This window comes from Actinospineispora eucalypti (genome assembly GCF_039543365.1).
GTDB lineage: Bacteria > Actinomycetota > Actinomycetes > Mycobacteriales > Pseudonocardiaceae > Pseudonocardia > Pseudonocardia eucalypti.
Window position 1 is genome coordinate 1 of the sequence record NZ_BAABJP010000001.1, and the last position, 55,896, is coordinate 55,896.

Annotated in this window: 55 protein-coding genes and 1 tRNA gene (1 of these 56 only partly in view); 31 read left to right on the top strand and 25 right to left on the bottom strand. The window is 71.5% G+C overall.

Annotation, left to right across the window (positions count from 1 at the left end; genetic code table 11):
- Positions 1-128: 128 nt before the first annotated feature.
- On the bottom strand, positions 129-1,865 hold the full coding sequence (locus ABEB12_RS00005; RefSeq protein WP_185058332.1) for a M28 family peptidase: 1,737 nt from the start codon (positions 1,863-1,865) through the stop codon (positions 129-131).
- A gap of 278 nt (positions 1,866-2,143) precedes the next feature.
- Here ABEB12_RS00005 and ABEB12_RS00010 point away from each other — a divergent pair, with 278 nt between their 5' ends.
- Positions 2,144-3,262, top strand: a complete 1,119-nt coding sequence (locus ABEB12_RS00010; RefSeq protein WP_345702435.1) for an alpha/beta hydrolase family protein — start codon at positions 2,144-2,146, stop codon at positions 3,260-3,262.
- Here ABEB12_RS00010 and ABEB12_RS00015 read toward each other — a convergent pair.
- Entirely contained in the window at positions 3,237-3,422 is a 186-nt protein-coding gene (locus ABEB12_RS00015; RefSeq protein WP_185058333.1) for a hypothetical protein, read from the bottom strand. The two genes, ABEB12_RS00010 and ABEB12_RS00015, sit on opposite strands and share 26 nt — an antisense overlap.
- 75 nt (positions 3,423-3,497) lie before the next feature.
- Between ABEB12_RS00015 and ABEB12_RS00020 the strand changes: the two genes are divergently transcribed.
- Both ABEB12_RS00020 and ABEB12_RS00025 read left to right on the top strand, forming a co-directional pair.
- A complete protein-coding gene (locus ABEB12_RS00020; RefSeq protein ID WP_185058334.1) occupies positions 3,498-4,025 on the top strand; it encodes a peptidylprolyl isomerase in 528 nt (175 codons plus the stop codon).
- 158 nt (positions 4,026-4,183) lie between these two features.
- On the top strand, positions 4,184-4,861 hold the full coding sequence (locus ABEB12_RS00025; protein ID WP_345702436.1) for a rhomboid family intramembrane serine protease: 678 nt from the start codon (positions 4,184-4,186) through the stop codon (positions 4,859-4,861).
- A 114-nt stretch (positions 4,862-4,975) separates the two neighbouring features.
- Here ABEB12_RS00025 and ABEB12_RS00030 read toward each other — a convergent pair whose 3' ends face one another.
- From ABEB12_RS00030 to ABEB12_RS00075, 10 genes are all read right to left on the bottom strand, one after another.
- Positions 4,976-5,344 (bottom strand): PH domain-containing protein, encoded by a 369-nt coding sequence (locus ABEB12_RS00030; RefSeq protein WP_185058335.1) that lies wholly within the window; start codon positions 5,342-5,344, stop codon positions 4,976-4,978.
- Positions 5,345-5,464: 120 nt separating this feature from the next.
- Positions 5,465-5,749: a cell division protein CrgA gene (crgA, locus tag ABEB12_RS00035; protein ID WP_185061018.1), complete on the bottom strand. Its 285-nt coding sequence runs from the start codon at positions 5,747-5,749 to the stop codon at positions 5,465-5,467.
- A gap of 841 nt (positions 5,750-6,590) precedes the next feature.
- Complete coding sequence (locus tag ABEB12_RS00040) at positions 6,591-7,232, bottom strand: aminodeoxychorismate/anthranilate synthase component II (RefSeq protein WP_185058336.1); 642 nt, start codon at positions 7,230-7,232, stop codon at positions 6,591-6,593.
- An 8-nt stretch (positions 7,233-7,240) separates the two neighbouring features.
- Positions 7,241-9,238 (bottom strand): Stk1 family PASTA domain-containing Ser/Thr kinase, encoded by a 1,998-nt coding sequence (gene pknB, locus ABEB12_RS00045; protein WP_185058337.1) that lies wholly within the window; start codon positions 9,236-9,238, stop codon positions 7,241-7,243.
- A gap of 136 nt (positions 9,239-9,374) precedes the next feature.
- Positions 9,375-10,973 carry a serine/threonine-protein kinase gene (locus ABEB12_RS00050; protein WP_345702437.1) on the bottom strand — a complete coding sequence of 533 codons (1,599 nt, stop codon included), beginning with the start codon at positions 10,971-10,973 and terminating at the stop codon, positions 9,375-9,377.
- Positions 10,973-12,448 carry a penicillin-binding transpeptidase domain-containing protein gene (locus ABEB12_RS00055; protein ID WP_185058339.1) on the bottom strand — a complete coding sequence of 492 codons (1,476 nt, stop codon included), beginning with the start codon at positions 12,446-12,448 and terminating at the stop codon, positions 10,973-10,975. Before ABEB12_RS00055 ends, ABEB12_RS00050 begins: the two co-directional genes overlap by 1 nt.
- Positions 12,445-13,854, bottom strand: a complete 1,410-nt coding sequence (locus tag ABEB12_RS00060; RefSeq protein ID WP_185058340.1) for an FtsW/RodA/SpoVE family cell cycle protein — start codon at positions 13,852-13,854, stop codon at positions 12,445-12,447. The genes ABEB12_RS00055 and ABEB12_RS00060 overlap by 4 nt, the downstream gene beginning before the upstream one ends.
- Positions 13,855-13,967: 113 nt before the next feature.
- A complete protein-coding gene (locus tag ABEB12_RS00065) occupies positions 13,968-15,518 on the bottom strand; it encodes a protein phosphatase 2C domain-containing protein (RefSeq protein ID WP_185058341.1) in 1,551 nt (516 codons plus the stop codon).
- Positions 15,515-15,970 (bottom strand): FHA domain-containing protein FhaB/FipA, encoded by a 456-nt coding sequence (locus ABEB12_RS00070; protein ID WP_185061019.1) that lies wholly within the window; start codon positions 15,968-15,970, stop codon positions 15,515-15,517. Before ABEB12_RS00070 ends, ABEB12_RS00065 begins: the two co-directional genes overlap by 4 nt.
- Before the next feature lie 126 nt (positions 15,971-16,096).
- On the bottom strand, positions 16,097-17,323 hold the full coding sequence (locus tag ABEB12_RS00075; RefSeq protein WP_185058342.1) for an FhaA domain-containing protein: 1,227 nt from the start codon (positions 17,321-17,323) through the stop codon (positions 16,097-16,099).
- A gap of 240 nt (positions 17,324-17,563) precedes the next feature.
- Here ABEB12_RS00075 and ABEB12_RS00080 point away from each other — a divergent pair.
- A tRNA-Leu gene (locus tag ABEB12_RS00080) sits at positions 17,564-17,646 on the top strand.
- Positions 17,647-18,596: 950 nt separating this feature from the next.
- Positions 18,597-19,010: a PaaI family thioesterase gene (locus ABEB12_RS00085; protein ID WP_345702438.1), complete on the top strand. Its 414-nt coding sequence runs from the start codon at positions 18,597-18,599 to the stop codon at positions 19,008-19,010.
- A gap of 9 nt (positions 19,011-19,019) precedes the next feature.
- On the opposite strand, the gene ABEB12_RS00090 is transcribed toward ABEB12_RS00085, so the two are convergent.
- Entirely contained in the window at positions 19,020-19,631 is a 612-nt protein-coding gene (locus ABEB12_RS00090) for a nucleoside/nucleotide kinase family protein (protein ID WP_185058343.1), read from the bottom strand.
- Complete coding sequence (locus ABEB12_RS00095; RefSeq protein ID WP_185058344.1) at positions 19,631-20,215, bottom strand: ASCH domain-containing protein; 585 nt, start codon at positions 20,213-20,215, stop codon at positions 19,631-19,633. Before ABEB12_RS00095 ends, ABEB12_RS00090 begins: the two co-directional genes overlap by 1 nt.
- Positions 20,216-20,235: 20 nt before the next feature.
- On the opposite strand from ABEB12_RS00095, the gene ABEB12_RS00100 reads away from it, so the two are divergent.
- From ABEB12_RS00100 to ABEB12_RS00110, 3 genes are all read left to right on the top strand, one after another.
- Complete coding sequence (locus tag ABEB12_RS00100) at positions 20,236-21,012, top strand: enoyl-CoA hydratase-related protein (RefSeq protein ID WP_185058345.1); 777 nt, start codon at positions 20,236-20,238, stop codon at positions 21,010-21,012.
- Positions 21,013-21,083: 71 nt separating this feature from the next.
- On the top strand, positions 21,084-22,427 hold the full coding sequence (locus ABEB12_RS00105) for an MFS transporter (protein ID WP_345702439.1): 1,344 nt from the start codon (positions 21,084-21,086) through the stop codon (positions 22,425-22,427).
- Between the two features lie 10 nt (positions 22,428-22,437).
- Positions 22,438-23,556 (top strand): 5-methyltetrahydropteroyltriglutamate--homocysteine S-methyltransferase, encoded by a 1,119-nt coding sequence (locus ABEB12_RS00110; RefSeq protein ID WP_185058346.1) that lies wholly within the window; start codon positions 22,438-22,440, stop codon positions 23,554-23,556.
- 6 nt (positions 23,557-23,562) lie between these two features.
- On the opposite strand, the gene ABEB12_RS00115 is transcribed toward ABEB12_RS00110, so the two are convergent.
- The 5 genes from ABEB12_RS00115 to ABEB12_RS00135 all read right to left on the bottom strand — a co-directional run bounded on the left by ABEB12_RS00115 (position 23,563) and on the right by ABEB12_RS00135 (position 27,112).
- Positions 23,563-24,471, bottom strand: coding sequence for a cation diffusion facilitator family transporter (locus ABEB12_RS00115; RefSeq protein WP_185058347.1), 909 nt, complete (start codon positions 24,469-24,471; stop codon positions 23,563-23,565).
- 232 nt (positions 24,472-24,703) lie between these two features.
- Positions 24,704-25,264 carry a copper resistance protein CopC gene (locus ABEB12_RS00120; RefSeq protein WP_185058348.1) on the bottom strand — a complete coding sequence of 187 codons (561 nt, stop codon included), beginning with the start codon at positions 25,262-25,264 and terminating at the stop codon, positions 24,704-24,706.
- The gene (locus tag ABEB12_RS00125; RefSeq protein WP_185058349.1) at positions 25,264-25,989 is read right to left on the bottom strand and encodes a DUF1775 domain-containing protein; all 726 of its coding nucleotides are present in this window, start codon (positions 25,987-25,989) and stop codon (positions 25,264-25,266) included. The genes ABEB12_RS00120 and ABEB12_RS00125 overlap by 1 nt, the downstream gene beginning before the upstream one ends.
- Before the next feature lie 49 nt (positions 25,990-26,038).
- Complete coding sequence (locus ABEB12_RS00130) at positions 26,039-26,644, bottom strand: hypothetical protein (RefSeq protein ID WP_185058350.1); 606 nt, start codon at positions 26,642-26,644, stop codon at positions 26,039-26,041.
- Positions 26,645-26,653: 9 nt separating this feature from the next.
- The gene (locus ABEB12_RS00135) at positions 26,654-27,112 is read right to left on the bottom strand and encodes a DUF6474 family protein (protein ID WP_185058351.1); all 459 of its coding nucleotides are present in this window, start codon (positions 27,110-27,112) and stop codon (positions 26,654-26,656) included.
- A gap of 225 nt (positions 27,113-27,337) precedes the next feature.
- On the opposite strand from ABEB12_RS00135, the gene ABEB12_RS00140 reads away from it, so the two are divergent.
- Complete coding sequence (locus ABEB12_RS00140) at positions 27,338-27,940, top strand: histidine phosphatase family protein (RefSeq protein ID WP_185058352.1); 603 nt, start codon at positions 27,338-27,340, stop codon at positions 27,938-27,940.
- Positions 27,941-28,153: 213 nt separating this feature from the next.
- Here the strand turns inward: ABEB12_RS00140 and ABEB12_RS00145 are convergent, their stop codons facing one another.
- Genes ABEB12_RS00145 through ABEB12_RS00155 form a run of 3 tightly spaced genes read right to left on the bottom strand, consistent with a single transcriptional unit; the run spans position 28,154 to position 30,709 of the window.
- Positions 28,154-28,996 (bottom strand): nitrilase-related carbon-nitrogen hydrolase, encoded by an 843-nt coding sequence (locus tag ABEB12_RS00145; protein ID WP_185058353.1) that lies wholly within the window; start codon positions 28,994-28,996, stop codon positions 28,154-28,156.
- Position 28,997: 1 nt separating this feature from the next.
- Positions 28,998-29,918, bottom strand: a complete 921-nt coding sequence (locus tag ABEB12_RS00150; protein WP_185058354.1) for an alpha/beta fold hydrolase — start codon at positions 29,916-29,918, stop codon at positions 28,998-29,000.
- A complete protein-coding gene (locus tag ABEB12_RS00155; RefSeq protein ID WP_185058355.1) occupies positions 29,915-30,709 on the bottom strand; it encodes an IclR family transcriptional regulator domain-containing protein in 795 nt (264 codons plus the stop codon). The genes ABEB12_RS00150 and ABEB12_RS00155 overlap by 4 nt, the downstream gene beginning before the upstream one ends.
- Positions 30,710-30,938: 229 nt before the next feature.
- Between ABEB12_RS00155 and ABEB12_RS00160 the strand changes: the two genes are divergently transcribed.
- The 6 genes from ABEB12_RS00160 to msrA all read left to right on the top strand — a co-directional run bounded on the left by ABEB12_RS00160 (position 30,939) and on the right by msrA (position 37,021).
- Complete coding sequence (locus tag ABEB12_RS00160; protein ID WP_185058356.1) at positions 30,939-31,583, top strand: ABC transporter permease subunit; 645 nt, start codon at positions 30,939-30,941, stop codon at positions 31,581-31,583.
- Positions 31,580-32,728 (top strand): betaine/proline/choline family ABC transporter ATP-binding protein, encoded by a 1,149-nt coding sequence (locus ABEB12_RS00165; RefSeq protein ID WP_185058357.1) that lies wholly within the window; start codon positions 31,580-31,582, stop codon positions 32,726-32,728. Before ABEB12_RS00160 ends, ABEB12_RS00165 begins: the two co-directional genes overlap by 4 nt.
- Positions 32,725-33,447, top strand: coding sequence for an ABC transporter permease subunit (locus tag ABEB12_RS00170; protein ID WP_185058358.1), 723 nt, complete (start codon positions 32,725-32,727; stop codon positions 33,445-33,447). The genes ABEB12_RS00165 and ABEB12_RS00170 overlap by 4 nt, the downstream gene beginning before the upstream one ends.
- 10 nt (positions 33,448-33,457) lie before the next feature.
- Positions 33,458-34,426: a glycine betaine ABC transporter substrate-binding protein gene (locus ABEB12_RS00175; RefSeq protein ID WP_185058359.1), complete on the top strand. Its 969-nt coding sequence runs from the start codon at positions 33,458-33,460 to the stop codon at positions 34,424-34,426.
- Between the two features lie 162 nt (positions 34,427-34,588).
- The gene (locus ABEB12_RS00180; RefSeq protein ID WP_221497504.1) at positions 34,589-36,259 is read left to right on the top strand and encodes a TM0106 family RecB-like putative nuclease; all 1,671 of its coding nucleotides are present in this window, start codon (positions 34,589-34,591) and stop codon (positions 36,257-36,259) included.
- 78 nt (positions 36,260-36,337) lie between these two features.
- Complete coding sequence (gene msrA / locus ABEB12_RS00185) at positions 36,338-37,021, top strand: peptide-methionine (S)-S-oxide reductase MsrA (protein ID WP_425572171.1); 684 nt, start codon at positions 36,338-36,340, stop codon at positions 37,019-37,021.
- Between the two features lie 212 nt (positions 37,022-37,233).
- Here msrA and ABEB12_RS00190 read toward each other — a convergent pair whose 3' ends face one another.
- Positions 37,234-37,875: a TetR family transcriptional regulator gene (locus tag ABEB12_RS00190; RefSeq protein ID WP_185058361.1), complete on the bottom strand. Its 642-nt coding sequence runs from the start codon at positions 37,873-37,875 to the stop codon at positions 37,234-37,236.
- A 67-nt stretch (positions 37,876-37,942) separates the two neighbouring features.
- Here ABEB12_RS00190 and ABEB12_RS00195 point away from each other — a divergent pair, with 67 nt between their 5' ends.
- The 6 genes from ABEB12_RS00195 to ABEB12_RS00220 all read left to right on the top strand — a co-directional run bounded on the left by ABEB12_RS00195 (position 37,943) and on the right by ABEB12_RS00220 (position 44,226).
- The gene (locus tag ABEB12_RS00195) at positions 37,943-39,307 is read left to right on the top strand and encodes an alcohol dehydrogenase catalytic domain-containing protein (protein ID WP_221497505.1); all 1,365 of its coding nucleotides are present in this window, start codon (positions 37,943-37,945) and stop codon (positions 39,305-39,307) included.
- Positions 39,308-39,531: 224 nt separating this feature from the next.
- Positions 39,532-39,912, top strand: coding sequence for a hypothetical protein (locus ABEB12_RS00200; RefSeq protein WP_185058362.1), 381 nt, complete (start codon positions 39,532-39,534; stop codon positions 39,910-39,912).
- Between the two features lie 220 nt (positions 39,913-40,132).
- Entirely contained in the window at positions 40,133-40,918 is a 786-nt protein-coding gene (locus ABEB12_RS00205; protein ID WP_221497506.1) for an FHA domain-containing protein, read from the top strand.
- A gap of 43 nt (positions 40,919-40,961) precedes the next feature.
- Positions 40,962-41,525, top strand: a complete 564-nt coding sequence (locus ABEB12_RS00210) for a methylated-DNA--[protein]-cysteine S-methyltransferase (RefSeq protein ID WP_185058363.1) — start codon at positions 40,962-40,964, stop codon at positions 41,523-41,525.
- Positions 41,526-41,655: 130 nt separating this feature from the next.
- Positions 41,656-42,606: a fatty acid desaturase gene (locus tag ABEB12_RS00215; RefSeq protein ID WP_185058364.1), complete on the top strand. Its 951-nt coding sequence runs from the start codon at positions 41,656-41,658 to the stop codon at positions 42,604-42,606.
- Positions 42,607-43,002: 396 nt separating this feature from the next.
- The gene (locus tag ABEB12_RS00220) at positions 43,003-44,226 is read left to right on the top strand and encodes an MFS transporter (protein WP_221497507.1); all 1,224 of its coding nucleotides are present in this window, start codon (positions 43,003-43,005) and stop codon (positions 44,224-44,226) included.
- Positions 44,227-44,276: 50 nt separating this feature from the next.
- On the opposite strand, the gene ABEB12_RS00225 is transcribed toward ABEB12_RS00220, so the two are convergent.
- The gene (locus ABEB12_RS00225; protein ID WP_185058365.1) at positions 44,277-45,002 is read right to left on the bottom strand and encodes a winged helix-turn-helix domain-containing protein; all 726 of its coding nucleotides are present in this window, start codon (positions 45,000-45,002) and stop codon (positions 44,277-44,279) included.
- Between the two features lie 317 nt (positions 45,003-45,319).
- Here ABEB12_RS00225 and ABEB12_RS00230 point away from each other — a divergent pair, with 317 nt between their 5' ends.
- The 3 genes from ABEB12_RS00230 to ABEB12_RS00240 are packed head-to-tail and all read left to right on the top strand — an operon-like array spanning position 45,320 to position 47,758.
- Positions 45,320-45,871: a DUF4142 domain-containing protein gene (locus ABEB12_RS00230; RefSeq protein ID WP_185058366.1), complete on the top strand. Its 552-nt coding sequence runs from the start codon at positions 45,320-45,322 to the stop codon at positions 45,869-45,871.
- A gap of 23 nt (positions 45,872-45,894) precedes the next feature.
- A complete protein-coding gene (locus ABEB12_RS00235) occupies positions 45,895-47,001 on the top strand; it encodes a DUF1996 domain-containing protein (protein WP_185058367.1) in 1,107 nt (368 codons plus the stop codon).
- 22 nt (positions 47,002-47,023) lie between these two features.
- The gene (locus ABEB12_RS00240) at positions 47,024-47,758 is read left to right on the top strand and encodes a methyltransferase domain-containing protein (protein WP_185058368.1); all 735 of its coding nucleotides are present in this window, start codon (positions 47,024-47,026) and stop codon (positions 47,756-47,758) included.
- A 50-nt stretch (positions 47,759-47,808) separates the two neighbouring features.
- Here the strand turns inward: ABEB12_RS00240 and ABEB12_RS00245 are convergent, their stop codons facing one another.
- Complete coding sequence (locus ABEB12_RS00245; protein ID WP_345702441.1) at positions 47,809-48,609, bottom strand: SAM-dependent methyltransferase; 801 nt, start codon at positions 48,607-48,609, stop codon at positions 47,809-47,811.
- Between the two features lie 59 nt (positions 48,610-48,668).
- Between ABEB12_RS00245 and ABEB12_RS00250 the strand changes: the two genes are divergently transcribed.
- From ABEB12_RS00250 to ABEB12_RS00280, 7 genes are all read left to right on the top strand, one after another.
- Entirely contained in the window at positions 48,669-49,115 is a 447-nt protein-coding gene (locus ABEB12_RS00250; protein WP_185058370.1) for a hypothetical protein, read from the top strand.
- Between the two features lie 4 nt (positions 49,116-49,119).
- On the top strand, positions 49,120-49,986 hold the full coding sequence (locus tag ABEB12_RS00255; protein WP_185058371.1) for an Fpg/Nei family DNA glycosylase: 867 nt from the start codon (positions 49,120-49,122) through the stop codon (positions 49,984-49,986).
- 5 nt (positions 49,987-49,991) lie between these two features.
- Positions 49,992-51,197, top strand: a complete 1,206-nt coding sequence (locus ABEB12_RS00260) for a histidine kinase (RefSeq protein ID WP_185058372.1) — start codon at positions 49,992-49,994, stop codon at positions 51,195-51,197.
- A gap of 177 nt (positions 51,198-51,374) precedes the next feature.
- Positions 51,375-52,280, top strand: a complete 906-nt coding sequence (locus tag ABEB12_RS00265; protein ID WP_185058373.1) for a S49 family peptidase — start codon at positions 51,375-51,377, stop codon at positions 52,278-52,280.
- Positions 52,281-52,652: 372 nt separating this feature from the next.
- The gene (locus ABEB12_RS00270; protein WP_185058374.1) at positions 52,653-53,537 is read left to right on the top strand and encodes a response regulator; all 885 of its coding nucleotides are present in this window, start codon (positions 52,653-52,655) and stop codon (positions 53,535-53,537) included.
- 28 nt (positions 53,538-53,565) lie between these two features.
- A complete protein-coding gene (locus tag ABEB12_RS00275; protein ID WP_221497508.1) occupies positions 53,566-54,729 on the top strand; it encodes a hypothetical protein in 1,164 nt (387 codons plus the stop codon).
- A 51-nt stretch (positions 54,730-54,780) separates the two neighbouring features.
- On the top strand, positions 54,781-55,896 hold the 5' portion of the coding sequence (locus ABEB12_RS00280; protein ID WP_185058375.1) for a sodium:solute symporter family transporter. It continues 636 nt past the right edge of the window; only the first 1,116 of its 1,752 coding nucleotides appear in the window; the start codon lies at positions 54,781-54,783; the stop codon falls past the right edge of the window.

Sequence of the window (55,896 nt, forward strand, 5' to 3'; positions counted from 1 at the left end):
TATGTTTCGCCTGGTCAGTGACATGTCCTCGGCAGCAATGGCATAACGTGGAAATACGCGACACCTCCGTGGCCTGAATGAGCGAGTGTCGCCTATTTGTGCGCAGAGCCATAGCGTCGTCGGAGCGATCACTGACCTGGTCTGGGCGACGTCTCGGCGGCGGCGAAATGCCGCACGGCGTGCTCGGCGGCGGCGCCCAGCTCGGCCAGCGACCGGTCGCTGATGTTCCGCTCGGTGTCGCAGGCCTGGTGGTAGCAGCGGTCGAACGCCACCCCGGCCTCGCCGCCGTAGCGGTCCGCCATGGCGCGGGACTTCTCCTCCTCGCCCCCGCTGAACAGGCCGCCCACCGGCACGCCGATCCCGGCAAACGGGCCGTAGTCGCTGCGCCCGTCCAGCGGGGTGGTCGTGTAGGTCAGCCCGACGGCGTCGAAGTGGTCGGTGAACACCTTGGTCACCGCGTCAGACCCGGGTGGCGCCGGCGACTCAACCGACCCGCCGGAGTAGACGAACCGGGCATAGTTGGGCGAGCCCAGCATGTCGAAGTTCAGGTACACCATCAGCCGTGCGCGTTCCTCGGCCGGGAGGGTGGCCACGTAGTGTTCCGAGCCGAGCAGCCCGAGCTCTTCCGCGCCGAAGAAGGCGAACCGCAGGTGGTTGCGCGGCGGAACCGGCGGCGGCGCCACTCCGCTCCCGCCCGGCGGCGCGGCTGGGCTCCCGCCCGGCGGCGCCACTCCACTCCCGGCCGGCGGCGCGGCTGGGCTCCCGGCCGGCGCGGCTGGGCTCCCGGGCGAGGGCGCGGCCGCGGAGGACGGCAGCGGGTCGCGGCCGAGCGGCCCGGACCCGACGGCGCCGGGCTCGGGCGCGGGCGGCACGGCGGCGCCCGAGGGAGGCAGCGGGTCGCGGCCCAGGGGGCGCGAGGACGGCCCGGCACCCACCGGGGAGAGGCGTTCGGCGAGGTCCAACAGCGTGGCCACGCCGGAACCGTCGTCGTTGATGCCCGGGCCCTCAGGCACCGAGTCCAGGTGCGCGCCGACGGTCACCACCCGGTCCGGTCGCCCGCCGGGCAGGTCCGCGACGATGTTCTGCGTCTCGGGGTTGTCGTTACTGGTCCGGGTGGCCACGTGCACCACCGGCCGGTCCGGTCCGGCGGCCGCGCCGGCCAGCTCCGCGCCGACCTGGTAGTCCAGCGCGAGCACCGGCACCCTGAACTCCGGGCCGGCCAGCGTTCCGCCGAACACCGCGGTCCGGTCCGGCTGTCCCTCGTTCATCACCAGGACCGCGGCCGCGCCCGCGCCCTGGGCATTGCGCGCCTTCTCGGTGAACGGGCAACCACCGCGCTGCACCAGCGCGATCGAGCCCCGGGCGAACCCGGTGAAGTCGGCCGGCTGGCAACCGCTGGAGCTGTCCGGGGTCGGCGGCGCGGGCAGCTTCAGGTCCACGCCGACCACCGGAGCCGTCACGTCCCCGCTCGGGGAGTAGGTCATGGTGCGCATGTCCACCTGCGGCCGGTACTGCTTGCGCGTCCAGCCCAGCACCGGCGGCGCGACCTCCACGAACCGCGGCACCCGGAAGGTCTGGACCTGCACCTGGTAACCGGCCGTGACCAGCCGTTTCCGCACGTATTCCACGCTCGCCGCGTAACCCGGGGTACCCATTGAACGGTTCCCGCCGTTGTCGTCCGCGATCCGTTGCAGCGCCGCCAGGTGGGCGCGCACCCCGATGGCGGTGCCCTCGTCGGCGCGCTCCGGGAACAGACCCCGGAACGAGTCACCGGCGGAGACCGCCAGCACGAGCAGCAACGCGATACCGCCGGCGATCACGGCGATGAAGCGAGCTGTGGCGAGGCGGGACGTGGGGCGGGGCATCTGCCTACCTCACCACCCTCCAACCCCCCACGGAACGTGACACGCCCCGAGCGCCGCGCCGGTCTCGGGGAACCGGGGCGCTCGGGGCGTGTATACGGTGCGCGCCGGATGGCTAATCGCGACACCGATTGCCCCCCATAAAGGGTGCTCGCTATTCCAGGTCTGCCAGTTTCAACGAGCGCTTCCAAAGGCCGGTGCGGGTGGTGAAGGCATTTGTTTTATTTCACCCGATTTAGCGATCGCGGTGCGGCTGTGGGTGACGACTGGAACGGTTGTGGGTGATCAGGGAGACTGGCACCGTGCTGGTCTTCCTGGCTCCCCTGCTCGCGGCTTTCCTGCTCGGTGGGGCGGGCTGGTACTTCTCCACCATGTTGCTGCGCCCGATACGGGTGATCGCCTACCCGGAACGGGTGCTCGCGGTCGACGAGGGCGAGGTGGCGCTCGCCCCCAGCCACTGGGCCGGCCAGCCCGGAACCTGGGCGCTGCGCTGGACCACCGGGAAGAGCCTGCTGGGCCCGGTGCGCACCGCCAACGGAACCGAGGTGCGCCGCCCGGTGACCGGCAACCCGGCACCCCCGCCCGGCACGGCGGTGGCCGTGGACGCCGGCCCCTACGACCACCCCGCCGAGCTGGGCCTGGACGCCGAGGAGGTCACCGTGCCGACCCCGCTGGGCGGCTGCCCGGCCTGGCTGGTCCCGGCGCCGGGCAGCACCTGGGTGGTCGCGGTGCACGGACGCGGCGTGGACCGCCGGGAGTGCCTGCGCGCGCTGCCCACACTGCACCGCCTCGGGCACCCGGTCCTGATCATCACCTACCGCAACGACGACGGCGCGCCGGTCAGCCCGGACGGCTACTACCACCTGGGCGACACCGAGTGGCGCGACCTGGACGCCGCCGCCGGCTACGCGCTGGGCCACGGCGCCACCGACCTGGTGCTGTACGGCTGGTCAATGGGCGCGGCGATCACCTCGGCCTTCCTGGACCGGGCCGCGCCGGAGCGCACCGCGCCGGTGCGCTCACTGGTCTGGGACAGCCCGCTGCTGGACTGGCGCGCCACGCTGCGTCACCAGGCCGGGCTGCGCCGGCTGCCCCGGGGCAGCACCGAGCTGGCCGCACTGATCACGCGCTACCGCATCGGCATCGACTTCGACCGGTTCGACCTGGTCAGCCGCCCGCCGAGGGTCCGGCCGCCCACGCTGCTGATGCACGGGGCGGCGGACGGAACGGTGCCGGTGGCCTCGGCCCGGGCGCTGAACGCGGCGGCGCCGGGGCTGGGATGGCCCCTGCGCTACGTCGAGGTGCCCGATGCCGAGCACACCGCCGTGTGGAACGTCGACCCCGAGCGCTACGCCGCCCTGCTCACCGAGTTCCTCACCGAACCCGCCCGTTCCCGCTGATCGGCTCGCCCGGCGGGGTGGCCACCGGGGGCAGGGTGACCGGCGGCAGCGGCGCGGACAGCGGCGCCAGCTCGGCGGGGCGGCGCGACGCGCGCCAGAGGGCGGCGGCCGTGACCCCGCCGGCAACCGCGATGAGTCCGATCCAGCGCGCCCGCTGCATGAGAAACCTCTTCTCCGAAATGTGTCACCGAAGGTCCGGCCGACGGTACTGGAAGGCTAGTGGGAAGATGGGCCCGTGACTGCTCCAGGAAATGACCAGACCGTTACCCTGCACACGTCCGAGGGCGACATCCGGGTGGTGTTGTTCCCCAATCACGCGCCGAAGACGGTGGCGAATTTCGTCGGACTGTCCAATGGTGACCAGCCGTACACCCAGCCGAATGCGTCGGGCGGCACCTCCGGCCCGTTCTACGACGGCTCCATTTTCCACCGGGTGATCGCCGGCTTCATGATCCAGGGTGGCGACCCGACCGGCACCGGGCGCGGCGGCCCCGGCTACCAGTTCGAGGACGAGTTCCACCCCGAGCTGCGCTTCGACCGCCCCTACCTGCTGGCCATGGCGAACGCCGGCCCCGGCACCAACGGCTCGCAGTTCTTCATCACGGTCGGCCCCACCCCGCACCTGAACCGCCGGCACACCATCTTCGGTGAGGTGGCCGACGCGGAGTCCCGCGCGGTAGTCGACAAGATCGCCACCACGCCGACCGGTGCGCAGGACCGCCCGCTGACCGACGTGGTGATCAATCAGGTCAAGGTGCCCTGATCGACGAACAGAGCCGGCCGGGCTGCACCCGGCACCCGGATCGGCCCACCGGGTTGAGCTGTGTGCGTTGTGAACGGCCGTTCTGCCCCGACTGCCTGCGGGACGCCTCCGTGGGCTTCCAGTGCGCCGATTGCTTCGGCGGGCCGGTGGGACCCGGTATGCGGCGCGCCCGGCGAGGGGTGACCGTGGCCGGCGCCGAGCTGGCCGAACGCGCCGTGCTGGTGCCCACGCTGATCGGCGTGAACGTGCTGGTCTTCCTGCTGACCGCGGTGCAGGGCGGCGGCGCGGGGGCGGACCAGATCGTCGAGTCCCCGGTGTACGGCGAGCTGGCGCTGGCGCCCTGGTTGGTCACCGGCGGCGAGTGGTGGCGCCTGCTCACCTACGGCTTCGTGCACCTCGGGCTGACCCACATCGCGTTCAACATGCTTTCGCTGTGGTTCGTCGGCCGGGAGCTGGAGCGGGTGTTCGGCCGGGCCCGGTTCCTGGTCGTCTACCTGATCTCCATCCTGGGCGGCGGAGTCGGTGTGATGCTGTTCGAGCCGCAGGGCGCGGCCGGCGCCTCCGGCGCGGTGTTCGGGCTGCTCGGCGCGATCCTGGTGATGCTGCTGCGGCTGCGCCAGCCACCCGGCCAGATCCTGTTCTGGATCGGCCTGAACGTGGCGTTCAGCATCCTGGTGCCGAACATCTCGCTGGCCGGCCACCTCGGCGGCCTGGTCGTCGGTGCGGCCGCCGCCGCGATCCTGGTCTACGCCCCACCCCACAACCGCACCACCTGGCAAGCCGGCGGCCTGACCACCCTCCTGGTCCTACTGGTCCTGGTAGCCACCACCGCCTAACCCCCTCCCTCCCTGATTCAGTCGGTTCAGCACGCTGATTCAGTCGGTTCAGCAGCCTGATTCAGTCGGTTCGGCCGCCAGAAGTGACTGAATCACCCTGCCAAGGTGACTGAATCAGGTGGTTGGGGCGCGGAGGGTGGCGAGGGTTTCGGAGACGTCGCGGGGGTCGGCGCCCAGGTCGAGGAAGCCGAAGACTACGAGCCGCTCGTCCGTGCCGGGCTGGCGCAGGTCGATCTCCAGGGTGGCCATGTCGCGACCAAATCTGCGCGTGTGCACCAGTTGCACCCGGTTCACCTCGGACCACGGGTAGCTCTGCGCGCGCCCGAATCCCCGGATGGCGATGCCCGCCCGGTCGGCGGTCAGCCGGGGCCTGGCCAGGCTGCCGAACGCCGCCACTGTGCCCAGGAGCAGCACCGCCACCCCACCGAGCAGCCGGCCCATGGGCTGCTGCGCGCCGACCAGGCACCAGTACAACGCCGCCATGGCGGCCAACCATCCAACGACCACCAACGGCGGCCGCGGCGCCCAACGGAAGTTATCCACAGGAGTTGTCCCCAATGGGGATGAGTTACAAGCGTGTAGTTACGCGCCTGCGGTTCGCGGTCAGCGCCACCGCATGGTCATCAACAGCCCGACAATGATCAGTACGAAGCCGACCACGAAGTTGTAGTTGAACCCGGAGCCGTCGCCGCCGAGCCAGACCATGAACCCGATCTGGTGGCCGGCCAGGTAGTTCACCACCAGCCAGATCAGGCCGAGCACCATGAAGCCCAGCATTACGCCGACGTACAGCGGGTGCGACGGGCCGGCGGCGCGCGCCTGCGCCGGGCTGGGCTTGTCCTTCGGCTGGGTGTAGGCAGCCTTTTTGCGGACCTTCGACTTCGGCATTTCGTCCTCGACCTCGTACGCGGCGGTGGGCTGACAGTGCTGACCACCGTAACGCACCGACTCGACCGGGCGACCGCCCCGACCGGCGGCTCCCGGCCGGATGCCGGCCTAAAGATCGGCTTGGGCGAGCCGGCCCGGTTGTTGTTCCCGGCCGGGTGCCGCCCGTTCCGTTTGCGCGTTGCTTACTGGGCGTTGTCGTCGCTCTTCGCCGAGCGCAAGCTCAGTCCGATCAACAGCGCGACAAGACCGGACCCAGCTTGCGCTCGGCACACCTAGATCCGCTCCACCACAGCTCCACTACCACATCCGGCCCTTTTGCCTCAAAAACATCACTCAGAGTGACCAACCGCGGGGCCGCCTCTACGAACCAGGGCCGTTGAGTTCGTCGAGCGGCAGCACAGTCGCCATTTGAATCATGAAAATTGGGCGCCTGGGCTGCCACTCGGCGAAGCCGAAGCCGAGGAACCCGCCGCGCACAGCTACGCTCCGCAACCGAGCCGGCGGACAGCACGCGAACCCAGCGCACACCAACGGCCGAACCGGAACGGACGGCACGCCAGCCCGGCGCACGCCAGCGGCCGAACCAGAACGGACGGCACGCCAGCCCGGCGCACGCCAGCGGCCGAACCAGAACGGACGGCACCTCAGCCCGGCGCACGCCAACAGCCAACCGGAACAGACGGCACACGAACCCGGCGCACACCAACAGCCGAACCGGAACAGACGGCACGCCAACGGCTGAAACCGGCGGGGCCGCTCCCGAGTCGGGAACAACGACCGAGCCGGCCCGTCCAAGCTGATCTTTAGACCCGCGCCGAAGAAGCCCGAGCCGAACCCACGATCAGGGAGCGGCGGGCGCGGTCAACGCCGCCACCTCGGCGGTCAACTGATCGACCAGGTGCGGAGGCGGGGTGAACCCGGCCAGCGCCAACCAGTTGGCGAGCAGTCGGTGGCCGCCTTCGGTGAGGACCGACTCGGGGTGGAACTGGACGCCGTGCACCGGCAGCTCGCGGTGCCGCAGCGCCATGATCACGCCGGACTCGGTGCGGCCGGTGACCTCCAGCTCGGCGGGCATGGAGTCGGGGCGGATGGTGAGCGAGTGGTAGCGGGTGGCGGTGAACGGGCTGGGCAGCCCGGCCAGCACGCCGTCGCCGGAGTGGTTGATCAGTGAGGTCTTGCCGTGCAGCAGCTCGGGGGCGCGCTCGACCACGCCGCCCCACACCGCGCCGATGGCCTGGTGACCGAGGCACACGCCGAGCACCGGCACTCCGCGCTCGGCGCAACGGGCCACCACATCCATCGACCGGCCGGCCCGCTCCGGGGTGCCCGGGCCCGGACTGACCAGCACCGCGTCCACCTCGGAGACCTCGTCGAGCTCCACCACGTCGTTGCGCCGCACCACGGTGTCCGCACCCAGCTGGGCCAGGTACTGGACGAGGTTGTACACAAACGAGTCGTAGTTATCCACAACCAGTACGCGCATGACCGGGCTCAGTTCCCGCCGCCGCGGTTGCCGTGGCTGGGCGAGGACGAACCGCTTCCGCCGCCACCCCGGTACTGGCCGACGGTGAGCTCCACCTCGCCGTCCGGGTCCAGGCCGTCGCCCGCCTTCACCGACTGGTCGACCACATAGCCGCTCTGGGTCGGGTCGTCCACGTCCCTGACCCGGTAGCCGATCTGCCCGTCGAAGCCGGCGTCCTTCAGCGCCTTCTTGGCGTCGTCCGCCGACATGTTCTTCAGGTTGGGCATCTCGACCTCGTTGCCCCGCGACACGTACAGCGTGACGGTCCCGCCGCGCGGTACCTGGCTCCCCGGAGTGGGGTCGGAGCGCAGCACCCGGTCCGGATCGCCGGGGCCGTCGGCGGACTTGGTGGAGATGGTGAAGCCGAGGTCACGCAGCCGCACCTGGGCGTCGTCGGACAGCTGGCCGATCACGTTGGGCATCGGCACGGTGTCCTGCTTGGCGCCGATGGTCACGGTCACCGCGGACCCGCCCGCCACGGTCGCCTTCGACGCCGGGTCCTGCTGGGCCACCTTGTCCACCAGGCTGGGGTCGTTGGTGGGCTTGGTCCTGGTGGCCACGGTCATCTTCAGGTTGAACTCCTGCAGGCGGGCCTGTGCCTCCTGCTGGGTCAGCCCGGTCAGGTCGGGCACGGTGACCTGCGCCGCGCCGGTGCTGATGACCAGGTTGATCTGGCTGCCCTTGGTCAGCTTGCTGCCGGCCGGCGGGTTGGTGCCGATGACCTGGTTCGGCTGCACGGTGTTGGAGGCCTCTTTGGCCAGGTTCACCTTGAAGTCGTACTGCGGGTCCTGCAGCAGGGTGCGGGCCGAGTCCTGGGTCTGCCCGGCCACGTTGGGCACGACCATCTGCTCCAGGGTCGGCGAGCCGAACAGCTTGGTCGCCACGAACACGATCACCGCCAGCATGGCCGCGATGCCCACGCCGATGGCCACCGTCTTGCCGGTGCTGCGCCCGCCGCCGGTGCCGGCCGACCAGTCCGGCGCGGCCGCGTGCCGGGTGGTGCCGGACTCGATCCGCCGAGTCGCGGCGGTGCCGGAGGCGGCGGCCGAGCCCGCGCCCATCGAGCTGGCCGCACCGGCCAGCATCGCGGTGCGTTCGTCGTCGGTCATCACCTGCGGCGCCAGCGGGCGCTCGCCATGCAGCACCCGGACCAGGTCCTCCCGCATCTCGGCGGCGGACTGGTACCGGTTGGCCGGGTTCTTGCTCATCGCCTTGAGCACGATGGCGTCCAGCGTCGGCGGGACGTCCGGGTTCACCTCGGACGGGCGCCGGACGTCCTCCCGGACGTGCTGGTAGGCCACCGCGACGGGGGAGTCGCCGGAGAACGGCGGCTCCCCGGTGAGCAGCTCGAACAGCACGCAGCCGGCCGCGTAGACGTCCGACCGGGCGTCCACCGCCTCGCCCCGGGCCTGCTCCGGGGACAGGTACTGCGCGGTGCCGATGACGGCGGCGGTCTGGGTCATGTTCTGGCCGTCGGCCAGCGCGCGGGCGATGCCGAAGTCCATCACCTTGACCGCGCCGCCCTGGGTGATCATCACGTTGGCCGGTTTGACGTCCCGGTGGATGATCCCGTGCCGGTGGCTGAAGTCCAGCGCGGCCGAGACGTCCGCCATCACCTCGAGCACCCGGCGCTGGCTCAGCGGGCCCTCGCTCTTGACGATCTCGCGCAGGGTCTGCCCGTCCACGTACTCCATGACGATGTAGGGCAGGGAGCCGAAGTCGGACTCGGTCTCCCCGGTGTCGTAGACCGCGACGATCGCCGGGTGGTTCAGCGCGGCGGCGTTCTGCGCCTCGCGGCGGAACCTCAGCTGGAACTGCGGGTCGCGGGCCAGGTCGGCGCGCAGCACCTTGACCGCGACCTCCCGGCCCAACCGCACGTCACGGCCCCGGTGCACCTCGGACATGCCGCCGTAGCCGAGCGTGTCGCCCAGCTCGTAGCGTTCGGAGAGCAGACGGGGCGTGGTCATCGGTGCCGTTTCCTGTGCGCTGGGGTGCTGCTGGCCGGTCCATCATGCCTGGTCGGGCCCGGGGCGGCGATACTGGCCGGCCGCTTCTCGGCGGCCGCCCCGTTGTGCTGCGGCAATGGGGGTTTCATCGTCAAACTCAGTGCTGCGCGCATGTGATCGTCACCGCCGTTCCCTTGGGTACCGGCCCCGCCGGGCGCACGTCGGTCACCGTGCAGTTCGCCGGCGCCCTGGGGGCCTGGCCGGCCACCGTGCGCATCTGGACCCGCAGCCCGTTGTTCTGCAGCTCGGACTGCACCACGGTGGCCGGTTTGCCCGCGTACCCGGCCAGCTCCACTCGAACCGTCCCGGGTGGATCGGCCGGCGCGGCGGGCTCGTCCGGGTCATCCGGCTCGTCCACGTCCTCCGGAGCTCCGGGAGCGCCGGGGGCCGCGCCCGTCTGCGCGGTCGGTTCGGTGGCCTGCACGGTGGGTGACTGCGGCTGCACCCCGCTGTCCTGCGCCACAGCGTTGCGCACCACCAGCACGCCGACCGTGATCGCGGCCAGGGTGAGCAGCACGAAGCCGAGGGTCAGCACGGTCCGCCCGGCGCGCCGGGGCGCGGGCAGCCCGGCCAGCCGGTTGACCGGCGGTGGCGGCATCTGCCGGCCGGGCAGTGGCGGGCGGGGCTGGGCGGCCGGCACCATGCTGGTCGGCTGGTCGGCGCTCATCCCCTGCGAGGCGGAAACCGGCCGGGGCGCGATGGCCTGGGTGGGGATCGCGGACGGGGCCAGCGCCGTGGTCGGCACGCCGGCGGTGGCCTGGCCGATGGCCTTCCGGGAGCCCGTGGTGGCGCCCACCGCGCTCCAGGAGCCGGAACCGCCCCAGGACGGGCTGCCCCAGCCGGAGCCGGGCAGCGGCGGCTGGCCGCCCCGGCGCACGGCGGCCACCGCCACGGCGAACTCGCCGCCGTTGGCGTAGCGCTCGCCGGGCTCCTTGACCAGGGTCAGATCAAGCAGCCGGCGCAACGGCGGCGGCACGCTCTCCGGCAGCGGGGGCACCGGGTCGTTGATGTGCATCATCGCCACGTCCACCGGCTGCTCGGCGGCGAAAGGGCGGTGCCCGGCCACGCACTCGTAGCCGACCACGGCCAGGGAGTACACGTCGCTGGCCGGGCTGGCGTCCTCGCCCCTGGCCTGTTCCGGGGCGATGTAGTGCGCGGTGCCCATGACCATCCCGGAGGCGGTCACCGGGGCGGCCGATGCCGCCTTGGCTATCCCGAAGTCGGTGATCTTGACGGTGCCGTCTTCGCTGATCAGGATGTTGCCCGGCTTGACATCCCGGTGCACGAAACCGTGGGCGTGCGCGGCCTGCAGCGCCTTGGCGCACTGCTCCATGATGTCCAGCGCGGCCGCCGGCTCCAGCTTCCCCCGGGTGGCCAGCCGGGTGGACAGCGGCTCGCCCCGGACCAGCTCCATCACGATGAACGCGGTCGGCGTGCCGTCCGGGAGGACGTCCTCCCCGTAGTCGTGCACGCCGGCGATGCCCCGGTGGTTCAGCGAGGCGGCGATCCGCGCCTCGCCCCGGAAACGTTCCAGGAACTCCGGGTCGGAACCGATCTCCGGCTTCAACACCTTGATCGCCACGGTGCGACCGAGGCGCTCGTCGTGCGCCTCCCACACCTCGCCCATGCCGCCCACCGCGATGCGTTTGAGCAGCTGGTACCGGTCCACCACCCGGTCACCGGAATGCATCGCCATCAGCCCCCGCCCCCACCTCGGAGCGCCGCCGCGATCACCGAACGCCCGATCGGTGCGGCCACCGAACCGCCGGTCGCCTCCAGCGACCGGTCTCCCCCATTCTCCACCAGGACCGCCACCGCCACCTGCGGATTTTGCGCCGGGGCGAACGCCACGTACCACGCGTGCGGGGGCGTGTTCTTGGGGTCCGAACCATGCTCAGCCGTACCCGTTTTGGACGCGATCTGCACCCCGGTGAGCTTCCCGCTGCCCTGGGTGCGCGCCTCCGCGCCGATCATCATGTCGGTGAGCGCGCGGGCGGTGTCCGGGGGCATGGCCCGGTCCTCGCGCGCCGCGTCGGTGGTGTCCAGGGTGGACAGGTCCGGCCCCTGGATCTCCTTGACCAGGTGCGGGGTCATCCGCTGGCCGCCGTTGGCGATGGTCGCCGCGATCACCGCGTTCTGCAGCGGGGTGAGCCGCACGTCCCGCTGCCCGATGCCGGACTGCTGCAGCGCAGCGGTGTCCGGGATCGGCCCGAGCGAGGACGGGGCCACCGGCATGGGGATCGCGTCGTCCACCGAACCGATGCCGAACAGCTCGGCCTGGGCCCGCAGCTTGGACACCCCGACGGCGGCGGTGAGCTCGGCGAACGCGGTGTTGCACGAGCGGGCCAGCGCGTCGCGCAGGCTGGCCGTGGGACCGGCCCCGCACGGCGTGCCGGCGAAGTTCTCCAGACCGGTGCGGGTGTTGGCCAGGGTGATCTGGGAGGCCGCGGTGAGCGGGCTGTCCGGGGTGAACCCGGCCTGCAGCGCGGCGGCGGTGTCCACCAGCTTGAAGGTGGAGCCGGGCGGGTAGGTCTCCGAGATCGCCCGGTTGACCAGCGTCTGCGGGTTGTCAGCCGCGTACTTCGTCCAGGCCTGTTTCTGCGCGTCCGCGCTGTGGCTGGCCAGCGGGTTGGGGTCGTAGGAAGGGGTGGAGACCATGGCCAGGATCTCCCCGGTGCGCGGCCGCAGGGCGACCACCGCGCCGGTGTAGTTCTTGGCCGTCATCGCGTCGAAGGCGGCCTTCTGCACCGACGGGTCGATGGTCAGCACCACGTTCCCGCCGCTGGGGTTGCGGCCGGTGATCAGGTCGGACAGCCGGCGCACGAACAGCCGGTCGTCGGAGCCGTTGAGCACCTCGTCCTGCGCCCGCTCCAGTCCGGCGGAGGCGTAGATGACCGAGTAGTAGCCGGTGACCGAGGAGTAGAGCGGCCCGTTGGCGTAGTGCCGCTGGTAACGCAGCCGGTCGTTGGTCTCGACGCTGGACGCCAGAATCTGCCCGCCCGCGCTGATCTGGCCGCGCTTGCGGGCGTACTCGGCCAGCAGCACCCGCTGGTTGCGCGGGTCCTCCCGGTAGTCCGACGCCTTAATCACCTGCACATATGTGAGGTTCGCCAGCAGCATCAGGATCATTACCATCACCGCGACGGCAATGCGTCTAACGGGGGTGTTCACGTGTTGTCCACCAACTCGGTGTTGGCCTGGGCCAGCGGCGGTTTCGGCGTGGCCGGGCGGGCCGAGGCCGGGTTGCGCGCCGCGTTGGAGATGCGCAGCAGCAGCGCCACGATGGCGTAGTTGGCCACCAGTGCCGAACCGCCGGCGGACAGGAACGGCACGGTCAGCCCGGTCAGCGGGATCAGCCGGGTCACCCCGCCGATGACCAGGAACACCTGCAGCGCCAACCCGAAGGACAGCCCGGTGGCCAGCAGCTTGCCGAAGCTGTCCCGCACCGCCAGCGCGCTGCGCAGGCCCCGGGTGACCAGCACCAGGTAGATCACCAGCATGGCGGCCATGCCGATCAGGCCCAGCTCCTCGCCGATGGACGAGACGATGAAGTCGCTCCAGGCCAGCGGGACCAGCTCCGGCCGCCCCGCGCCCAGGCCGGTGCCGCCGACCCCGCCGGTGCCCAGCCCGAACAGCGCCTGGCCCAGCTGGTAGCCGGCGCCGTCGAAGTCGGCGAACGGGTCCAGCCAGACCTCGATCCGCGACCGTACGTGGCCGAACAGCTGGTAGCCCAGGAACGCCGCCAGCCCCGACGCCGCCAGCCCGATGACCAGCCAGGACACCCGCTCGGTGGCCGCGTACAGCAGCACCAGCAGGATGCCGAAGTAGAGCAGCGAGCTGCCCAGGTCCTTCTCCAGCGCGAGCACGCCGACCGAGATCAGCCAGGCGGCCAGCAGCGGCCCCAGGTCCCGGGGCCGGGGCAGCTCCATGCCCAGGAAGTTCCGCCCGGCGGTGGTGAACAGCTCCCGTTTGGAGATCAGCAGCGCGGAGAAGAACACCATCAGCAGCACCTTGGCGAACTCGCCGGGCTGGATGGAGAAGATGCTCAGCCGCAGCCAGATCTTCGCGCCGTTCACCTCGGAGATGCTGGCCGGCAGCACGCCGGGCAGCATGATCAGCACCAACCCGGCGAAGCCCATGGTGTAGCCGTAGCGGGACAGCACCCGGTGGTCCTTGACGAACCACAGCACCCCGATGAACAGCAGGATCGCGATCGCCGTCCAGGCCACCTGGCGGCCGGCGAACAGCTGCGGCGCGCCGGTGCCCAGCTGGGTCGCCCGGTCGGCCCGGGCCAGGTCCACCCGGTGGATCATCACCAGGCCCAGGCCGTTGAGCAGCGCGGCGCACGGCAGGATCAGCGGGTCGGCGTGCGGGGCCAGCTTGCGCACCACCAGGTGCGCCACGGTGAGGAGCCCCAGGTAGGCCAGCCCCAGGTAGAGCAGCGTGCGGGTGAGCTCCTGCTCCTGGTTGGCCTCCACCAGGACCAGAGCCCCGGTGGTCAGTACCGCCGCGAACGCCAGCAGCACCAGCTCGATCGATCGTCCGGCGGCTGGCGCGGACACGCTGGGGACAGACATCAGTAACCCCCGCGGGCGCCGAACTGGGCGCCCGCTCGGCATGCGCGTTCCACGCTGTGTCCCCCGCGGGCGCCGAACTGGGCGCCCGCTCGGCATGCGCGTTCCACGCGCATCTAGCCGGCCGGGCGGCAGGTCTTGCCCGGCTCCAGCCGCTGCGGCGAGAGTTCCGTGTCCTCCGCCGACGGGTCGGTGCCCGCCGCTCCGTCGGCGGTCGGCTGACCGTTCGGCCCCGGGTTGGCGGCGTTCGGGTTGTTCGGGTTCGGGCGCTGCCCGGTGGCGGCGCCGTTCGCCGCGCTGTTGTTCGGGCCGGCGTTGGGAGCGGCGCTCGGGCCGGCGCCGGTGGAGGGCGCCCCCGCGCTCGGTGCGCCGCCGATCGGGCCGGGCGGGTCGTTCGGGTTGCCCGGGTTGTTGTTGAGCACCGGCTCCGGCGGGCACACCGGGAGGACCTCGTCGCTGCGCAGCCGGCGCACCGTGGCCCGTGCGCCGTCGATGCCCTCGCCGGAGATGATCCCCTCCTGCACGGCGCTGCGCGCGGACTCGTTCAGGTCGGACAGCCGCAGCTCGGTGCACCCGGCCTGGCGCTGCGGGCAGGAACCCTCCGCGACCCGCTGCAGCTTCAGCCCGAGCACGCTGCCGCGTACCCCCTGGAAGATCACCAAGCGGTCGTCGTCCGCGCCGACGTAGTACTGCTGCATCACCCACAGCCGGGCCAGCACCGCACCGCCGACCAGCAGTATCAGCGCGACCAGCACGCTGAGGCCGACCTTCGCCGCGCGCCCCTTGCCCTGCGTAACCGGGATCGGCTGGGTCGGCTCGATCCGCCGGGGGGCGACCTTGGGCAGGGTGGTCACGGCGGCCCGTGCGGCGGCCGAGTCGGGTGGGGTGTTGTTCGCCTCGCTGCCGTCCCCGGCGGCGCCGCCCACGATGGGCGCGTCCTCGCCGAAGTCGATGTCCACCACGTCCGCCACGATCACCGTGACGTTGTCCGGGCCGCCGCCGCGCAGGGCCAGCTCGATCAGCCGGTCGGCGCACAGCCTCGGGTCCGGGATGGCGGCCAGCGTCTCGTGCAGCGTCTCGTGGCTGACCACGCCGGACAGGCCGTCCGAACAGAGCAGGTAGCGGTCGGCGGCGCGCGCCTCGCGCACGGTCAGCGAGGGGTCCAGGTCGTGGCCGGTGATCGCGCGCAGCAGCAGCGAGCGCTGCGGGTGGGTGTGGATCTCGTCCTCGGTGATCCGGCCCTCGTCCACCAGCGACTGGACGAACGTGTCGTCCTTGGTGATCTGGGTGAGCCCGCTGTCGCGCAGCAGGTAGGCGCGCGAGTCGCCGATGTGCACCATGCCCAGCCGGCTGCCGGCGAACAGGATGGCGGTGAGCGTGGTGCCCATGCCTTCGAGGTCGGGCTGCTCGGTGATCAGGCTGGTGATGGCGGCGTTGCCCTCTTCGGTGGCCGCGTGCAGCTCGGCCAGCAGGTCGTCGCCGGGCTCGTCGTCGTCCAGCGGGACCAGCGCGGAGATGACCGCCTTGGAGGCCTCTTCGCCGGCGGCGTGGCCACCCATGCCGTCGGCGAGCGCGAGCAGGCGAGGGCCCGCGTACACGGAGTCCTGGTTGTTCTGACGAACCAGGCCCCGGTCGCTCCTCGCGGCGTAGCGAAGCACAAGGGTCATGAACGCAGCTCGATCACGGTCTTGCCGATACGGATCGGGACGCCGAGCGGCACCCGAGTTGGTCCGCTGACCTTAGCTCGGTCCAGATAGGTCCCGTTGGTCGACCCGAGATCCTCCACGTACCACTCCTCCCCCTGTAGCGACAACCTGGCATGCCGCGTGGAGGCGTAGTCATCGTCCAACACCAGGGTCGAGTCGTCCGCGCGCCCGAGCATGATCGGCCTGGAGTCTAAAGACACGCGTGTACCGGCCAGCGCGCCGTGGGTCACAACCAGCTGGCGAGCGGTGCGACCCCGGCCTGACCGGGTCTTTCCCCGGCGCGCGGACCCCAGGGGACGCATGCCGGACGCGGCGTACAGATCGGACCGGACCACGCGCAGCGCGACCAACACGAACAACCAGAGCAGGGCCAGGAACCCCGCCCTGGTCAGCTGCAGCACCAGTTCCGGCACCTGCTGCGCACTCCATTTCCGACGTGTCTCCCGCATGCGCCGGACTGGGCGCACGCTCGGCGAGCGCGTTTCCGCGCCGCACCCGCCCGGGAGAAGCGCTCCCGAGCGGCGAGACTTTCGGAAAGGCTATCCCGCGGCCCGGTAGACCAGCGTGGAGTGTCCGATCCGGATCACGTCTCCGTCGCTGAGTTGCCAGGTCTGAACCGGGTTGCCGTTGACCGTGGTGCCGTTGGTGGAGCCGAGGTCGGACAGCGTGGCGTTGTGCCCGTCCCAGTTGATCTCCAGGTGCCGCCGGGAGACCCCGGTGTCCGGCAGCCGGAAGTCCGACTCCTGGCCCCGGCCGATGACCGTGGTGCCACCGTGCAGCTCGAAGCTGCGGTTGGACCCGTCGTCGATGGTCAGCGTGGCCGCGCCGCCGTAGCCACCCTGGGCGTAGCCGCCCTGCTGGTAGCCCTGCTGGTCGTAGTAGCCCTGCTGGTAGCCCTGCTGACCGTAGCCCTGCTGGTCGTAACCCTGCTGGGCGTAGCCCTGCTGGTCATAACCCTGCTGGTAGCCCTGCTGGTCATAGCCTTGCTGGGCGTAGCCCTGCTGGTCATAACCCTGCTGGTAGCCCTGCTGGTCATAGCCTTGCTGGCCGTAGCCCTGCTGGTAGCCCTGCTGGTCGTATCCCTGCTGGCCGTAGCCCTGCTGCTGGTCATAGCCCTGCTGGTAACCCTGCTGGCCGTAACCCTGCTGCTGGTCATAACCCTGCTGGTCGTAGCCCTGCTGGCCGCCGTAGCGGGGGTCGTAGTCGGCCTGGTACCCGGCCGGCTGCTGCTGTTCGTATCCGCGCTCCGAACCGCGGTTGCTTCCCGGCTCGGCGTAGGTTTGCTGGCCATAACCGCGCGGAGCGCGATCGTAGCCGTTCTCCTCGGGGTGACCTGGTGGCTGGCTCATCGGTGGTTCCTTTGCGTTGCGTTGTCTCGGCGTGGCTCTCGATACATCGGGATCCACGGCCGAGCTGGTACGGAACTGACCCGTGTGCAGCGCCTCGGAGCGCTCCAGAGAGACTACGACGTCGCCGTAGGTGTCCCATCCCTGGTCGGCCACCAGCCTCAACACGCCATCCGTGAGTGACTGTGTGACTTTCCGCGCATCCCCCGCCATCTGGTCATGGTCAGTCGGACTGAGCAGCACCGCATAGCGGTTCGGGGCGAGCTGCCGGCCACCGGCCAGCGGGCGTACGGAGACCTCGGCTTCCCGGGCGATCGCTTGGGCCACTTCCTCGGCGACGACATGTCCGCCGAAAACCCTCGCGAAGGCATCACCCACGAAGCCCTCCAACCGGCGCTCGAAGCGCGCAGCGCGGCCCACCCAGTACTCCTCTTCTTTCCTCTCGGTCTCCGACCCGATGAAGGGCCGCTTGCTCTCGGTTCCCGACCACGGTTCGGTCGGCGTGTTCTCCCGTGCCCTCGATCGTATCTGTGCTAGCGACTCCGGTCAGTTCCCTCACCGGTGTTGGTATCGGTTGGTAGCCGAACGACGCCTAAACGAGCCGAACGGAGGCCCCCCGAAACCAGCTGTTTGCCTCGTGCTAGTCTTTGATCAACGCCCGGGCGAGTGGCGGAATGGCAGACGCGCACGGTTCAGGTCCGTGTGTCCGTAAGGACGTGAGGGTTCAACTCCCTCCTCGCCCACTCGACGCCGTGTTGTGTGCTCGCGGAGAGCGCTCGCCACGGCGTCTCGTCATTTCTGCGGGGGTCCAACCCCCGCGCCCCGGCCCGGAGGGGCTGCGCCCCCCGGGACCCCCCATCCGCTGGGCGCGTTGTGTTCCGCCGGGCACGTTCCACCGCTGGGCCGTTGCGTTCGCTGGGCGCGTTGCGTCCGCCAGGCGCGTTGCATCCGCCGGGCGCGTTGCGTTCGCCGGGCACGTTGCATCCGCCGGGCGCGTTGCGTTCGCCGGGCACGTTGCGTCCGCCGGGCACGTTGGATCCGCCAGGCGCGTTGCGTTCGCCAGGCGCGTTGCGTTCGCCGGGCAAGTTGGGCTCGCCGGGGGTGCTGCGTTTGCACACACCCTTTGGGGCTCGCACACACCGGTTGGCGCTGGCACACGCTCTGTAGCCCGTGTGCCAGCGCCGAAGAGTGTGTGCGGGCCGGGTTGCCGGGCCGGGCCGGGTTGCCGGGCCGGGCCAGGCCGGGTTGGTGGGCCGGGGGAGGCGGCGGGGCGCGGGACGGGAGGGGCGCGGCGGGGGTGCGGGAGACCGGCTGACCGCGGCCGTCCAAGCGCGTTCTGGAACGGCACCGCTCCGGACGGGACGTGTCTCGGGGACCGCGCGAGCTTGGAGAGGTATCGATCGCGGGAGGGCTCAGAGGCTAATCGGCGTTCACTTGTTGCGACGGTTGGGTCGTTCGGGGCGGTTGGGTCGGGCGACGAATGAGCCGTCGGGCGGATGACCGGGCCCGGGGTGGCGACCGGAGCGCGAGATCGACGGGCGTCGGCCGCCCAGCGGGACCGAACCCACCTCTTGTCGATCTCGTGGGGCTCAGGAACGGGAACGAGGATTAGCCGGCTGAGGGGGCTGTTCCGGGTGGGGTTTACCTCGCGGGGAATGGACAGGTGCGCACCGGCGGGGCAGGGTTCCGGGGCGTGACGGACGACTTGATGCGACTGGTTTCGGAAGCGATGCCGCTGGTGGCCACGCTGGGTATTCGGCCGAAGGTGATCGCGGCCGACGAGACGGTGCTCACCATGGAATGGCGGCCCGAGGTTTGCACCACCGCCGGGATCATGCACGGCGGCGCGTTGATGGCGCTGGCCGACACGGCCGGCGCGGCGTGCGCGTTCGCCCGGCTGGTGGAGTCCGCGCCGGGCGCCGGGACCAGCACGATCGAGTCGAACACGCACTTCTTCGCCGCCGTGCGCGGCGGCACGGTCACCGCGACCTCCCGGCCGCTGCACTCCGGGCGCTCGACGATCGTGGTGCAGACCGACCTGCGCGACGACTCCGGCCGGCTGGTCGCCCAGACCACCCAGACCCAGGCCGTGCTCGCCCCGAGGTAATCCCGGGAGTCAGGGCGACTCGAGCAGCGCGGGCGAGTCCGGGTGGTCGGTGAGGATCGTCACGTCGGCGCCCTCGGCGCGCCGCTCGCCTGCATACCGGATGTATGCAGGCAGTGTCCAGTGTTCCTCGGCGGGCAGCCGGCGGGCCAGCGCGGCGGCCGACATGCGCAGGTGCACGGTCAGCTCGGCCGGCAGCCCCCGGCCGAGCAGCAGCGCGCCGGACACCAACACGACGCCGCCGTCCCCCAGGCTGACCCGTTCGTCCCGGTAGGCGCGGTCGGTGGCCACGTCCCACAGCCGCGGTAGCACCTGGCCGTTGCCGGCCAGCACCTCCCGGCGCAGCGCCCCCTCGTCCAGCCACCGGTCCAGGAACTCGTCCGGGTCCCGCCGGCCGAACTCCAGACGCACGGACGCGGGGCGCAGGAAGTCGCCCGCCGCCACCGCCAGCGCGGGCCGGCCGCGTCGGCGCAGCTCCACGGCCAGCGACTCGGCGAGCGACCCCGGCCGGGCCGGCGGCGGGCCGTCCAGCAGCACCCGGCAGCTCCGGTCGGGGAAGTCCCGCACAATCCGGCCGGCCAGCTCGTCGACCAGCACCTCCCAGCGGGTGGGCCGTACCCGCATCAGCGCCCGTCCCGGTAGGCCTCGCCGCGCGGGGACAGCCGGTAGCCGACCTCCAGGCTCAGCGTCAGGCCCAGGTTCTTCAGCTTCCGCACGTCGATCTTGAACGGGTCGCGCTCCCGGCCGAGCAGCGCGGCCAGGTCGCCGGCCCGGGTGCCGGGGTGCGCGGCGATCACGTCCAGGGTGGCGGCGGTCCACGGGCCGTGCGTGCTGGCCCCGTCCAGCCGGGCCAGCCGCCGGTCCAGCTCGGTGCGCTGCTCGGCGGTCAGCGCACCGTCCCCGGCCAGCGCGTCCCGGGGGTCCGCGCCCAGGTAGTGGAAGCGGACCCGGTACCAGCGCCGGTCCGCCTCGCCCTCCCGCTTCCGCAGGTCGGCCAGCAGGTCCTCCCGGGTCGGGAAACCCGCACCGGTCGCGTCCGCCTCTGTGATCGCCGCCGGGTCGGCCTCGGCCACCTCGGTGATCTCGATCATGCCGCCGGCCACCCGGTGCCGCCGGCCGGCCACGGCCCGCGGAGCTGTCCACAGGCGGTAGGTGAGCGTGACCGAACCATCCACAATGCCCGGCCAGAAGATCTGTGGGAACAACACGCGCCGTAGGGTCGCCAGCTGTGACCGAGACCGTCAAGTACCAACTGGACGAGCACGTGGCCACGATCACCTACAACCGGCCGGAGCGGCTCAACGCGATCGACGGCCGGATGCGCCGCGAGCTGAACGACGCGTTCGCCCGGTTCCGGGACGAGGAGGACGCCTGGGTGGCGATCGTCACCGGCGCCGGGCGGGCGTTCTGCGCCGGCGCGGACCTGCGCGGTGAAGGCAACCCGGCCGGTGACTTCCCCGGCACGTTCTGGGAACGGCCGACGGTGAACTCCTTCGAGAGCGGCTGGGAGATCTTCAAGCCGGTGATCGCGGCGGTCAACGGCTACTGCCTGGGCTATGGGCTGACCCTGGTGAGCTGGTGCGACTTCGTGATCGCCAGCGAGCGGGCCGAGTTCGGCATGCCCGAGGTGCGGATCGGCGTGCCCACGATCGTCGGCGCGATCCGGCTGCCTCGACGGCTGAACTGGCAGTACGCGATGGAGATGCTGCTCACCGGCGAGCGGATCTCCGCCCAGCGGGCGCACGAGATCGGCCTGGCCGGCTGGGTGGTGCCGCACGACTCGCTGCTGGACGAAGCCCGGGCGCTGGCCGCCCGGCTGGTGCGCGGCGCGCCGCTGGCCGCCCGGGCGATCAAGGAGGTGGCGGTGCGCACGGCCGATCTGCCGATGACCGACGCCATCCGGTTCGGCGAGACCATGCGCCGGGTGGCCGCCGCCACCGAGGACGCCGCCGAGGGCGGGGCCGCCGCCCGGGAACGCCGCGAGCCGCGCTGGAAGGGCCGCTGACCGGGGCACGCTGACGGGACAGCCGAAACCCAGTTGACCTTAACCGGGGTTGACGTCGTCAAATGATGTTCGTGAAGACCGAAACCAGGCGCGAGCTGCCCCGGGCGCTGCGGCCGTTCCGGCACCGGGACTACCGGCTGCTGGTCGGCTCGCTGGCGCTGTCGCTGTGCGCCAGCGGGCTGTGGCTGGTCGCGGTGGCGTGGCAGGTCATCGCGCTGGGCGGTGGTCCGGCGCAGCTGTCCGTGGTGGCCACGGCGTTCAGCGCCGGACTGGTGCTGGCCGTGCTGCTCGGCGGGGTGGCCGCCGACCGCCTGCCGCACCACATCCTGCTGCGTGGCGTCGAGGTGGCCAGGGTGATCTGCGCCACAGTGGCCGGCACGCTGGCGGTCACCGGCCTGTTGCAGCTGTGGCAGCTGGCGGTGATCGGCTTCCTGCTCGGCACCGCCGAGGCGTTCTTCTTCCCGGCCTACTCGGCGCTGCTGCCGACCCTGTTGCCCGCCGACGAGCTGCTCGCCGCGAACGGCGTCGAGGGCAGCCTGCGACCGACCGCGCAGACCGCGATCGGGCCGGCGCTGGCCGGCGTGGTGGTGGGGCTGTACGCGCCGGGCGTGGCGTTCCTGCTGGCCGCCGGGATCTACCTGGTCGCGCTGTTCGCCCTGCTGGCCATGCGGCCGGTCACCGCGCTCCCGAGCGCCGAGGAGCGGCGATCGGTGCTGCACGACCTCGGCGAGGGGTTCCGTTACCTGTTCCAGACCGGCTGGCTGTTCGCCACGCTGGCTTTCGCGTTCCTGTACGTGCTGGTGGTGGTCGGGCCGATCGAGGTGCTGCTGCCGTTCGCGGTGCGCGACCAGACCGGGCACGGCGCCGGTGGCTACGCTACGGTGCTCGGCGCGTTCGGCATCGGCGGGGCGGTGGGCTCGCTGCTGGTGTCCAACTGGCGGCTGCCCCGCCGCTACCTGACCTGGATGCTGCTCTGCTGGGGCCTCGGGGCCGTGCCTCTGGCGATCATCGGGCTGACCGGGTGGCTGTGGGTGATGGTGGCGGCGACCTTCGTGGTCGGGTTCACCAGTGCGGTGGCGATGGTCATCTGGGGCACGCTGTTGCAGCGGCGGGTGCCGGCCCGCCTGCTCGGCCGGGTCTCCAGCCTGGACTTTTTCGTGTCGCTGGCGCTGATGCCGGTCTCCATGGCCATCGCCGGCCCCATCGGCGAGTGGCTCGGAGTCCCCCTCACCTTCATCATCGCCGGCCTGGTCCCCGTCCCCCTGGCCCTGGCCGCCATAGCCTTCTGGCGCCTCCCCAAGGACGAGCTCGCCCACCCCCTCGACACCACGCCCCGCGAGTCGGCCTCCCAGGACCCTGAGTCGACGCTCTCAGCCCACCGAAACGCCGACTCGCGGGAGCCCGAGAGGCACTAGCGTTCCAGGCATGTCAGCGCTGACCGAACCACCGTTCCGGGCCGACCACGTCGGCAGCCTGCTCCGCCCGCCTGGCCTGCTCGCCGCCCGGGCCGCACACGCGAGCGGGCAGATCTCCGCCGACGAGCTGCGCGAACGCGAGGACGAGGCGATCACCGAGGTGGTGGCGAAGCAGGAGCGGCTGGGCCTGCGCGCGGCCACCGACGGGGAGTTCCGGCGCACCTCCTGGCACATGGACTTCATCTACCAGCTCGGCGGCATCGAGCGCACCGACGAGCAGATCCAGGTGCGCATGCGCAACGCCGAGGGGGAGACCGCGTTCACCTCGGCCGGGCTGGCGGTGCGCTCGCCGGTGCGGCTGGCCCACACCATCTTCGGCGACGACTTCCGCTTCCTCGCCGGGCGGACCACCACGGCGGTGCCGAAGCTGACCGTGCCGTCGCCGAGCATGGTGCACTACCGGGGCGGGACCGCCGCGATCGATCGAACGGTGTACCCGAGCGTCGAACAGTTCTGGTCCGACCTGGCCGCCGCGTACGCCGACGAGGTGCGCGCGCTGGGCGAGCTGGGCTGCCGGTACCTGCAGTTCGACGACACCAGCCTGGCCTACCTGAACGATCCCGCGCAGCGCGCCGCGCAGACCGCCAAGGGCGAGGACGCCGAACACCAGCACCTGCGCTACATTCAGACGATCAACGCGGCACTGGCCGGCCGCCCGGCCGGCATGCGGGTGACCACGCACATGTGCCGGGGCAACTACCGCTCCGCCTGGGCCGCCGAGGGCGGTTACGACTTCGTGGCCGAGGCGCTGTTCGGCGAGCTGGCCGTGGACGGGTTCTTCTGCGAGTTCGACGACGAGCGGTCCGGCGGCTTCGCCCCGCTGCGGTTCGTGCCGCCGGGCAAGCGGGTGGTGCTCGGCCTGGTCACCACCAAGCGCGGCCAGCTGGAGTCCAAGGACCAGCTGAAACGCCGGGTGGACGAGGCGGCGCGCTACCTGCCCCTGGACCAGCTGTGCCTTTCCCCGCAGTGCGGGTTCTCCTCCACCGTCGAGGGCAACGCACTCACCGAGGAGGAGCAGGCGGCCAAGCTGCGGCTGGTGGTGGAGACCGCCGAGGAGATCTGGGGCTGAGCCGGGTCACCAGCGCGGGTTGCGACAACGCGCGCCGGAGCCGGCCAGCTCCACCTGAACGGTCACGTGCTCGAGCCCGAACCGCTCGGCCAGCAGCGTCTGCGCCCGGTTGAGCACCGAGGTCGGGTCGGCGTCCGGCGCGGCGGTGAGGTGCGCCGAGGCGACCTCCATGCCGGAGGTGAGCGTCCACAGGTGCACGTCGTGCGCCTCCCGGACGCCGTCCAGCGAGGTCAGCGCCTCGGTGACCACTACGGGGTCGAGGTGGCCGGGCGTGCTCTGCACCAGGATGCGCAGCGCCTGCAGGCCCAGCTTGACGGTGCGCGGCAGGATGAACAGGCCGACCCCGATCGCCACCACCGGGTCCACCCAGTGCCAGCCGAAGGCCAGCATCAGCACCGCGCCGACGATCACGCCCAGCGAGCCGACGGTGTCCGAGAGCACTTCCAGGTAGGCGCCGCGCACGTTCAGGCTCTCCTTGGCGCCGGCGCGCAGCGCGAAGAAGGAAACCAGGTTGGCGGCCAGCCCGGCGGCGGCGGTCAGCAGCACCGGAAGGCCGGCCACCTCCGGCGGGTTGGCGAACCGCTGCACCGCCTCGACCAGCACGTAACCCGCCACGCCCACCAGCAGCACGGCGTTGCCCAGCGCGGCGAGCACCTCCGCCCGGTAGAGCCCGAAGGTGTGCCGGGTGTTGGCCTTGCGGCGGTTGACCAGGAGCACCGTGGCCAGCGCCATGCCCACGCCGATCACGTCGGTGACCATGTGCGCGGCGTCGGAGAGCAGCGCCAGCGAGCCGGTGATCAGCCCGACCACCACCTCCAGCGCCGCGAACAGCGCCAGTACCCCGAAGGACAGCGCGAGCGGGCGGAGGTACCGGCCGGAGGCGCTGGTCACCCCGTGCCCATGTCCGTGTCCCATCCGCACCTCCCTTCACACCGAACCAAGGTTGCCCTAATAAACATATAGCGAACTACGCATATGTCTCAAGACCATGCCCCCTCTCCGGTGAGGGATCACACAAATTCTGCTCGCCCACCCACTCGGTCATTTCAGCGGCCTCATCTGTCACTCGCCGCACTCGCGACCGGACCGTCCGGCGTCTGGTCGGAACGCCGGACGGTCCGGTCGGGCGGGCCGGTTCGGCCGAGGTTCAGCTGTCCCGGCCGACCCGCAGCGCGACCACCGCGCCGGCTCCGACCAGCAGCACGCCGCCGAGGATCCACGGCCAGGCCGGGATGCCCCCGGAGCCCGCCTGGTCGTCCGACGCGGCCGGCGCCTCTCCGCTCGCACCCGGCGCCTGATCAGCGGAAACACCCTGCCCGGGGCCCGCCTGGGTGAGCGTGAAGGAGATCGCGCCGCTCACCGGGTGGCCGTCGTCGGACACGATCCGATACCCCACCCGGTACTGCCCGGCCGGCCCCAGTGGGCGCACCGCCACCTGCACCGAGTTGCCGGACACCTGCGCCGGCGCCGCCTCGAAGTGCTTGCCGTCCGGGCCGACCACGGTCACCGTGCTGAACGACTCCTTCACCGGCAGGTCGAAGCGCAGCGTCAACTGGCTCGGCCCGGTGGCCAGCTGGGCGCCGTCCGGCGGGTCGCTACTCACCAGCACGTTGTGCGCGAGCGCGGCACCCGCGCCGCCCACAAGCAGCGCCGCGATGCCGAGCAGGCCGAGCAGCGGGCCGGCAATACGGCGGCCGAACCCCCGCATCAGCCCTGGCTCCGGCGGATGCGCAGGACCGCGCCGACGCCCAGCCCGAGTCCGAGCGCGCCGAGCACCAGGCCGATACCGCCCAGCCAGCGCGCGGTGTTGTCCACAGCCGCGGCCGTGGAATCCCCGGCGTGCGCGGCGGACGGGTCGGTGGCGCCGTGCGCCCCGTGACCGTGCTCGCCGCCGGTGGACGCGGCCAGCTTGATCGCCGGCGCCGGGTGCTCGGGCTCATCGCCGCCGGCCGGTTGCGGCTGGTCCCAGTTGACCACCTTGCCGTCGTCGTAGGTCTGCGCGGCCGGCAGCACCAGCTGGTCGGCCTTCTCCGGCAGCGGCCCCAACCGGGCGGTGAACTGGGCAAACTCGTCCGGGCCGATCCGGGTGCCCGGCTGCGCCGTCCAGGTGATGGTGCGCACGGCCTCGCTCACGGTGGAGCCGTCCCGCTGCGCCGGCGGGTTGAGCGCCACCTTGGTCACCTTCGCGGTCCACCCGGGGACCGGCACGGTGCGGGCGGACGTGATCGGCTCGTCGGTGGGCACGGTGATCTCCACCTTCACCGTGCCGGCGGTCGGCGACTCGGTGGGCACCTGGAAGACGACGCTCGCGTAGCCGCCCTTCGCCGCGCCCTCCGCGTTGGCCGTGACGTGCGCGAACGCCACGCCGTTCGGGATCAGGGCGAGCGCGGCGGCACCGGTGAGCACGAGCGCCGCGCGTCTGATTTTGGGCATCACTGATCGGTTCCTGTCTGGGTTGAAAAGTTTCGGGGGTGAGATGGGTTCAGTGACCCCGGGCGGGCGGACCGCGCCGCCGGTGCCGCCGGAAAGCCGCGTCCCGCAACCGGGTGTGCGGCGGGCCGGCCCGAACGACCAGCGCCCCGACCGGGCCGTCGGCGCACGTTGCCGACCAGGTCAACGGGATCGGCCGGACCCGGGCGAGCAACCAGCGCAGCGCGCCCGCCACGGCGCCGGCCCCGGACTCCGCGCCGGCCATCACCAGCGCGGTGAGCGTGGTGACCAGTGCGTGCGCACCGGCCATCAGCACCGGGTCGAACGGCGAGGCGTGGTGGTGGGTACCGAGCAGCTGCAGCAACCCGTGCAGGCCCAACTGCGCGCCGGCCAGGGTGACCAGGATGGCCAGCGGTCCGCGATGCCGGCGCGCGACGGCGATGAGCAACCCGGTCAGCGGCGCGGCCAGCACCAGCAGCAGACCGAGGTCGGGCAGCGCGCCGCCCGCGCCAGCGTGCCCGAACACGGACAGCGGCACACACAGCGCGGCCGCCAACACCCCGCGAGCCGTTCCATGATCGTGCGGCAGCGGGCGTGCCGGGGCGGTCCCGCCACTCGGCTCCACCCGAGGCGAGCTGATACTCGTCAGCTGCCGCACGCGGAAACCTTAGTTCACGGGTGGTGAATTAACACCAAGTAGGTCAAGTAGGGCCGGCTCGATGCGGTCCAGCTCACCGGCCACGGCCCGATGGGCCGCGCGACGGCGTTCGGTCGGCATGAACTCGGCGGCCCGCACGGCGGCGGACAGGTCGATCAGCCGCGCCTCGGTGGTGCGCACGAACTCGTTCGCCCGCCCGGTCGCCCGCAGCTCGATCAGCGAACCGGCCAGCGCGGCGATCCTGGCGTGCAGCCCGGCGCCCTTGCCGGAGAACCGGTTCAGGTCCCCCGGCGCCACGCCGAGGCGGCGCGCCCGCCGCTCGTCCCACAGCCCCCGGGCCAGTCCGGCGGCCCGGAAAGCCACCGGGAGCAACGCGGGTGCCAACACCTTGCCCACCGCGATCGCCCGTTTGGCATTACCCGGGGTGAAGACCTGCCGGTTTCCGCCCTCGCCCTTGCGCCGCAACATGCCGTCACCCTAGCCGCGGCATCCGCGAACGTTGCCGGCGTGTGCCAGGTCCGACCCCATGCACCGAAACCCGCGACACAGGGTGTTCGGAGCACCGACACAGGGTGTCGAAATCCGCGACACGGGGCGCGGAGGCCCGCGACACGGGGTGCGGAGGCCCGCGACACGGGGAGTGGGGCCGGCTCGCGGGGGTGGGGTGGGAGCGTCGGGACGTAGGGTTGGGGGGTGACCGTTCTTGTTCTGGCGCGGCATGGGGAAACCGTTTGGGCCGAGGGGAACCGGTATGCGGGGGGCTCGGACGTTGAGCTCACACCCAACGGCGAGGCGCAGGCGCGGCAGCTCGCCGAGTGGGCGCGTACCGCCGAGCTGACCGGTATCTGGAGCTCCGACCTGCAGCGCGCCCGGCTCACCGCCGAGGCCTGCGCCGAGGTGACCGGGCTGCCGGTGAAGGTGGACGCCCGGCTGCGCGAGCTGGACTTCGGCCGGGGCGAGGGGCTCACCCCGGAGGAGATGGCCGCCGCGTTCCCGGACGCGCTGGACGCGTTCCACCGGGACCCGGTGGCGAACCCGCTGCCCGGCGGGGAGGACCCGGTGGGCGCACTGGAGCGGTTCACGCAGAGCCTGGACGACATCGCCGAGGCCGACCCGGACGGCCGGGTGCTGGTGGTCGCCCACGGCACGGTGATCAGGCTGCGGCTGTGCCGGCTGCTCGGCGCGCCGCCCCGGGAGTACCGCCGGCTGTTCCCCTCGATGATCAACTGCGCGCGCACCGAGATCACCTCGGCCGGGCAGCTGCTCAACTTCAACGTCCCCGCAACCTCAAGCTGAGCAATTTCCGGTAAACCCTGGCACGCGCTCGCTAGCGAGTGCACCATAGAGCCATTGCGCGTGCCGGAATGATCTGCAACACTCGCCACTCTTGTAACACCAGACCCGAGGGAATTCAGGGGTTCTCTCGGTACTGGCCCCTCACAAGAGAATGCGCAAAGGCGCTCGTGAGTGGCGAGACGGCCGATTGCTCGCCACTCACGAGTCGCCGCGCTAGAGGTCCCCGCCCTCGTCGACCAGCCGGGCCACCTCACGCTGGATCATCCCCAACCGGGCCTCCTTGACCAGCGGAATCTCCCGACGCCGCCGTCGCACCTGGCCCAGGTCGACCTCGGCCGTCACCACCTGCTCGGCCAGCAGCGGAGCCTCGGCGAGCACGTCGCCCCACGGGTCGATGATGTGCGAGCCGCCCCAGAACCGCAGGCCGCTCTCGTCCCCGACCCGGTTCACGAATACCACGTACAACTGGAACATGCGCCCGTAGAACCGCGTTATCCCATGCCAGTAGCTGGTGGAGTCGTAACGATCAGGAAAGTTCGACTGCGCGGACGCGGTGGGCACCAGCAGCACGCGCGCGCCGTCCTGGGTGGCGATGAACGCCAGCGGCGGCTGCCAGGCGTCGTTGCAGATCATCGTGGCCATCCGCCCGTGCGGGGTGTCGTAGGCGCGCAGCGACGGCCCGGGGGTGAAGTACTTGCGCTCCTCGAAGCCCGCGTACGTGGGCAGGTAAAGCTTCCGGTGCAGGTGGAGCAACGAACCGTCCACGTAGTGGCCCGCGCTGTTGTAGGTGTGGATGCCCCGCCCGGCCTCCACGAAGCCGAGCAGCACGCCGGCCCGGCCGGCCCGCTTGGACAGCGCGATCAGGCGCGAGTCCTCCGGCTCCATGGACAGGTCGGCGTCCACCTCGCCCACCGTGTAGCCGCTGATGTGCAGCTCCGGGAAGACGATCAGGTCGGTGTCCTGCTCCAGCGCCTCGTCGATCACCCGCTCGGCGGTCGCCAGGTTGGCTTCCAGGTCGCCGAGCCGCACGTCCACTTGGGCCAGGGTGATGCGCACGCTACCTCCGTACCCCTTCCGCTCCGACCGGCAAACCGAACGCGTCGGCCAGGAACCCGTCCAGCAGCTCGACCACCCCGCGGAACGTGGGGTCGTCGTCGAACATCCACTCGGTGTGGCCCCGGCCGGGCAGCAGCTCCAGCCGCTTGGGCTCGCCGGCCCGCCGGTAGAGCGCCTGCGCCTCCACCGGCTGGTGCAGCTCATTCTCCGCCCCGTGCACGATCAGCAGCGGGCGGGGCGCGATCCGGTGCACCACCCGCTCCGGCGCGAACCGGAGCAGCGCCTCGGCCGACTCCAGGGTCACCCCGGTGCCGAACCCGGGCGCCTTGTACAGCTCGCGGCCGACGTAGCCGTCGGTGCGGCCGTCCCGGTTGAGCCGGATGATGTCCCACGGCGCGGTGATCTCCGAACGGCCGTGCACCGCGCGCCGGGCCCGGTCCGTCTCGATCCGGCGCAGCAGGCTGGCCCAGGACGTCTGGTCGTGCATCTGCCGGGTGGCGCGGGCGCCGTCCGCCATGCCGTTCAGGCAGGCCACCGCCCGGACCCGGGGGTCGTCGGCCGCCTCGGTCACCACCACCCCGCCGCCCAGTCCCCAGCCGACCAGGGCCAGCCGGGAGTTGTCCACAACCTCGACGGTGGCCAACCGGTCCACCCCCGCCCGCACGTCCTCCACCCACTCCTGTGGCACCAGCCGCCCGCGTTCGCCCTCGGACAGCCCGAAGCCCCGGTAGTCGAACGCCAGCACGGCGTACCCGCGCGGGTTGAGCAGCCGGGCGAACCGTTCCGGGTGGATGATCTTCTGACCCTGGTAGCCGGAGCACACCAGCACCACCGGGAACGGCCCGGTCCCCGAGGCGGGAACGTGCAGGTCCGCGTCCAGCCGCAACCCGCTGGAGAAGAACGGCATGGGCAGCGACGTCACGAGATCCTCCGGTTGGTGGCGTGGGCGGCGAGCGCCCTGGTCAGGCCGTCGGCCGCCGCCCTGACCTCCCGGCCGGCGGCGGCCAGCGCGCGGCCGAGGCGGAACTTCGGCGCCGAGATGTTCAACGCTCCGACGATCTCGCCCCGGTAGTCCCGGACCGGTGCGGCGACCGCCACCAGGCCCGGCTCGAAGTCCTCGTTCACCGTGGCGTAGCCGCGCCGGCGGGCCAGCCGCACCCGGTCCAGCAGCGCGGCCAGCTTCGCGTCCATCTCCGGCTGACCGGCCAGCAGCGAGCGGGTCTGCGCCTCGGTGTGGTCCAGCAGCAGCGCGCCGCCGGCCGAGGTGCAGTGCACCGGGGCGACCCGGCCGACCCACTCCTCGGCCTGGATGGCCTGCTCGGTGCGGGGCGGGCTCTCCGAGAGCACCGTCAGCACCGCGCCGCCGTCCAGCACCGACAGGTGCGCGCACTCGCCCACGTTGGCCACCAGCTGGCGCAGCAGGTGCGGGGCCAGCGACGTGAGGTGCTGCTGCGTCGCACTCACCGCCAGCGTGAACAGCTGCCAGCCCAGCCGGTAGCGCAGCGTGCGCGGATCGCGCACCACGAACCCGGCCTCGGCCAACGTCTTCAGCGTGCGGGAGACCTGGCTCTTCTCCCTGTCGATCAACCGGGCGATCCGGACCACCCCGACCCCGTCCCGTGCGCCCTCGGCCGTGCCGAGCACCTTCAAGATCGCAATCGCGCGGTTGAGGCTGGTGGACGCCTCTCGCGCGGGCACCGACGACCCCGTCATGAGTCGAAATGCTCAGCCGCCACGTGGTCCATCCGCAACCCCGGTTGGCGTATCCGCAACGGCAACAGAAACCGATTGCCCGCAGGTGGTCGAAGTTGCCGAGCATGCACCAGCGGTAGCGCGAACCGCGCCGGCCCGCCAAACTGAGCGTTCCGCCCGCGCAACAACGACGCAAGTACGCAACGACGCAATTACGTACCTACGCAGTAACTCCGCGAGGGGGTGACCGATGGGGTTCGCGGAGTACGTGGCGGGCAACTGGCCGGAACTGCTGGCCGCCACCCTCGAACACGCCGTGCTGGTGCTGGTGTCCCTGGCGCTGGCCACGGCGATCTGCATTCCGCTGGCCGTGGTCACCTACCGCACGGACCTGCCGCGCGGCGTCGTGCTGGCCGCCGCCGGGGTGTTCCTGACCATCCCGTCCTACGCGCTGTTCGGCCTGCTCATCGCCCCGCTCGGGCTGGGCGCGACGCCGGCCGTGGTGGCGCTGACGCTCTACGCGATGCTGCCGATCCTGCGCAACGCCATAGTCGGGCTGCGCAACGTGAACCCGGCGGTCAGCGAGTCCGCCATCGGCATGGGCATGGACGCCAACCTGCGGCTGCGCCGGGTGGACCTGCCGCTGGCCTGGCCGGTGATCGTGACCGGCATGCGGGTGTCGGCGCAGCTGCTGCTGGGCATCGCCGCGATCGCCGCGACGGTCGGCGGCCCCGGGCTCGGCCGGCTGATCCTGACCGGGCTGGACGTGGCCGGCACGCCCTTCGCCATCTACCTCACGCTCGAGGGGATCCTCGGCATCATCGTGCTGGCCCTCCTGTTCGACCTGGCATTTGTCCTGCTCAGCCGCCTGACCACGTCGAGGGGCCTGCGATGACCGAGAACATGATCGAGCTGGACCAGCTGACCAAGCACTACCCGGGCCAGGACCGGCCGGCGGTCACCGAGCTGACCATGAACATCGCGGCCGGCGAGATCGTGGTGTTCGTCGGCCCCTCGGGCTGCGGCAAGACCACCACGATGAAGCTGGTCAACCGGTTGATCGAGCCCAGCTCCGGGCGCATCGTGATGCAGGGCGAGGACGTCACCTCGGTGAACCCGGACCAGCTGCGCCGGCGGATCGGCTACGTGATCCAGCAGGGCGGCCTCTTCCCGCACATGACCATCGCGGAGAACATCGCCACCGTGCCCAAGATGCTCGGCTGGGACCGGGGCCGGATCGCGGAGCGGGTGGACCAGCTGCTCACCCTGGTCGGGCTGGACCCGGGCGAGTTCGCCCAGCGCTACCCCAAGCAGCTGTCCGGCGGGCAGCAGCAGCGGGTCGGGGTGGCCCGCGCGCTCGGCGCCGACCCGCCGGTGATGCTGATGGACGAGCCGTTCGGCGCGATCGACCCGGTACAGCGGGAGAACCTGCAGAACGAGTTCCTCAAGCTGCAGGGGGACATCCGCAAGACGATCATCTTCGTTACCCACGACATCGACGAGGCGATCAAGATGGGGGACCGGATCGCCATCCTGAACACCGGCGCGGTGGTCGCCCAGTACGACACCCCGGAGCGCATCCTCTCCGACCCGGCGGACGAGTTCGTCGCCGACTTCGTCGGGCGCGGGGCTTCGATCAGGCGGCTGTCGCTGACCCGGGTCAAGGACGCCGCCGTGCCGCGCTGGCCGGCCGTCGCGGCCAGCACCGACCCGCGCCGGATCCTGGCCATCGCCCGGGAGTCCAAGCAGGGCTGGGCGATCCTGCTGGACGACGCGCGCCGGCCGATCGGCTGGGTGCCGTCCATGGTGGCCAGCACCGACACCACCATGCTCAGCAAGGGCGTGCCGGTGAACGCCGAGATCCGGCCGGAGGACACGCTGTTCGACGCGCTGGACGGGATGCTCTCGTCCAACCGCTCGGCCACCGTGGTGGTCGACGAGGAGGGCCGCTACCGGGGCGTGCTGGACATCGAGACGGTCCGGGGGCTGATCCACTCCGCACCCGAGGCTCCGGCGGCGAACGGCTCGAGCGGGAAATGACCCTGCGCCGCGTCGTCACCCCACTGGTGCTGGCCGCAGTGCTGCTGGTGCTGTGGCTGTACGTGCGCGCCCGCCCGCTGGACGCCATCGAGGCGCGCAGCCTGAACGCCGCCTACCTGGCCAGCCGCACCCTGACCCACCTCGAGCTGACCGTGATCACCGCCGCGATCATCCTGGCCATCGCCATCCCGCTGGGCATCGCGCTGACCCGCCCGGGCGCGCGGGCCGTCGCCGGTCCGGTGCTGGTGGTGGTCAACATCGGCCAGGCCATCCCGTCCTTCGGGCTGCTGGTGCTGTTCGGCGTGTGGCTGGTCACCGTGGGGGTGAGCACCATCGCGGTGACCACCTTCGTGATCTACGGGTTGTTGCCGGTGCTGCGCAACACCATGGTCGGGCTGCACCAGGTGGACCGCGCGGTGGTGGAGGCGGCGCTGGGCATGGGCATGACCCGGCGCTCCACCCTGTTCCGCGTGGAGCTCCCGCTGGCCGTGCCGGTCATCCTGGCCGGCGTACGCACCGCGCTGGTGATCACCGTCGGCACGGTCGCGCTGGCCACCTTCATCGGCGCGGGCGGGCTGGGCGACGTGATCTCCAACGGCATCGCCTCGAACCGGACCCTGGTGCTGGTCACCGGCAGCCTGTTGGTGGCGGTGCTGGCCCTGTTCGTGGACTGGCTGGCCGAACTGGCGGAGAACTACCTGCGCCCCCGAGGGCTCTGAGAGGGGTCGTATGCGCAACGTCACCGCGCTACTGACCGCGTTGCTGCTCGCGCTGGGACTGGCCGGCTGCGGCGCCGCGGTGGAGCACGGGCCGTCGCCCCAGCAGCTGACCGGCGGCTCGATCGCCAAGGACTACCGGCTGGCCGGCGCGAGGTTCACCGTGGGCTCCAAGGAGTTCACCGAGAACGTGCTGCTCGGCAAGATCATCATCTACGCGATGCGCGCGGCCGGCGCCGAGGTGGTCGACCAGACCAAGCTGTCCGGATCGGCCACCGTGCGGGTCGCGCTGCAGACCAGGGCGATCGACATGTACTGGGACTACGCCGGCACCGGCTGGACCCAGTACCTCAAGCACACCGACCTGCTCGGCGAGGCGAACCAGCAGTTCCAGGCCACCGCCGGCGAGGATCTGGCGCGCAACCAGGTGCGCTGGGTCGGCCCGGCCGCGTTCGGCGACGCGTACGCGGTGGCCCGGCGGAGCAACGCCGACGGCGCGCTGGCGGCCGTGCACACGATGTCCGACATGGCCCGGTTCGTCCGGGAGAACCCGGACGAGGGCACCTTCTGCGGCGCATCGGAGTTCATGAACCGCGAGTTCGAGACCATGCAGCGGGTCTACGACGTGCGCTTCGAGCCGGAGAACACCCACGAGAACGCACTGGCGCTGGACTACGTCAACGTGGCCAAGGGCAGCCCCTGCAACTTCGCCGAGGTGACCACCACCGACTCCCGCCTGCGCAGCCTCAACCTGACCGTGCTGCGCGACGACAAGACGTTCACCGCCACCCAGCTGGCCGCGCTGACCATGCGCGAGGAGACCTTCCGCGCGCACCCCGACCTGGGCCGCCTCGGCCAGGCACTGGGCGCCAAGCTCACCGAGCCGGTCATGATCGAGCTGAACGGCCGGGTCGACCTGGAGGGCCAATCCCCCGACCAGGTGGCCGGCGACTTCCTCCGCGCCAACGGCTTCATCGGCTGAGCCGCGCGCCGGGCAGTGCGACGGCAGAGTTCGCGAGAACGTTATGCGTCGCGTAAAATGGCCGCTCGCCGGGTCACGAGGGAACCGTGCGTAACCCCCCGGACGCGCGGGGTCGACGCTCTGCCCGGCAAATTGTCAGGGTGGGACTCTAGGCTGCGGGGTATGACGGTGATTGCGGGTCGGGTGGCGCTGGACGCGTCCGCCGTGGTCCGCTGCCGTCGGCGGGTGCACCTGGACCACGACCCGGACGCGGTCAGCTCGCCGCGCGCCCAGGCCGACCCGGCACTCGAGCAGCGCCGCTCGGACGCCCGGACGCACCGCCGCGAGCTGGGCGAGCGGATGTCCGCCGGGCTTGCCGAGGGCTGGGTGAGCATCCCGGAAGGCAGCCACCGGGAACGCGCGCACGCCACCCGGGAGGCGCTGGAGGCCGGCGCCGCGTACATCTGGAACGCGGTGCTGCCGATGGACGCCGAACGCGGCCGGGTCGGCGACGCCGACCTGCTGGTGCGCGCCGAGGACGGCGGGTACCGGCCGCTGATCGTGGTCCGCCACCGGGTCACCGACCCGGGCTCCGGCGCGCTCACCGGCCCGATCGACCGGCCGCACGGTGAGCTGGCCGCGCCCGACCCGGAACGCCGCGCCCGCTCGCACACCCGCGACCAGCTGCGCCTCGCCCACCTCACCCGGATGCTGGGCGACCTCGGACGGGCCACCGCGCGGGGACCCGCGCTGGGCGGGGTGATCGGGCTGGACGCCGACGTGGTGGTCTGGCACGACCTGTCCGGCCCGAGCTGGCCGGGCGGGCGCAGCACGCTGGACGAGTACGACGCCCGGTTCACCGACCGGCTGGCCGTGGCCGCCGCCGCCGCCGAGCGGCTGGAGGCGCTGGCCCAGCCGTCCCGGATCACCGAGTGCCGGCACTGCCAGTGGTGGCCGACCTGCGAGCCGGTGCTGGCCAACCGGGGGGACATCAGCCTGGTGCTGCGCGGCGAGGACGCCAACGCGCTGCGCGAGGCCGGCATCGCCACCGTCGCCGCGCTGGCCGCCATGGACCCCGCCGCCGAGCCCCCGGTGCCGCTGCACGGCACGCCCTTCCCCGACGCGGTCGCGCTGGCCCGGGCCCACCGCCGCGACCTGTCGCTGGTCCGCCGGGTGGCCGAGGTGAAGGTGCCACGCGCGGACATCGAGCTGGACGTCGACATGGAGAGCTTCGGCGAGTCCGGCGCCTACCTGTGGGGCTGCCTGCTCACCACGCCCGGCGGCGATGAGCTGGCCGACCTGGTCGGCGAGGCTCCCGGGTACCGCGCGTTCGCCACCTGGGAGCCGGTACCCACGGTGGACGAGGCCCGCTCGTTCGCCGAGTTCTGGGGTTGGCTGCGCAACCTGCGCGCGCGGTGCACCGAGCACGGGCTGAGCTTCGCCGCATACTGCTACAACGAGCAGGCGGAGAACCGCTGGCTGTACGCCTCGGCCGACCGGTTCGCCGGCCGCCCCGGCATCCCGCCCCGCGAGGAGATCACCGCCTTCGTCGAGTCGGACTCGTGGGTGGACCTGTTCGCCGTGGTCAGCGAGTGGTTCCTGTGCGCGCACGGCAAGGGCCTCAAGCGGGTGGCCCCGGTCGCCGGGTTCCGCTGGCGCGACCCGGAGGCCGGGGGCGAGAACTCCATGCGCTGGTACCGCGCGGCGGTCGGCATGGACGGCGACGCGCCCGACCCGGCCCAGCGGCAACGCCTGCTGCACTACAACGCCGACGACGTGCACGCCACGCAGACCCTGCGCGCCTGGCTCTGCTCCCCGGCACTCGCCGAGGTGCCGTTGGCCAGCGAACTGTAATACGCCTCGGGCTGTGATCTGGGCTACCAACGCGTAGCCTGGCGTCCCATGGGCTGGTTTCGGCGTGAGAAGACGCGAATGGTCGACGCAGACCGGGCGCTCCCCGGGCGGGCCGAACCCCTCCAGGTGCCGTGTCGGCACTACGTCAACGGGCACCGGATGAAGCCCCCGTTCAGCGATCACGACGAGGGACTGGTCAGCCTGGTCGTCGGGATGGGCTGCTTCTGGGGCGCGGAAAGACGGTTCTGGCAGGCGGAGGGCATCTACTCCACCGCCGTCGGCTACGCCGGGGGCTACACCCCCAACCCCAGCTACGAAGAGGTGTGCTCCGGCCTGACCGGCCACACCGAAGTGGTCCGGGTGGTCTTCGACCCCGCCGAGATCACCCTCGACGACGTGCTCAAGCTGTTCTGGGAAGGCCACGACCCGACGCAGGGCATGCGCCAGGGCAACGACGTCGGCACCCAGTACCGCTCGGCCATCTACTACACCGACGAGGCGCAACGCAACGCCGTCGAAGCCAGCCGCGACGCATACCAGCACGCACTGAAAGCCGCCGGCCGCGGCACCATCACCACCGAAATCGCCCCGCTGCGCGACTTCTACTACGCCGAGGCTCACCACCAGCAGTACCTCGCGAAAGTCCCGAACGGCTACTGCGGCCTCGGCGGCACCGGCGTGACCTGCCCCATCGGCACCGCCTGGAACAAGCTCGTCTCAACCGCTGACCAGCTAAAACGAGGATCACACCAGCGCGCCTAGTCGGTCGACATCTACCTCACCGGGCTTTGATCAAGGTCTTGACCCCGCTCAGGTAGATCTCGGGAGCGCGGGGCCGTCGGGATGCGTCAGCCGGGGGTCAGGTCGCCAGCGTCCAGTGTCCAGGCGTCTCCTCGTCTTCGGGTTACCGCCTTCGAACCTGGGACGATTCGCCGCGGAAATCCGTGACATCCGGACCCGGCACGATCGCGCGGTCAGCCGGCGCGCAGCCGCCGCAGTACGGCCAGCACGAGTACGTCGGACGCTTCCACGAGCTGCTCCGTCGGCGTGGACCGGTCGGTGAGCAGCCACTGCGCGGCGACGGTGGTGATCGCGCCGATGATGCCCTGGGCGATCAGGTGGCGCTGGACCGGCGGCAGCCCGCTGGCGGCGAACGCCTCGGCCGCGAGCACCTCCACCGAGCTGGCGAACCGCTCGGTCTGCGCCTGGTAGGCGGCGTCCACGGCCCGGCTCACCCCGAGGATCTCCAGCAGGGTGATGCGGGCCAGGCGCTGGTCGGCGTCGATCGCACCGAAGTACCCGGCCAGTGCGGCGCGCAGCTGGGCGGCCAGCTCGGCCGGCGCCTCGGCCACCGCGCGCACCATCGCGCCGTGGATCTCGTCGGCGGCCCGTTCGTAACAGGTGAGCAGCAGCTCCTCACTGTCGGTGAACGACTCGTAGAAGTAGCGCTTGGTCAGCCCGGCCCGCGCGCAGATGGCTCGGACGGTGGCGGCGCGGTAACCGGTGCGGCCGAAAACGTCGATCCCGGCGCCGACCAACCGCTCGCGTCGCTCGATCACCCGCTGTTCGGCGGCGGTGCCCCGGTACGGGCGGGAGGGTGGTTGCACGAAGGCCATATTGACACCCCATGGTTCCCGTTTCAGAATGGGAACCACATGGTTCCCAAATTGGAAGGTGGCTGCCGTGGCGGCGGTACGGCCGAGGAGCGCACTGCTGCACTACGCCGCGCTGCTCACCCCGAACGCGCTGACGGCGGGCGCACTGGCCGTACAGCGGGACGTGCCGGCGCGAACGGCCCGCATCGCGGACGCCGTGCGCAGCCGGTGGCGTTCGCGCGACCAGTGGCCTTCCCGCAGTCAGGGGCGTTCGCGTGACCAGCAGCGTTCGCGTGGTCAGTGGCGTTCGCGTGGTCAGTGGCGTTCGCGTGGTCAGTGGCGTTCGCGTGGTCAGTGGCGTTCGCGTGGTCAGTGGCGTTCGCGTGACCGGGAGACCATGCGCGGGCTGATCGTGTCGCCGGGCGGGGACGTGCGCTGGCGGTCCGTGCCGGCGCCCGGACGTCCTGGTCCGATGGCGGCTGTGGTCCGACCACTGGCCGTGGCGACCTGCGACCTGGATCGGGCCATGATGCTCGGCCGCACGCCGTTCCCGCTGCCCCTGCACCTCGGCCACGAGTGCGTCGGGGAGGTGCTCGAAGTCGGCGAGCTGGTCGGCTCGGTGCGGGTCGGCCAGCGGGTGGTGGTGCCGTTCCAGATCAGCTGCGGCGAGTGCGCCGCGTGCCGGCGTGGCAACCAGGGCAGCTGCACCTCGGTACCGCCGGCGTCGATGTACGGCTTCGGGCTGGCCGGCGGGCTGTGGGGCGGCGCGCTGGCCGACCGGCTGGCCGTCCCGTTCGCCGACGCCATGCTGGTGCCGCTGCCGGACGGGCTCGACCCGGCGGCCGCCGCCGGCGTGGCCGACAACGTGAGCGACGCCTACCGCCAGGTCGCGCCGCACCTTCCCGCGCTGCTCGCCCACGACCCCGACGCCGAGGTGCTCATCGTCGGCCGGCTCACCCGCGACGACCCGCTCACCTCCAGCACCCCGTTGTACGCGGGGCTGGTCGCGCGCGCCCTCGGCGCCCGCCGGATCAGCGTGGTGGACGGGCGCGCCGAGGTGCGGCGGCTGGCCGGCGAGCTCGGGCTGCGGGCCCTCGATCCCCGGCGGCCCAAGGAGTGGCCGACCGCCCCGCTCACCGTGGACGCCACCGGCACGCCCGCCGGCCTGCGCCGGGTGTTGCGACACACCGCGCCGGACGGGGTGTGCACCTGTGTCTGGTCGCTGCACCGCCGGGGCGGCCTGCCACTGGCCGCCTGCTACGTGCGGAACGTGACCCTGCACATCGGCCGCAGCCACGTCCGCGCCCTCATCCCCGGGGTGCTGGCCCTGATGGCCGACGGGCGGCTGCGCCCCGAGCTGGTCACCACGAACGTCGCCGGTTTCGCCGATGCCCCCGACGCACTGCGCGAGCACCGGCTCGATTGTGCGGTCAAGACGGTCCTGGTGGCCTGATCACCCGTGTGGGTAGCCCGGTTCCGCTGGTTTGCCGGCGGGCCGGCGGGTAAGGTTTCGTTCGCTCGGCGAACGAGCATCGGTGTGTCTACGTCCGCCTTTGCTCCGGCCCGGGCACTGTGGGTCTCGGTGTGAAGTGACCGCGGAGGCCAGTTCGAGCGTATTTCTCCTGGTCGTGCCCGCATGCCCGCGGAACGTCCCTGGTACTGGACTGGATGACTCCGATGACCTCCCCTACGCGGTTCGTGCTGCGCAGGTTCGTCACCGACGGTCTGCGCGAAACCATCGACTCCTACGCCGCCGGAACCCTGCCCCTGCACCGCTTCGCCTGGGAGCTCGACTCCCGGCTGAACGACCTGGCCGAGGTCACCGGCCGCCCCCACGGGCGGCTGCTGACCGGCCCGCGCGACGCCGCGCGCCGCATCGCCACGATCGATGCCACGCTGCGCGCCGAGGCCCGCGAGGAACTGACCGACGCCGAACGGCGGGCCATCGCCGGCGCGCTGACCGCGCTGCGCGCGACGCTGAACCCGCCGAGAACCACCGTCGTCGCCCTGCCGCCCACCCCCCGGGAGGTGACCGGCCAGCCGACCCTCATCGCCTGACTCCCGCACCCGGGCCCGCCGGCGCACGAGCCGGCAACCGACCCGATTTCGGCCGGCGAACCGACACCCCGGCCCGCACGACCCGACGGCCGCGAACCGACACCCGGCCGCCCGGGCCGACGCCCGGTCACCCGCACATCCGGTCCACCGCTGCCCCGGGCGTGTGTTCCGGGAACGCTCCCGGCGGCGTCGCGCGATGCTTCGGTACATGATGGATGCCATGAGCACCGCGTCCGCGCCCGGCGTCAAGCTGCTGCCACCACACACCGGCAGCCTGGCGCGCGGCCTGCCGCAGTGCCGGCCGGGCACGCTGTTCGCGTTGGGCGACCGGGGCGGCATCAGCGTGCAGCCGGGCACCAAGCTGGACGTGTTGTTCGGCCGCAACGAGCCCGAGGTGCACGTGTGCATCGGCGCCGGCGACCGGGGGGTGAGCCGGCAGCACGGTCTGCTCCGGCACGACGGCCGGCACTGGACGGTCACCAACACCGGCCGGGTGCCGATCCGCATGCCCGGTTCGCACCTGCTGCTGTCCGGGCACGAGGAGCCGTTGGCGGTGGCGTACACGCCGCTGTTCATCCGGTCCGGCCGGGACCGCGAGCACCTGCTCGAGGTGCGGGTCGCCGGCAAGCAGGAGTCCAGCTCGGCGACCGCCGACGAGGACACCCTGATGCAGCCGACCTGGGACCTGAACGAGCGCGAGCGGTTGGTGCTGGTCGCGCTCGGCCAGCGCTACCTGCGGCACGAGGCGTTCCCGCAACCGCTGTCCTGGACGCTGGTCGCGGAGGACCTCGCCGCGCTGCACCCGGAGGAGAACTGGACCGCGAAGCGGGCCGAGCACGTGGTCAGCGCGGTGCGCCGGCGGCTGGTCGAGCACGCGGTGCGGGGGCTGACCCGGGACGAGGTCGGCGAGCCGGTGGGCAACGCGCTGAACCACAACCTGCTGGTCGAGCTGCTCCAGTCGACCACGCTGGTGCCGCCGGACCTGCGCCTGCTGGACGGCGCCTGACCTCCGCTCGAAACCTGTCGGACCCCCGGGCCAGAATGGCCCCATGTGGCTGGCCTACACCGAGGTGTCCGCGCCGCCGCCGGTCGACTCGCTGCTGCTCGCGGTCACCGAGGCGGGCGTCGCGCTGATCACCTTCGGCTCCGGGCCGGGCGCGCGCCGTCAGGTCGAGGAGTCGGCGCGCCGGCTCGGCCTGCACGCCGAGCGGGAGTCCAGTCCGGGCCGCACCTCGGCCGCCCACGCCGAGCTGGCCGACTACCTGGCCGGCAAGCGCCGCACCTTCGACGCGCCGATCGACTGGCGGCTCTCCAACGGCGACCAACTGACCGTGCTGCGCACCCTCTACGACACGGTCGCCTACGGGAAGACCACCACCTACGGCGAGCTGGCCGAGCGCAGCGGCGCCTACCGGGACGCCAAGCTGGCCTATCACGCCGCCCGCCGAGTCGGCTCGATCATGGGCGCCAATCCGGTTCCGCTGATCGTGCCGTGCCACCGGGTGCTCGCCGCCGACGGGCTGGGCGGGTTCGGCGGCGGGCTGCCCACCAAGCGCTGGTTGCTCGAGCTGGAGGGGGTGCTGCCGCCGACCCTGGACCTCTGCTTCGACTGAGAATTTTGACGATCTTGACGCGACTCGTCGAGGTGAGCGCGGACGCTATTCATTGTCCGGGCTCTACCTTGCTCCCTACACTTTTGCGTAAGGTCACCCTCAGTAATCCGGCCCCCAGCAGAGGACGCAAATGACCACAGCGCCCGCCTCTCCCGAGAAGACCGCCCGAGCGGAACTCGAGCCCGAACCCAAGAGCGCGGTCGAACGCGTGTTGCTGGTGGTGTTCGTGGTCCTACCGTTCCTGGCGGTTCTGGCCGCGGCGCCGTTGGCCTGGTCGCTGGGCTGGCTCAGCTGGGTGGACGTGACGCTGTTCGCGGTGTTCTACATCGTCTCCGGCCTGGGCGTCACGGTCGGCTTCCACCGCTACTTCACCCACGGCTCGTTCAAGGCCAAGAAGCCGCTGCGCGTGGGCCTGGCCGTGGCCGGCAGCCTGTCGCTGGAGATGGGCGTGATCGACTGGGTGGCCACCCACCGGCGCCACCACAAGTACTCCGACGCGGCCGGCGACCCGCACTCGCCGTGGCGCTACGGCAACGACTGGAAGGCCCTGATCAAGGGCCTGTTCTACGCGCACGTGGGTTGGCTGTTCGAGAAGGAGCGCACCAACCGCCAGCGCTACGCCCCCGACCTGATGGCCGACCGCGCGGTGCGCAAGGTGCACGACGCGTTCTCCTGGCTGGTCGCCACTTCCATGACGCTCCCCGGCCTGATCGGCGGCCTGGTCACCTGGTCGCCGGCCGGCGCGCTGAGCGCCTTCTTCTGGGCCAGCCTGGTCCGGGTGTCGCTGCTGCACCACGTGACCTGGTCCATCAACTCGGTGTGCCACGTGTTCGGGCGCAAGCAGTTCGGCTCGCGTGACCAGTCGCGCAACGTGTGGTGGCTGGCCATCCTGTCGTTCGGCGAGTCCTGGCACAACCTGCACCACGCCGACCCGACCTGCGCCCGGCACGGCGCGCTGCGCGGCCAGATCGACCCCAGCGCCCGGGTCATCCGCTGGTTCGAGAAGCTCGGCTGGGCCTACGACGTCCGCTGGCCGGACCCCGAGCGCCTCGCCGCCAAGCGCCTCCCCGCCACCGCCTAACCCTCTCCTCCTGCGAGTCGGGAATCCAGGCACAGCGAGTCGGGAATTCAGGCACAGCGAGTCGGGAATTCAGGCACAGCGAGTCGGGAATTCAGGCACAGCGAGCTGGGATTGGCGGCACACCGAGTCGGCCGTTTCAGCACGCTGAGTCGACGATCCAGACACCGTGTGTCGCACTGGCGGCACGCGGTGTCTCCATTCCAGCCGCGCGCATCGCCGGTCAGGCACCCCTGTGTCGCGGTTTCCCGGACATCGGGTCGCTGACTCACGCACCCTGAGCCGCCAGAACTCGGTGTGTGCTCAAACCGCCGACTCGGTGTGCCGAGAGCGCCGACTCGCGGGGTGAGGGGGCGAAACTGAGCGGCGCACCCGCGATCCCCCGGACAAGATGACCCGGTGATTGCCCTCGTTCGCGCCAACCCGAGGTTCGGCGCGTTGTGGACCGCCCGCACGGTGTCCTTCCTGGGCGACTCGCTGAGCCTGGTCGCCCTGCTGCTCTACGTCGCCGACCACACGGGTCAGGCGCTGGCGGTGGCCGCGCTGCTGGTGTTCGGGGAGGTGCTGCCGGCGCTGTTCGGCCCGCTGGCCGGCGCGCTCAGCGACCGGTTCGACCTGCGCCGCATCATGATCACCTGTGAACTGACCCAGGCCGCGCTGACCGTGGTGATCGCGCTCTGGCTGCCCGGGCTGCCGGCGTTACTCGCGCTGGTCGCCGCCCGCGCACTGGCGGCCCAGGTGTTCGCGCCGGCGTCGCGCACGGCGGTCGGCGGCCTGGTCGAGCCGGCGGTGCTGCCCGGGGCGAACGCCGCGCTCGGTCTCGGCACCAATGGCGCCGAGGCGGTCGGCCCGCTGATGGCGGCCGTGCTGCTTCCGGTGCTCGGGGTGCGCGGGGTACTGCTGATCGACGCCGCCACCTTCCTGATCTCCGCCGCGCTGCTGCTGCGGCTGCCCGCGATGCGCCGGCCGGCCGCCACCGAAGGCGGCACGCTGGCCGGCCTCCGCGAGGGTTTCGGCTACCTGCGCGGCAACCTGGTGGCGAGGGCGGTGCTGTTCGGGACGTTCGCCGTGGTGGCGGCCAACGGGATCGACGACGTGGCGCTGGTGTTCCTCACCCAAAGGGACCTCGGCGGCGGCGACTCGGCGGTCGCGGCGCTGCTCAGTGCGGTCGGCCTGGGGCTGCTGCTCGGCTACTGGCTGCTGTCACGGTTCCACCCGACCAGGGCGATGGGCGCGATGCTGCTCGCCGGGTTTGCGGTGAGCAGCGCCGGCAACCTGCTGACCGGGCTGAGTTGGGCGGTCGCCGTGGCCTTCGGGCTGCAGGCGGTCCGGGGGCTGGGCATCGCCGCGATGGACGTGGCCGCCACCACGATGTTGCAGCGGTTCGTGCCCGAGCGGTTGCAGGGGCGCGTGTTCGGCGCGTTCTACGGCGGCATCGGCGTGGCGGCCGGCCTGTCCTACCTGGGAGGCGGGCTGCTACTGGACGCCACATCACCGAGGACCACGTTCCTGGTGGCCGGCGCGGTCGGCCTGGCGGCCACCGCCGGCACCGTCCTCGCTCTGCGCAAAGGCACCGAGCCGGCGCCGCCAGAAACCACTGAACCACCCTGCCAAACCGACTGAATCGGTGTGCCAAACCCACTGAATCACTCTGCTGAAGGCACTGAATCGGGTTATTCCTCTAGGAGGTAGCCGGCGTTGCGGATGGTGCGGATGCGTTCGGGGCCGAGCTTGCGGCGCAGGTAGCCGATGTAGACCTCGACCACGTTGGACGACGGCGGGTCGCGCCAGAGCATCCGGGTGAGGGCCTCGGCGGACAGCGGTTGCTCGGGGTGCGAGACCAGGATCGTGAGCAGCGCGAACTCGGTCGGGGTGAGGGTGACCAGCTGGCCGTCCACGCTGACCAGGCCGAGGGCCAGGTCCACGGTGACGTCGCCGCGCCGGGCCACCGTGCGCTCGGCCGGCTGCTGGTCGCGCACCCGCAGCCAGAGCCGGGTGACCAGTTCTTCGGTGCCGCACGGGGTGAGCAGGAAGTCGTCGCAGCCGCCGCGCAGCGCGGAGAGCACCAGGTCGCGCTGCTCGCGGGTGGTCAGCGCGATGACCGGGGTGTCCGGGGCGAGCCGGTGCAGGCCGGAGAGCACGGCCGACGTGTCCAGCCCGGACAGCCCGGCCTCCAGGACCACGGCGGCGAACCGGCCGGACTGCACGGCGTCCAGCACCCGGGTGCCGTCGTGGATCACGGTGGCGTCGAAGGCGTGCGCGCGCAGCGCGCGGGGCAACCCGGTCATGCCGGACGGACCGGTCACGCCGGAGGGCCGGGACGTGCCGTTCGCGGAGACCGCGAGCAGCACTCGGTAGCGGTGGATGGCGGTGGGGAGCGCCGTATGTGTCTGGGGCATTTGTTACAGAATTGCCCCGTATCGGGTGTCTTGACAATCGGCGAGCGGTGGGTCTACCCGACCGGCGCAGTACCTGGGGCGAGTACCTGAGCCGTCGTTGCAGCGGCTGGCGGAACGGCCCCGACCGGCCGGACTAGTCGCCCGCGGCCCACCGCATTCGGGCGACCACCGAGTTCCTCGCGCTCTCAGCTTGCGCAACTCGCCGGGGCCGGGCGCCTTGACTGTGCACCCGATGGCCGGGCGCTCCCCCACGCGCTCCCCCGCCGGCCACCGAACGAAAGGCTCCCCACGCCGTGTCCCTGTCCACCCGCGTCACGATGCTGTTCACGTTGCTCACGTCCCTGGCCGTCGCCGTGCTGGCCTGGGTCTCCCTGCCGGCGACACCGACCAGGCTGGCCACCGACGGAGGTGGTTGGACGCCTCACGAGTCGGGCCCGGTCGGCCCCGCCGACCGGGCGCTGTTGACCATGTTGCGCCAGGACCTGCTCTGGCGCATCCCCGTCAGCCAGCAGGCCGGCCAGCTGGCCCGCCGTCCGGCGGTGCGCGCGGTCGCCACCACGGTCGCCGCCGACCTGACCGAGCTCTCCGACCGCGTGCGGGCCGTGGCCGTCCAACTCGCCGTGCAACTGCCCAGCCAGCCCACCGGCCAGCAGCAGGCCTGGTCGTCGCAGCTGTCCAGCACCTCCGGCGGGCGCTACGACCAGGCACTGCTGGCCAAGCTGCGGGCCGGCTGCGGCCAGCTCACCCCGCTCATCGCCGAGGCCAGGGCGCAGACGCGCAACGAGCTGGTCCGGGCGCTGGCCGACCAGGCCGCCGCGCTGGTCGACCGGCACACCAAGGACCTGACCGACCTGATCAACAAACCCTGATTCACAAGACAGAGGGAAATCTGATGGCTCGACACCGACTGGCCCCACCACGCAGACTGATGATCCTGATCCTGGCCAGCCTGGTCGCCGGCGGCACGCTGCTCGGCACCGGGTCCGCCATCGCGCGCGACGAGGGCCGCAACGCTTCCGCCAAGTCGGACAAGGACGACAAGAACGACAACCGGGAGGACGACCGCGAACGCCCGGGCCAGAGCCGGAACAAGGACGACGACAAGGAGTTCCCCGGCCGGGACAAGGCGGACGAGGCGGACGACGACGACTACGAGAACATCCTGGACGTCGAGCCGGACCGGGAGGACCGCAAGGGCCCGAACGCGTCGAACGGCAGCTTCATCGCCAAGTGCGGCACCAACGGCAACGGGCACCGCAACTCGGACAACTACATGGTCGCCCCGGACAAGCGCAACGGCGCCCAGCACGTGCACGACTACGTGGGCAACCTGTCCACCGACGCGTTCTCCGACGAGGAGAGCCTGCACAAGGCCGGCACCACCTGCGACCGGAACAACAAGTCCACCTTCTTCTGGCCGGTGCTCCGGGACACCCGGTTCGACGGCGACGACGAGAACCGGGACGGCGGCGGCCTGGACGGCAACTTCGGCCGGATCCTGCGCCCGACGGTCGCCGAGATGCGGTTCGTCGGCAACCCCCGGCAGAAGGTCAAGACCATGCCGGACGACCTGATGATCATCACCGGCGACGCCAAGGCGAAGACCAACGGGGACAAGAACGCGAATGCGCAATGGACCTGTACCGGATACGAGAACCGGCTTACCGACAAATACCCACTTTGCCCTTCCGGCAGTAAACTCGTGCGTATTCTGGAGTTCCCCAACTGTTGGGACGGCGAGAACCTCGATTCCAAGGACATGCGCCAGCACACCGCGTTCGCGGACGACGACGGCGACTGCAAGGACGACTTCGAGCCCATTCCCCAGCTGCGCATGCGCCTGGTCTACGACCAGCCCCCGGGCCGCAACTTCTCCCTCGACACCTTCCCCGACCAGCAGCACGACCCGCGAACCGACCACGCCGACTTCGAGAACATGGCCCCGGACGCGGTGCGCAAGCTGATGTCCGACTGCATCAACGACGGCCGGAACTGCTAAGGGCGTTGTATGCTTACGAATTATGGGTCATCGCATTGCGCTACCAGAGCCCACGCGAAACTACGACCAGGACGCCGAATGGTTCGTGATCGAGACGACCAACGGCTGGCGCGAAATAAAGTTCCACGATTATGCCGCCATTTTCGAGATTCCCGGGCTCTACGAACAGCTCTTCTACGACACTCTCTGCTGCGACTCGCCCCGGTTCATGTGCGAGTTCCTGGCCGAGCGCCTGCTAGAGGCCGGGGAGAACCCGGGCCGGCTGCGGGTGCTGGACCTCGGGGCCGGCAACGGGATCATGGGCGAGGAGCTGGCCAAGCTGGGCGTGGACCTCGCCGTGGCGGCGGACATCCTCCCCGAGGCGGCCGAAGCGGCCAAGAGGGACCGGCCGGAGGTCTACCGCGACTACCACGTGCTGGACCTGACCGCGCTCACCGCCGAGCAGCGCGGGAGCCTCCGCGAATACCGGTTCAACGCGCTCACCTGCATCGCCGCGGTGGGCTTCGGCGACATCCCACCGGAGTGCTACCGCGCCGCGTACAACCTGGTCGAGGACGGCGGCTGGATCGTGCTCAACATCAAGAAGGACTTCCTGACCGACGAGGACCCCTCCGGGTTCGCCGCCCTGCTGCGTGACGCGGTGCACCACAACGCGCTGGAGGTGGCCGGCTCCCGGGTCTACCAGCACCGCCTGGCCACCAACCGGGAGCCGCTGCACTACACCGGCTTCATCGGTCGCAAACGCGCCGACCTCTAGCGCCGGAGGCGCTGGCCGAGCACGCGCCCAGTTGGGCGCGTGCGGGAGACCTAGAGCAGGCGGGCCAGCCCGCCGTACATGGCCACGTCCTCGTCCGCGACCCGCATCTCCCGCAGTGCGTCCGGGTGCCACTTGTGCACCTGGACCACTCCGGGCTCTACCAGCTCCAACCCGTCGAAGAACCGTTCCACCCGCGACTTCTTCCGCAGGTTCATCGCCTCGCCGCGGGCCCGGTACTCCCGCTGCACGTTGCGCATGCCTTCCGGGGCGAAATCGGCGGTGGCCGTGGACAGGGCGAAGTAGCTGCCCGACGGCAGGATCTCCAGCATCTGGCGGACCACCCGGTGCGCCTCGTCCTCGTCCTCGATGAAGTGCAGCATGGCGATCAGGGTGAAGCCGATCGGCTTGGACAGGTCCAGCGTCTCCCGCAGCTCCTCGGACTCGATGATCTCTTCGGGTTCCCGCAGGTCGGCGTGGATGTACGCGGTGGCGCCGTCCGGGGTGCTGGTGAGCAGCGCGCGGGCGTGCGCGAGCACGATCGGGTCGTTGTCCACATAGACCACCCGGGCCTCCGGGCGCACCTCCTGCACCACCTCGTGCAGGTTCGGCGAGGTGGGGATGCCGGTGCCCACGTCCAGGAACTGGGTGACGCCCCGCTCGGTGGCCAGGTACCGGGACACCCGGTGCATGAACGCGCGGTTGGCCCGCATGCTGGTGCGCAGCGACGGCCAGCCCTCCAGCGCGGCGTCCCCGGCCTCCCGGTCCAGCGGGTAGTGATCCTTCCCGCCCAGGATGTAGTCGTAAATTCTTGCCCCGTGCGCCCGGTCGTACCGCAGTTCATGCCCACGCACGAGCCCGATGCTATGGGAAGATGACGTCGTTCCCGAGGGCATTAGGTAGGGATTAAGTCATGATCACCAAATCGAAGACCGTGACCGGATCGGACGGCCGCACCTGGACCGTGCGCCGGCGGATGGAGTGGGCCGCGCCGGCCACCGGGGAGGACTTCGAGCACGACGTGGACGGCGGGCGGGCCGCCGCCGTGGTGATCCTGTCCACGCTGGGGTTGTTCTACCTCGCGCTGTTCAGCTGGATGCCCAAGGACGTGCACGTGCCCTGGTGGATCTCGCTGGCCTCGCTGATCGTCATCGGCTTCTTCCCGGTGCGCTGGGTGCTTCGCCGGCCGTGGACCATCGTGGCGCAGACGCCGGGCGGCTACGACCTGGACCCGGAGCACTGGGTGGGCATGGTCCGCGGGGTCAGCAAGGCCCGCGAGGAGACCAAGATGGTCATCCGCAGCATCCGGACCAGGGCCACCCCGGCCTTCGCCGACGGACCATTGCAACCGGTGAGCTAGCGGCATGCCGGAATTACCCGAGGTCGAGGCGCTCGCCCGGTACCTGCGTGAGCACGCCGAGGGCCACCAGGTGGCCCGGGTGGACCAGGCCAGCATGAGTGCCCTCAAGACGTTCGACCCGCCGGTGTCCGCGCTGGCCGGACGGACGGTCACCGGCGCCGCCCGGTACGGCAAGTTCCTGGCCATGGAGTGCGACGGGCTGCACCTGGTCACCCACCTGTCCCGAGCCGGCTGGCTGCGCTGGCACGACACGGCGAGCACGGTCCCACCGAAGCCCACCGGCAAGGGGCCGATCGCCCTGCGCGTGCACCTGGGTACGCCCGGCGGCCCGGGTTTCGACCTCACCGAGGCCGGCACGCAGAAGCGGCTGGCCGTCTATGTGGTCCGCGACCCGGCGACCGAGGTGCCCGGAATCGCCAAGCTCGGTCCGGACGCGTTGGCCCTCACCCGCGAAGGCCTCGCCGAGCTGCTGCGCGGGCGGAACGAGCGGATCAAGAACCTGATCACCGACCAGTCGGTGCTCGCCGGGGTGGGCAACGCCTACTCGGACGAGATCCTGCACGTCGCCAAGCTGTCCCCGTACGCGGTGGCCGGCCGCCTGGACGACGCCAAGCTGGACGCCCTGCACGCGGCGACGCAACAGGTCCTCACCGACGCGGTGGACCGTTCGGTCGGCCAGGAGGCGGCCAAGCTGAAGGGCGAGAAACGCTCCGGCCTCCGGGTACACGCCCGTACCGGGTTGCCGTGCCCGGTGTGCGGGGACACCGTCCGCGAGGTCTCCTTCGCCGACCGTTCCTTCCAGTACTGCCCGACCTGCCAGACCGGTGGCAAGCCCCTGGCGGACCGCCGACTCTCCCGCCTGGTGAGATAGCACCCGTGCCCGAGTTCCTTTCGTCGACCAAGTCGCTGCTGGTGCTGCTGGTCACGGTCATCATCGTGGCCGCGGTGGCGCTGTACTTCCTGTGGCGCACCCGGCGCAAGGCGTTCGCCTCGCCACTGGAGCGGGCCACCTTCTCCACCCTGCACACCGTCTCCCTGGCCGCGCCCGCGCTCCGGGAGGGGCTGTCGCGGCAGTCCGCCTCGTTCGCGCTGCCCTACCTGCGCACCCTGCTGGAGACCTCCGCGCTGACCATGACCGACGCCCAGGCCCGCTCGCTGGCCTGGGACGGCGAGGCCGACCACCACACGCTGGACGTGGTCGAGCTGGCCAAACAGGTGATCGCCACCGGCCGCCAGCAGGTGGCCTCGCACACCGCGATCGACTGCGGCCGGGACGACTGCGTGATCAAGGGCATCGTGGTGGTGCCGCTGGAGACCGAGGGCAACATCGTCGGCACGCTGGGCGCCCTGACCGACGCGACGGCGTCGCCGGTGCTGCTGCGCGCCACGGCGGAGGTCGCGCGCTACATCTCCAGCCAGCTGGAGCTGGCCGAGCTGGACGAGTCGCGCGCCCGGCTGTCCCGCGCCGAGGTCCGGGCGTTGCGCGCGCAGATCTCCCCGCACTTCGTGTACAACGCGCTGACCACGATCTCCTCGCTGATCCGCACCGACCCGGAGCGCGCCCGGGAGCTGCTGCTGGAGTTCGCCGACTTCACCCGGTACTCGTTCCGCACGGCCGGCGAGTACACCACGCTGCAGGACGAGCTGACCAACATCGAGCGGTACCTGATGATCGAGACCGCCCGCTACGGCGACCGGCTGGACGTGCGGCTGCAGATCGCCCCCGAGGTGCTCTCCGTGGTGCTGCCCTTCCTGGCCCTGCAGCCCCTGGTGGAGAACGCCGTCCGGCACGGCCTGGCCAACAAGCCGCAGGGCGGATCGATCACCATCACGGCGGAGAACGCCGGTGCGGAGTGCGTGATCAGCGTGGAGGACGACGGCGTGGGCATGGACCCCACCCGGCTGCGCGACGAGATGTCCGACGCGCACCTGTCGGGCGCGCACGTCGGCCTGGGCAACGTGGACGACCGGATGCGCTCCGCGTTCGGCGACGACTTCGGCCTGGTGGTGGACACCGCCCCCGGCGCCGGCACCAAGATCACCCTGAGGGTGCCGAAGTTCCGCGCCGGCATCCGGGCGTAGCCGCGGCGGGCGAACGCCCGTCGCCCGTGAGTGGCGAGTACTGCTATGGCGATACTTCGCACTCACGAGCCGCCTCCGGCGGCAAGCTCCCGTGAGTGCGAAGTATCGCCACCGCTTCGCGGCGCCGTAGGCGTAGCAGTACTCGCCACTCACGGGCACACGCGTAGCGTGTCGCCCATGGCGACGTTGTTGGATCGGGTACCGAGTGTCGTTGCCGGGCGGCTGCCGGGGAGGCTGGGCGAGCAGGCCGGGCGTTCGGTGGTCAGCGTGGTCCGGCTGCACGGAGTGATCACGCCCGCGTTGGGGCCGGCCGCTCGCGCGGTGCTGAACCTGGGCACGGTGGAGCCGGTGCTCAAGCGCGCGTTCGGCTTCGAGCGGCTGGCCGGCGTGGCCCTGCTGATCAACTCCCCGGGCGGCTCGGCCACCCAGTCGGCGCTGATCGCGGACCGGATCCGGGGCCTGGCCGAGGAGCACGGCAAGGACGGGAAGGCGGTTCCCGTGCTCGCGTTCTGCGAGGACGTGGCCGCGTCCGGCGGCTACTGGCTGGCCTGCGCCGCCGACCAGATCTACGCGCACAAGACCTCGCTGGTCGGCTCGATCGGCGTGGTCAGCGGCGGCTTCGGGCTGGTCGGCCTGCTGGACCGCATCGGCGTGGAGCGCCGGGTGCACACCGCCGGGACGAACAAGGTCCGGCTGGACCCGTTCCTCCCGGAGAAGGCCGAGGACGTGCGGTGGCTCACCGGGCTGCAGGGCGAGCTGCACCAGCAGTTCCAGGCCTGGGTGCGCGAGCGGCGCGGCGACCGGCTGGTCGAGGCGGACACCGAGCTGTTCAACGGCGAGGTCTGGACCGGCGTGAACGCGCACCGACTGGGCCTGGTGGACGGCCTCGGCACGCCGAGAGAGATCCTGGCCGAGCGCTTCCCCGACGCCGAGCCGCAGCCGGTGGAGGGGCGCAAGCCGCTGCTCGCGCGGTTGGGGGTGGGCGGCGGCGGACTCAGCGGCAGGCTGTCCGGCGGCGGTTTGGCCGACGATCTGCTGCACGCCGCCGAGGTGCGGGCGGCGTGGGCGCGGTTCGGGCTCTAGTGTCGTGGAAACGAGGTTCCTTGCCCGGATTCGGTGTTCCGGGCGGATGCGTCGCAAGGCGGAGGAGGAGTGCGTAGCGGAGCTACGTGCGACGACGACAACGCCGCGAGGCGCCGGCTGGGCACCGAAGACGGGTGAGAGACCTCGTTTCCACGACACTTAGGTACCCCTGAGTAACGGCGTTTTTGCGGTAACCCCCGATAAGGGGAGTGGCGAAAACGTCATCAGGCCTGGCACTCGGCCAGAATCACCGTCAACATGTGAACTTGGCGGAACCGCCAGGATTCGACAGAGCAAGTGAACCCGGTGAGATAATGGATAGCCATTCCGTAAGCTATCGGCACCGGAGCGGTAGAGCAGGATGAGGAGATCGTGAACAGCACAGACAGCTCTGGCGGGCTGGTCGTCCTGGCGGTGGACGACGAGAAGCCCGCGCTGGACGAGCTCGAGTACCTGCTCGGCCAGGACCAGCGGATCGGCACAGTGCTGACCGCGTCCAACGCGAACGACGCGCTGCGCCTGCTGTCCACCCGGGAACGCCCCCGGGACGCCGGGGCCGGTCACGTCGGGCACGGGCCGGTACCGGTGCACCCGGTCACCGGCGCGCCGATCGCCCGCAGCACCGACGTCGACGTGGTTTTCCTGGACATCCGCATGCCCGGGCTGGACGGCCTGGAGCTGGCCCGGGTGTTCTCCAACATGTCGGTGCCACCCGCCGTGGTGTTCGTGACCGCGCACGACGACCGCGCGGTGGACGCCTACGAGGTCGGCGCGGTGGACTACCTGCTCAAGCCGCTGCGCTCGGAGCGCCTGCGCAACTCGCTGGACCGGATACTGTCCGCGCGCGTGGTCACCGGCCCGGACGGCAGCACCTCGGACGCCGGTCCCGGCGACGACGAGGTCATTCCGGTCGAGCTGGCCGGAACGACAAAGCTGGTGCCCCGGTCCGCCGTGCGTTACGTTGAGGCGCAGGGCGACTACGCCCGGTTGCACACCAACGACAACAAGAGCCACCTGGTCCGCATCCCGCTGTCGGTGCTCGAGGACCGTTGGCGCGATGCCGGGTTCGTGCGGATCCACCGCTCCTACCTGGTGTCGTTGCCGCTGGTCACCGAGCTGCGGCTGTCCGGGTCGGGTTATGTGGTGCGGATCGGCACCGGGCCGGAGACCGCTGAGCTGCCGGTCAGCCGGCGGCACACCCGGGAGCTGAAGGACCGGCTGGTCCGGGCCACCAAGCAGGCCTGGAGCCAGCGCTGACCGACGAAGGCACGCCCCGAGGGACGTGATGAACTCCGAGGAGTATCCGACCGGTTACCCGCCGTACCGGGATCGCGGTCCCGGGGCACGTGACGGGGATACCGACCCCGGGCCCGGCTCGGCGGACGCCCCGCTCTCGCCGACCGCCACCGACACGATGCGTCGCGAGCTGCACCGGCGGATCGCCGAGGGCACCGTGCCGGCGCCCAAGGCCCCGTCCCCCGACGAGCACCCCGTCGCGGTCGAGTACGCGGCTCAGGTCGAACAGCCGGTGTTCCCGGTCGAGCCGATCCCAGCGGCCGAACGGGTCTCCTCGGGCGAGCAGGTCCCGGTGGCCGAGCACCCGAGCGGCCCACTGCCGACCATCCAGCCGGCCTTCCCCGTCCCGGCGGCGGTCCCGGTAGCGGTTCCGGCCGCACAACAGCCCGTGATGCAGCCCGCCGCCGCCCAGAGTTCCGACGGCGAGCCACCCACGCCCGCCAACCCGAACCCGAGCCCGGCCGGCGGCGACGGGTCCGGCACCGTGTCCCGTTCCATCGGGAGCGGCGGCCGGCACGCGCGAAGGGACGGGGCCGCTCCGCAGGCGGGCGGGCCCCGGTTGGACTACGTGCCCAAGCACTCGATGAACAGCCCGGGCCTGGTCTCCCCAACTGCGGTAACCGACGTCTTCTCCCGGGTCCGGCAGGACCCCACGGAACGCCCGATGCCGGCGCGGCCGGAGTCCGAGCCGTTCGACCGGGGCCGCGAGCGGGAGGACGAGGTCCCGCCGCCTCCGCCGATCACCCGGGTGGCCGGTGGCCTCTACGCCCCCACCGAGGACAGCAGCACCTACCCGCCGGGCAAGCGGGTCCGGGTGGTGCTCTCCTCCCGCAAGGGGCACGCCCGACCGGTGCGCACCGTGGTGGACGTGCAGGAGCTCACCCAGGTCGGCGAGGTGCTGACCAACAGCCTGATCCGCTCGCAGCTCGCGCTGGCGCTGCGCATCGGGGGCATCGCACTGATCACGCTCGGCGCACTGCCCGCGATGTTCCACATCTTCCCGATCCTGGGCCGGTTCGAGCTGTTCGGCATCCGCCTGCCGTGGTTGCTGCTCGGCGGGCTGGCCTACCCGTTCCTGCTCGGGCTCGGTTGGATGTACTCGCGCTCGGCCGACCGGCTCGAGCAGGTCTTCGCGGACCATATCCAGAGCTGATCCGACCGGCACCTGCCCGCCGCACGGTGCCTGGTCGTAGGGTGTGTGGTCATGAGTCAGAGTGCCGTGGTGGCGCTGTCGTTCATCGCGGTCGTCGCGGTGGCCTCGACGGTGATCGGCTCATTCGGGGTCCGGTTCGCCCGCAACACGTCGGACTTCCTGGTCGCCTCGCGCACCGTGGGACCGACCGCCAACGCCAGCGCGATCTCCGGCGAGTACCTGTCCGCCGCGTCCTTCCTCTCCATCGCCGGGCTGATCCTGAAGGACGGGCCGGACGCGCTCTGGTACCCGGTCGGCTTCACCGCCGGCTACCTGGCGCTGCTGCTGTTCGTGTCCGCGCCGCTGCGCCGGTCCGGCGCGTACACCGTGCCGGACTTCGCCGACTTCCGCCTGCACAGTCCGGTCGTGCAGCGGGTGTGCACGGTGTTCGTGCTGGTCATCGGCTGGATGTACCTGCTCCCCCAGCTGCAGGGCGCCGGGCTCACCGTGGCCACCGTGGTGCCCCAGCTGCCCGCGTGGAGCGGTGTGGTGGCCGCCGGGCTGATCGTGATCGCCACGGTGATGTTCGGCGGCATGCGCTCGATCACCTTCGTGCAGGCCTTCCAGTACTGGTTGAAGCTGACCGCGCTGACCGTGCCCGCCATCGTGCTGCTGGTATTCGTCGGCAGCGACCACCGGCCGTACAACCGGCCGGCGCCGCCGCAGTTCCCGCACGAGACCACGGTGAACATCAAGACCGACGTGCTGCTGCAGGTCTCCCAGCCGGTCAGCTTCGTGGCCGACGGCGTGGTGGACAACCGGGACGTCCGGGGCTTGGTGCGCTGGAGCCCCGGGGTGCATGAGGTGCGGGAGGGCAGCCTGCTGACCTTCGGCGCGGGCACCCCGGTGCCGGTGCCGGCCGGCACCCCGATCCGGGACTCCAGCTGGCTCACCCCGCTTTCCGGGGACGCGGACAACCAGCTGCTCAGCATCTACTCGCTGATCATGGCCACGTTCCTGGGCACCATGGGGCTGCCGCACGTGCTGGTGCGCTTCTACACCAACCCGGACGGCCGGGCCACCCGCCGCACCACGGTGGTGGTGCTCGGCCTGCTCGGGGCGTTCTACCTGATGCCCACGCTGCTCGGCGCGCTGAGCCGGCTCTACGTGCCGCAGCTGCTGGTCGGC

Excerpts from the sequence above, each read along its gene's own strand:
- ABEB12_RS00005 (WP_185058332.1), bottom strand. The coding sequence starts at position 1,865 with ATGCCCCGCCCCACGTCCCGCCTCGCCACAGCTCGCTTCATCGCCGTG.
- ABEB12_RS00015 (WP_185058333.1), bottom strand. The coding sequence starts at position 3,422 with ATGCAGCGGGCGCGCTGGATCGGACTCATCGCGGTTGCCGGCGGGGTC.
- ABEB12_RS00025 (WP_345702436.1), top strand. The coding sequence starts at position 4,184 with ATGCGGCGCGCCCGGCGAGGGGTGACCGTGGCCGGCGCCGAGCTGGCC.
- ABEB12_RS00030 (WP_185058335.1), bottom strand. The coding sequence starts at position 5,344 with ATGGCGGCGTTGTACTGGTGCCTGGTCGGCGCGCAGCAGCCCATGGGC.
- crgA (WP_185061018.1), bottom strand. The coding sequence starts at position 5,749 with ATGCCGAAGTCGAAGGTCCGCAAAAAGGCTGCCTACACCCAGCCGAAG.
- ABEB12_RS00040 (WP_185058336.1), bottom strand. The coding sequence starts at position 7,232 with ATGCGCGTACTGGTTGTGGATAACTACGACTCGTTTGTGTACAACCTC.
- pknB (WP_185058337.1), bottom strand. The coding sequence starts at position 9,238 with ATGACCACGCCCCGTCTGCTCTCCGAACGCTACGAGCTGGGCGACACG.
- ABEB12_RS00050 (WP_345702437.1), bottom strand. The coding sequence starts at position 10,973 with ATGGCGATGCATTCCGGTGACCGGGTGGTGGACCGGTACCAGCTGCTC.
- ABEB12_RS00060 (WP_185058340.1), bottom strand. The coding sequence starts at position 13,854 with ATGTCTGTCCCCAGCGTGTCCGCGCCAGCCGCCGGACGATCGATCGAG.
- ABEB12_RS00065 (WP_185058341.1), bottom strand. The coding sequence starts at position 15,518 with ATGACCCTTGTGCTTCGCTACGCCGCGAGGAGCGACCGGGGCCTGGTT.
- ABEB12_RS00090 (WP_185058343.1), bottom strand. The coding sequence starts at position 19,631 with ATGCGGGTACGGCCCACCCGCTGGGAGGTGCTGGTCGACGAGCTGGCC.
- ABEB12_RS00110 (WP_185058346.1), top strand. The coding sequence starts at position 22,438 with ATGTCAGCGCTGACCGAACCACCGTTCCGGGCCGACCACGTCGGCAGC.
- ABEB12_RS00115 (WP_185058347.1), bottom strand. The coding sequence starts at position 24,471 with ATGGGACACGGACATGGGCACGGGGTGACCAGCGCCTCCGGCCGGTAC.
- ABEB12_RS00120 (WP_185058348.1), bottom strand. The coding sequence starts at position 25,264 with ATGCGGGGGTTCGGCCGCCGTATTGCCGGCCCGCTGCTCGGCCTGCTC.
- ABEB12_RS00125 (WP_185058349.1), bottom strand. The coding sequence starts at position 25,989 with ATGCCCAAAATCAGACGCGCGGCGCTCGTGCTCACCGGTGCCGCCGCG.
- ABEB12_RS00135 (WP_185058351.1), bottom strand. The coding sequence starts at position 27,112 with ATGTTGCGGCGCAAGGGCGAGGGCGGAAACCGGCAGGTCTTCACCCCG.
- ABEB12_RS00155 (WP_185058355.1), bottom strand. The coding sequence starts at position 30,709 with ATGACGGGGTCGTCGGTGCCCGCGCGAGAGGCGTCCACCAGCCTCAAC.
- ABEB12_RS00160 (WP_185058356.1), top strand. The coding sequence starts at position 30,939 with ATGGGGTTCGCGGAGTACGTGGCGGGCAACTGGCCGGAACTGCTGGCC.
- ABEB12_RS00165 (WP_185058357.1), top strand. The coding sequence starts at position 31,580 with ATGACCGAGAACATGATCGAGCTGGACCAGCTGACCAAGCACTACCCG.
- ABEB12_RS00170 (WP_185058358.1), top strand. The coding sequence starts at position 32,725 with ATGACCCTGCGCCGCGTCGTCACCCCACTGGTGCTGGCCGCAGTGCTG.
- ABEB12_RS00175 (WP_185058359.1), top strand. The coding sequence starts at position 33,458 with ATGCGCAACGTCACCGCGCTACTGACCGCGTTGCTGCTCGCGCTGGGA.
- ABEB12_RS00180 (WP_221497504.1), top strand. The coding sequence starts at position 34,589 with ATGACGGTGATTGCGGGTCGGGTGGCGCTGGACGCGTCCGCCGTGGTC.
- msrA (WP_425572171.1), top strand. The coding sequence starts at position 36,338 with ATGGTCGACGCAGACCGGGCGCTCCCCGGGCGGGCCGAACCCCTCCAG.
- ABEB12_RS00190 (WP_185058361.1), bottom strand. The coding sequence starts at position 37,875 with ATGGCCTTCGTGCAACCACCCTCCCGCCCGTACCGGGGCACCGCCGCC.
- ABEB12_RS00200 (WP_185058362.1), top strand. The coding sequence starts at position 39,532 with ATGACCTCCCCTACGCGGTTCGTGCTGCGCAGGTTCGTCACCGACGGT.
- ABEB12_RS00205 (WP_221497506.1), top strand. The coding sequence starts at position 40,133 with ATGAGCACCGCGTCCGCGCCCGGCGTCAAGCTGCTGCCACCACACACC.
- ABEB12_RS00210 (WP_185058363.1), top strand. The coding sequence starts at position 40,962 with ATGTGGCTGGCCTACACCGAGGTGTCCGCGCCGCCGCCGGTCGACTCG.
- ABEB12_RS00215 (WP_185058364.1), top strand. The coding sequence starts at position 41,656 with ATGACCACAGCGCCCGCCTCTCCCGAGAAGACCGCCCGAGCGGAACTC.
- ABEB12_RS00225 (WP_185058365.1), bottom strand. The coding sequence starts at position 45,002 with ATGCCCCAGACACATACGGCGCTCCCCACCGCCATCCACCGCTACCGA.
- ABEB12_RS00230 (WP_185058366.1), top strand. The coding sequence starts at position 45,320 with ATGCTGTTCACGTTGCTCACGTCCCTGGCCGTCGCCGTGCTGGCCTGG.
- ABEB12_RS00235 (WP_185058367.1), top strand. The coding sequence starts at position 45,895 with ATGGCTCGACACCGACTGGCCCCACCACGCAGACTGATGATCCTGATC.
- ABEB12_RS00240 (WP_185058368.1), top strand. The coding sequence starts at position 47,024 with ATGGGTCATCGCATTGCGCTACCAGAGCCCACGCGAAACTACGACCAG.
- ABEB12_RS00250 (WP_185058370.1), top strand. The coding sequence starts at position 48,669 with ATGATCACCAAATCGAAGACCGTGACCGGATCGGACGGCCGCACCTGG.
- ABEB12_RS00255 (WP_185058371.1), top strand. The coding sequence starts at position 49,120 with ATGCCGGAATTACCCGAGGTCGAGGCGCTCGCCCGGTACCTGCGTGAG.
- ABEB12_RS00265 (WP_185058373.1), top strand. The coding sequence starts at position 51,375 with ATGGCGACGTTGTTGGATCGGGTACCGAGTGTCGTTGCCGGGCGGCTG.
- ABEB12_RS00275 (WP_221497508.1), top strand. The coding sequence starts at position 53,566 with ATGAACTCCGAGGAGTATCCGACCGGTTACCCGCCGTACCGGGATCGC.